Origin of the sequence: Stappia sp. TSB10P1A (assembly GCF_900185725.1) — a bacterium.
Classification (GTDB): domain Bacteria; phylum Pseudomonadota; class Alphaproteobacteria; order Rhizobiales; family Stappiaceae; genus Stappia.
Genome location: NZ_FYAU01000036.1, coordinates 223469 through 279329, shown reverse-complemented (window position 1 = coordinate 279329; position 55861 = coordinate 223469). Strand labels below are relative to the sequence as shown.

At 67.7% G+C, this 55861-nt stretch carries 50 protein-coding genes, 1 tRNA gene and 1 riboswitch (2 of these 52 cut by a window edge); of the genes, 26 read left to right on the top strand and 25 right to left on the bottom strand.

What is annotated here, in order from left to right:
* The 4 genes from TSB10P1A_RS19980 to TSB10P1A_RS19965 all read left to right on the top strand — a co-directional run.
* Positions 1–374: the 3' portion of an ectoine synthase gene (locus TSB10P1A_RS19980; protein WP_186389701.1), read on the top strand. 370 nt of this gene lie to the left of the window's left edge; only the last 374 of its 744 coding nucleotides appear in the window; the start codon falls outside the window, past its left edge; its stop codon occupies positions 372–374.
* Between the two features lie 274 nt (positions 375–648).
* Entirely contained in the window at positions 649–2010 is a 1362-nt protein-coding gene (locus TSB10P1A_RS19975) for a lysine N(6)-hydroxylase/L-ornithine N(5)-oxygenase family protein (protein WP_186389700.1), read from the top strand.
* A 12-nt stretch (positions 2011–2022) separates the two neighbouring features.
* Positions 2023–3924 carry an IucA/IucC family siderophore biosynthesis protein gene (locus tag TSB10P1A_RS19970; protein ID WP_186389699.1) on the top strand — a complete coding sequence of 634 codons (1902 nt, stop codon included), beginning with the start codon at positions 2023–2025 and terminating at the stop codon, positions 3922–3924.
* Positions 3925–4079: 155 nt separating this feature from the next.
* Positions 4080–4853 carry a 2OG-Fe(II) oxygenase gene (locus TSB10P1A_RS19965; RefSeq protein WP_186389698.1) on the top strand — a complete coding sequence of 258 codons (774 nt, stop codon included), beginning with the start codon at positions 4080–4082 and terminating at the stop codon, positions 4851–4853.
* A gap of 156 nt (positions 4854–5009) precedes the next feature.
* Here TSB10P1A_RS19965 and TSB10P1A_RS19960 read toward each other — a convergent pair whose 3' ends face one another.
* From TSB10P1A_RS19960 to TSB10P1A_RS19930, 7 genes are all read right to left on the bottom strand, one after another.
* Entirely contained in the window at positions 5010–6584 is a 1575-nt protein-coding gene (locus TSB10P1A_RS19960; RefSeq protein ID WP_186389697.1) for an MFS transporter, read from the bottom strand.
* 253 nt (positions 6585–6837) lie between these two features.
* Entirely contained in the window at positions 6838–7890 is a 1053-nt protein-coding gene (locus TSB10P1A_RS19955) for an enoyl-CoA hydratase/isomerase family protein (protein ID WP_186389696.1), read from the bottom strand.
* Complete coding sequence (locus TSB10P1A_RS19950) at positions 7887–8897, bottom strand: 3-oxoacyl-ACP synthase III family protein (RefSeq protein WP_186389695.1); 1011 nt, start codon at positions 8895–8897, stop codon at positions 7887–7889. Before TSB10P1A_RS19950 ends, TSB10P1A_RS19955 begins: the two co-directional genes overlap by 4 nt.
* A gap of 13 nt (positions 8898–8910) precedes the next feature.
* Positions 8911–9951: a hypothetical protein gene (locus TSB10P1A_RS19945; RefSeq protein WP_186389694.1), complete on the bottom strand. Its 1041-nt coding sequence runs from the start codon at positions 9949–9951 to the stop codon at positions 8911–8913.
* Positions 9952–10099: 148 nt separating this feature from the next.
* Positions 10100–11821 carry a cobalamin-dependent protein gene (locus TSB10P1A_RS19940; RefSeq protein WP_186389693.1) on the bottom strand — a complete coding sequence of 574 codons (1722 nt, stop codon included), beginning with the start codon at positions 11819–11821 and terminating at the stop codon, positions 10100–10102.
* 43 nt (positions 11822–11864) lie between these two features.
* On the bottom strand, positions 11865–12137 hold the full coding sequence (locus tag TSB10P1A_RS19935) for an acyl carrier protein (RefSeq protein ID WP_186389692.1): 273 nt from the start codon (positions 12135–12137) through the stop codon (positions 11865–11867).
* Positions 12138–12449: 312 nt separating this feature from the next.
* Positions 12450–13598, bottom strand: coding sequence for an acyl-CoA dehydrogenase family protein (locus TSB10P1A_RS19930; RefSeq protein ID WP_186389691.1), 1149 nt, complete (start codon positions 13596–13598; stop codon positions 12450–12452).
* A 555-nt stretch (positions 13599–14153) separates the two neighbouring features.
* Here TSB10P1A_RS19930 and TSB10P1A_RS19925 point away from each other — a divergent pair.
* From TSB10P1A_RS19925 to TSB10P1A_RS19890, 8 genes are all read left to right on the top strand, one after another.
* Positions 14154–15194, top strand: coding sequence for a LysR family transcriptional regulator (locus TSB10P1A_RS19925; RefSeq protein ID WP_186389690.1), 1041 nt, complete (start codon positions 14154–14156; stop codon positions 15192–15194).
* Between the two features lie 363 nt (positions 15195–15557).
* Entirely contained in the window at positions 15558–17231 is a 1674-nt protein-coding gene (ilvD, locus tag TSB10P1A_RS19920) for a dihydroxy-acid dehydratase (protein WP_186389689.1), read from the top strand.
* 417 nt (positions 17232–17648) lie between these two features.
* Positions 17649–18821: a TRAP transporter substrate-binding protein DctP gene (dctP, locus tag TSB10P1A_RS19915; protein WP_186389688.1), complete on the top strand. Its 1173-nt coding sequence runs from the start codon at positions 17649–17651 to the stop codon at positions 18819–18821.
* Between the two features lie 104 nt (positions 18822–18925).
* Positions 18926–19642, top strand: a complete 717-nt coding sequence (locus TSB10P1A_RS19910; RefSeq protein ID WP_186389687.1) for a TRAP transporter small permease — start codon at positions 18926–18928, stop codon at positions 19640–19642.
* Positions 19639–20922 carry a TRAP transporter large permease gene (locus tag TSB10P1A_RS19905; protein WP_186389686.1) on the top strand — a complete coding sequence of 428 codons (1284 nt, stop codon included), beginning with the start codon at positions 19639–19641 and terminating at the stop codon, positions 20920–20922. Before TSB10P1A_RS19910 ends, TSB10P1A_RS19905 begins: the two co-directional genes overlap by 4 nt.
* Before the next feature lie 38 nt (positions 20923–20960).
* The gene (locus TSB10P1A_RS19900; protein WP_186389685.1) at positions 20961–21638 is read left to right on the top strand and encodes a YggS family pyridoxal phosphate-dependent enzyme; all 678 of its coding nucleotides are present in this window, start codon (positions 20961–20963) and stop codon (positions 21636–21638) included.
* Positions 21639–21686: 48 nt separating this feature from the next.
* Positions 21687–23039: an SET domain-containing protein gene (locus tag TSB10P1A_RS19895; protein WP_186389684.1), complete on the top strand. Its 1353-nt coding sequence runs from the start codon at positions 21687–21689 to the stop codon at positions 23037–23039.
* A 20-nt stretch (positions 23040–23059) separates the two neighbouring features.
* Positions 23060–24679, top strand: coding sequence for an amino acid adenylation domain-containing protein (locus TSB10P1A_RS19890; RefSeq protein WP_186389683.1), 1620 nt, complete (start codon positions 23060–23062; stop codon positions 24677–24679).
* A 54-nt stretch (positions 24680–24733) separates the two neighbouring features.
* Here the strand turns inward: TSB10P1A_RS19890 and TSB10P1A_RS19885 are convergent.
* Positions 24734–24807, bottom strand: a tRNA-Cys gene (locus tag TSB10P1A_RS19885).
* Between the two features lie 146 nt (positions 24808–24953).
* Entirely contained in the window at positions 24954–25415 is a 462-nt protein-coding gene (locus TSB10P1A_RS19880; RefSeq protein ID WP_186389682.1) for an Lrp/AsnC family transcriptional regulator, read from the bottom strand.
* A 135-nt stretch (positions 25416–25550) separates the two neighbouring features.
* On the opposite strand from TSB10P1A_RS19880, the gene TSB10P1A_RS19875 reads away from it, so the two are divergent.
* The 5 genes from TSB10P1A_RS19875 to TSB10P1A_RS19855 are packed head-to-tail and all read left to right on the top strand — an operon-like array spanning position 25551 to position 30228.
* Entirely contained in the window at positions 25551–26720 is a 1170-nt protein-coding gene (locus TSB10P1A_RS19875; RefSeq protein ID WP_186389681.1) for an acetyl-CoA acetyltransferase, read from the top strand.
* Positions 26717–28327: an acyl-CoA synthetase gene (locus TSB10P1A_RS19870; RefSeq protein ID WP_186389680.1), complete on the top strand. Its 1611-nt coding sequence runs from the start codon at positions 26717–26719 to the stop codon at positions 28325–28327. The genes TSB10P1A_RS19875 and TSB10P1A_RS19870 overlap by 4 nt, the downstream gene beginning before the upstream one ends.
* Complete coding sequence (locus TSB10P1A_RS19865; protein ID WP_186389679.1) at positions 28324–28920, top strand: DUF296 domain-containing protein; 597 nt, start codon at positions 28324–28326, stop codon at positions 28918–28920. The genes TSB10P1A_RS19870 and TSB10P1A_RS19865 overlap by 4 nt, the downstream gene beginning before the upstream one ends.
* Positions 28917–29444: a PPC domain-containing DNA-binding protein gene (locus TSB10P1A_RS19860; protein WP_186389678.1), complete on the top strand. Its 528-nt coding sequence runs from the start codon at positions 28917–28919 to the stop codon at positions 29442–29444. The genes TSB10P1A_RS19865 and TSB10P1A_RS19860 overlap by 4 nt, the downstream gene beginning before the upstream one ends.
* 4 nt (positions 29445–29448) lie before the next feature.
* Positions 29449–30228, top strand: coding sequence for an SDR family NAD(P)-dependent oxidoreductase (locus tag TSB10P1A_RS19855; protein ID WP_186389677.1), 780 nt, complete (start codon positions 29449–29451; stop codon positions 30226–30228).
* A gap of 217 nt (positions 30229–30445) precedes the next feature.
* Here the strand turns inward: TSB10P1A_RS19855 and lpdA are convergent, their stop codons facing one another.
* From lpdA to TSB10P1A_RS19830, 5 genes are all read right to left on the bottom strand, one after another.
* Positions 30446–31834: a dihydrolipoyl dehydrogenase gene (gene lpdA / locus TSB10P1A_RS19850; protein WP_186389676.1), complete on the bottom strand. Its 1389-nt coding sequence runs from the start codon at positions 31832–31834 to the stop codon at positions 30446–30448.
* Between the two features lie 4 nt (positions 31835–31838).
* Positions 31839–33137, bottom strand: coding sequence for a dihydrolipoamide acetyltransferase family protein (locus TSB10P1A_RS19845; RefSeq protein ID WP_186389675.1), 1299 nt, complete (start codon positions 33135–33137; stop codon positions 31839–31841).
* Positions 33138–33141: 4 nt separating this feature from the next.
* Positions 33142–34155: an alpha-ketoacid dehydrogenase subunit beta gene (locus TSB10P1A_RS19840; protein WP_186389674.1), complete on the bottom strand. Its 1014-nt coding sequence runs from the start codon at positions 34153–34155 to the stop codon at positions 33142–33144.
* A gap of 1 nt (position 34156) precedes the next feature.
* Positions 34157–35389, bottom strand: coding sequence for a 3-methyl-2-oxobutanoate dehydrogenase (2-methylpropanoyl-transferring) subunit alpha (locus TSB10P1A_RS19835; RefSeq protein ID WP_186389673.1), 1233 nt, complete (start codon positions 35387–35389; stop codon positions 34157–34159).
* Between the two features lie 61 nt (positions 35390–35450).
* Complete coding sequence (locus TSB10P1A_RS19830) at positions 35451–36602, bottom strand: acyl-CoA dehydrogenase family protein (RefSeq protein WP_186389672.1); 1152 nt, start codon at positions 36600–36602, stop codon at positions 35451–35453.
* A 168-nt stretch (positions 36603–36770) separates the two neighbouring features.
* Between TSB10P1A_RS19830 and TSB10P1A_RS19825 the strand changes: the two genes are divergently transcribed.
* Positions 36771–37256 carry an Lrp/AsnC family transcriptional regulator gene (locus tag TSB10P1A_RS19825; protein WP_186389671.1) on the top strand — a complete coding sequence of 162 codons (486 nt, stop codon included), beginning with the start codon at positions 36771–36773 and terminating at the stop codon, positions 37254–37256.
* A 9-nt stretch (positions 37257–37265) separates the two neighbouring features.
* Here the strand turns inward: TSB10P1A_RS19825 and TSB10P1A_RS19820 are convergent, their stop codons facing one another.
* From TSB10P1A_RS19820 to znuA, 7 genes are all read right to left on the bottom strand, one after another.
* Positions 37266–38243, bottom strand: coding sequence for an iron ABC transporter permease (locus TSB10P1A_RS19820; RefSeq protein ID WP_186389670.1), 978 nt, complete (start codon positions 38241–38243; stop codon positions 37266–37268).
* Between the two features lie 3 nt (positions 38244–38246).
* Entirely contained in the window at positions 38247–39209 is a 963-nt protein-coding gene (locus tag TSB10P1A_RS19815; RefSeq protein ID WP_186389669.1) for an ABC transporter substrate-binding protein, read from the bottom strand.
* Positions 39210–39273: 64 nt separating this feature from the next.
* On the bottom strand, positions 39274–40155 hold the full coding sequence (locus TSB10P1A_RS19810; RefSeq protein ID WP_186389668.1) for an ABC transporter ATP-binding protein: 882 nt from the start codon (positions 40153–40155) through the stop codon (positions 39274–39276).
* Positions 40152–40601 carry a DUF1636 domain-containing protein gene (locus TSB10P1A_RS19805; protein WP_186389667.1) on the bottom strand — a complete coding sequence of 150 codons (450 nt, stop codon included), beginning with the start codon at positions 40599–40601 and terminating at the stop codon, positions 40152–40154. Before TSB10P1A_RS19805 ends, TSB10P1A_RS19810 begins: the two co-directional genes overlap by 4 nt.
* Before the next feature lie 27 nt (positions 40602–40628).
* Positions 40629–40879: riboswitch (cobalamin riboswitch) on the bottom strand.
* A gap of 66 nt (positions 40880–40945) precedes the next feature.
* Positions 40946–42151 carry a GTP-binding protein gene (locus TSB10P1A_RS19800; RefSeq protein WP_186389666.1) on the bottom strand — a complete coding sequence of 402 codons (1206 nt, stop codon included), beginning with the start codon at positions 42149–42151 and terminating at the stop codon, positions 40946–40948.
* Between the two features lie 74 nt (positions 42152–42225).
* Positions 42226–42951, bottom strand: a complete 726-nt coding sequence (locus TSB10P1A_RS19795) for a DUF4198 domain-containing protein (RefSeq protein WP_186389665.1) — start codon at positions 42949–42951, stop codon at positions 42226–42228.
* Between the two features lie 1291 nt (positions 42952–44242).
* A complete protein-coding gene (znuA, locus tag TSB10P1A_RS19790; RefSeq protein ID WP_186389664.1) occupies positions 44243–45355 on the bottom strand; it encodes a zinc ABC transporter substrate-binding protein ZnuA in 1113 nt (370 codons plus the stop codon).
* Positions 45356–45537: 182 nt separating this feature from the next.
* Here znuA and TSB10P1A_RS19785 point away from each other — a divergent pair, with 182 nt between their 5' ends.
* The 3 genes from TSB10P1A_RS19785 to TSB10P1A_RS19775 are packed head-to-tail and all read left to right on the top strand — an operon-like array spanning position 45538 to position 47736.
* Entirely contained in the window at positions 45538–46455 is a 918-nt protein-coding gene (locus TSB10P1A_RS19785) for an ATP-binding cassette domain-containing protein (RefSeq protein ID WP_371515152.1), read from the top strand.
* Positions 46448–47293, top strand: coding sequence for a metal ABC transporter permease (locus TSB10P1A_RS19780; protein ID WP_186389662.1), 846 nt, complete (start codon positions 46448–46450; stop codon positions 47291–47293). The genes TSB10P1A_RS19785 and TSB10P1A_RS19780 overlap by 8 nt, the downstream gene beginning before the upstream one ends.
* Positions 47290–47736: a Fur family transcriptional regulator gene (locus TSB10P1A_RS19775; protein WP_186389661.1), complete on the top strand. Its 447-nt coding sequence runs from the start codon at positions 47290–47292 to the stop codon at positions 47734–47736. Before TSB10P1A_RS19780 ends, TSB10P1A_RS19775 begins: the two co-directional genes overlap by 4 nt.
* Positions 47737–47884: 148 nt before the next feature.
* Here TSB10P1A_RS19775 and TSB10P1A_RS19770 read toward each other — a convergent pair whose 3' ends face one another.
* From TSB10P1A_RS19770 to TSB10P1A_RS19755, 4 genes are read right to left on the bottom strand one after another with little or no spacing between them, the layout of a single operon-like run.
* Positions 47885–48706 carry a heme ABC transporter ATP-binding protein gene (locus tag TSB10P1A_RS19770; protein ID WP_186389660.1) on the bottom strand — a complete coding sequence of 274 codons (822 nt, stop codon included), beginning with the start codon at positions 48704–48706 and terminating at the stop codon, positions 47885–47887.
* Positions 48703–49818, bottom strand: coding sequence for an iron ABC transporter permease (locus tag TSB10P1A_RS19765; protein WP_186389659.1), 1116 nt, complete (start codon positions 49816–49818; stop codon positions 48703–48705). Before TSB10P1A_RS19765 ends, TSB10P1A_RS19770 begins: the two co-directional genes overlap by 4 nt.
* Positions 49819–49820: 2 nt before the next feature.
* Positions 49821–50720, bottom strand: coding sequence for a hemin ABC transporter substrate-binding protein (locus TSB10P1A_RS19760; RefSeq protein WP_186389658.1), 900 nt, complete (start codon positions 50718–50720; stop codon positions 49821–49823).
* A gap of 20 nt (positions 50721–50740) precedes the next feature.
* The gene (locus TSB10P1A_RS19755) at positions 50741–51802 is read right to left on the bottom strand and encodes a hemin-degrading factor (RefSeq protein WP_186389657.1); all 1062 of its coding nucleotides are present in this window, start codon (positions 51800–51802) and stop codon (positions 50741–50743) included.
* Between the two features lie 366 nt (positions 51803–52168).
* Between TSB10P1A_RS19755 and TSB10P1A_RS19750 the strand changes: the two genes are divergently transcribed.
* The 5 genes in view from TSB10P1A_RS19750 to TSB10P1A_RS19730 are tightly spaced (at most 18 nt apart) and all read left to right on the top strand, a layout consistent with a single transcriptional unit that may run on beyond the window.
* Positions 52169–54226 carry a TonB-dependent receptor domain-containing protein gene (locus tag TSB10P1A_RS19750; RefSeq protein ID WP_186389656.1) on the top strand — a complete coding sequence of 686 codons (2058 nt, stop codon included), beginning with the start codon at positions 52169–52171 and terminating at the stop codon, positions 54224–54226.
* A gap of 18 nt (positions 54227–54244) precedes the next feature.
* Positions 54245–54700 carry a hypothetical protein gene (locus TSB10P1A_RS19745; protein WP_186389655.1) on the top strand — a complete coding sequence of 152 codons (456 nt, stop codon included), beginning with the start codon at positions 54245–54247 and terminating at the stop codon, positions 54698–54700.
* Between the two features lie 18 nt (positions 54701–54718).
* The gene (locus tag TSB10P1A_RS19740; protein ID WP_186389654.1) at positions 54719–55426 is read left to right on the top strand and encodes a MotA/TolQ/ExbB proton channel family protein; all 708 of its coding nucleotides are present in this window, start codon (positions 54719–54721) and stop codon (positions 55424–55426) included.
* Positions 55416–55805: a biopolymer transporter ExbD gene (locus tag TSB10P1A_RS19735; RefSeq protein WP_186389653.1), complete on the top strand. Its 390-nt coding sequence runs from the start codon at positions 55416–55418 to the stop codon at positions 55803–55805. Before TSB10P1A_RS19740 ends, TSB10P1A_RS19735 begins: the two co-directional genes overlap by 11 nt.
* A protein-coding gene (locus TSB10P1A_RS19730; RefSeq protein ID WP_186389652.1) for a biopolymer transporter ExbD crosses the window boundary here: on the top strand, positions 55802–55861 show its 5' end (the start). Its footprint extends 372 nt past the window's final position; 60 of the gene's 432 nt are visible here — the first part of the coding sequence; it begins with the start codon at positions 55802–55804; the stop codon falls past the right edge of the window. The genes TSB10P1A_RS19735 and TSB10P1A_RS19730 overlap by 4 nt, the downstream gene beginning before the upstream one ends.

Below are 55861 nucleotides of genomic sequence, written 5' to 3'. Positions count from 1 at the left end.
TCGACGAGTTCATCGGCACCGAGCGCGACGTCTTCTGGGGCAATGGCCAGAGCCGGCGGCTCCTGGTCAAGGCCGACGGCTTCGGCTTCGCCCTGTGCCAGACGCTCGGCAATGCCAATACGGACTCGCCGCTGCAATACCGCCACCATTTCGAGAGCTGCTACTATGTCTCGGGCACCGGCGAATATGTCTGGGAGAGCGGCAGCCACCCGATCGACACCAACGGCGCGCGGGCAACCGCCTTCATCATGAACCGCAACGACGCCCACCGCATGGTGGTGCGCGATGCCGCGATCTGCCTCAGCATCTTCAGCCCCGCCATCGAGGGGCATGAGGCGCATGACTTTTCCGGCGGCCGGCCGTCTTCGTATTGAGAGACGCCCTCCAGCGGCCGCCTGGCGCGATTTTCTGCGCTTCCGGTTCACGTACCCGAACGTACGCTGCGCTCCGGTTCTCGCAAATCACGCCATCCGGCGCGCTGGAAAGCGTCTCAGACAAGGCGGGCCGAGGTTCGGGGGCAATCAGTCGCCAAGCCACCCAATGGGCCGAATATAATATATTTCAACTGCTTTTGCCGGGTCGCTAAGGTCTTTTCGTCCGCCGCGGATGCCGTCCGCGTCCCGGTTGGCGTCGCCGGAAGGAGTTTCAATGACGTCGCAATCCGTGCAAAGCGCCGAAGGCCAGGTCTTCGACATCATCGGCATCGGCATCGGTCCGTTCAACCTCGGGCTTGCCTGCCTGACCCAGCCAATCCGCGATCTCGACTGCCTGTTCCTGGAGGCGAAGGACCAGTTCAACTGGCACGAGGGAACCCTGCTGGAAACGGCGACGCTGCAGACGCCGTTCCTGTGCGATCTCGTGACGATGGCCGATCCGACCAGCGCGTTCAGCTTCCTCAACTACCTGAAGCAGACCGGCCGGATCTACGCCTTCTATGCGTTCCTGCTGGACACGGAAAACTTCTTCCTGCTGCGCAACGAGTTCAACACATACTACCGCTGGGCGGCGAGCCGTCTCGACAACGTGGTGTTCAACCGCGAGGTGGAGGCGGTCGAGTATGACGAAGCGGCCGGCCACTACCGGGTGACCTGCCTCAACACCAGGATGGGCCAGCGCAAGGTGCTGCGCGCCCGCCGCATCGTGCTCGGCTCCGGCATGTCGCCGGCCTATCCCGCCCCTTGCGAGCCGCTGCGCGACAAGCTGCTGCACAGCGCCGACTATATGCGCAACCGCGAGGCGGTGCGGCAGAAGCGGTCGATCACCGTGGTCGGCTCGGGCCAGAGCGCGGCCGAGGTCTATCACGACCTGCTCGGCGACATCGACCGCTACGGCTACCGGCTCAACTGGGTGACGCGCTCGACGCGCCTGGTGCCGCGCGAACTCACCAAGTTCACCCTGCAGATGACGACGCCGGACTATGCCGATTATTTCTTCTCGCTCTCGCGCGGGAAGCGCGAGGAGCTGGTGCGGGCGATGCAGGCGATCTTCAAGGGCGTCAATCCGTCCCTGATCAACGACATCTACGACCTGCGCTATCGCAAGCTGCTCGGCGGCGAGGTCGACATGATGCTGATCTCCAACTCGCAGGTCGAGGCCTGCGCCCATGACGCGGCGAGCGACAGCTTCCGCGTCACCTTCCGCCAGGTCGAGGAGGACCGGACCTTCGAGCTGGAGACCGAGGCGCTGATCCTCGGCACCGGCTACCGCTTCCGCGTGCCGGACTATCTGGCGCCGATCTCGGAGCGCATCAACTGGTGCGGCGAGGGCCGCTTTGCGGTGGCGCGCAATTGCAGCATCGACAAGGAGGGCGGCGAGATCTTCGTCCAGAACGCGGAGATCCATGCCGACAGCTACCTGCCGCCGGATCTCGGCCAGTCCTGCTACCGCAACTCGATCATCATCCGCGAGGTGCTGGGCAAGGACTATTATCCGATCGAGCGCAGCCTTGCCTTCCAGCGCTTCGCCGCGCCGGCGGACGGGGTCACCGCCGCCGCCTCGGCCGGCGGTTGACGGGGCCGGACGATGGACGCGATGACCGCCGCGTTGCAGACCATGCCGCCGCACGAGCGGGCGGTGGCGCATCTGGAAAGCGACCGCTGGCTGTGGGCCAACCGGCTGCTGGTGCGCAAGGCGATCTCCGAGTTCGCCCACGAACTGCTGCTTGGCCCCCGGGAGATTGAGCCGGCGGGCGCCGGCCCGGCCAGCCGCTACGTGCTGGAGCAGCCGGGGCTCGGCATCGAGTACACCTTCCGCGCAAGGCGGATGCGGCTCGACCACTGGCAGGTGGATGCGCACTCGATCGAGAAGCGGGTGAGGGGCAAGCCGGCGCCGCTCGACGCGCTGAAGTTTATCATCGAGTTCAAAAAGGAGCTCGGCATTCGCGATGCGATGATGCCGGTCTATCTCGACGAGATCAGCAGCATTCTCTATGGCAGCGCCTACAAGGCGGCGACCAGGCCGCACCGCGCCTCCGATCTTGCCGGCGCCGATTTCCAGACCATCGAGACCGGCATGACCGAGGGCCATCCCTCCTTCGTCGCCAACAATGGCCGGCTCGGCTTCGACACGGCCGACTATCCGCTCTATGCGCCGGAGGCGGCCGGTCCGCTCTCCATCGTCTGGATCGCGGTCTCCCGCGAGCATGCCCGCTTCACCGCGATGGCCGGCATCGACCACGACCGCTTGATGAGCGAGGAACTGGGGGCGGAAACGGTCGCCGACTACCGGGCGCAGCTTGCCGGCGAGGGGCTCGACCCCGAGCGCTATTATTTCATGCCGGTGCATCCCTGGCAGTGGTTCAACCGCATCTCGATGAGCTTTGCCCCGGAGATCGCCCGGCGCAACATCGTCTATCTCGGCCTGTCGCGCGACCTCTACCAGCCGCAGCAGTCGATCCGCACCTTCTTCAATGCCTCGGCGCCGTCGAAGCGCTACGTCAAGATGGCGCTGTCGATCCTCAACATGGGCTTCATGCTGCAGCGCGGCCTGTCGCCGGAGGACATGCAGACGACGCCGGAGATCAACGAGTGGCTGCGCAACCTACTGGCGCGCGACCGCTACCTGCAGGACAACGGCTTCTGCCTGATCTGCGAACAGGCGACGATCAGCTACCGCAACCCCTATTACGAGGAAGGGCTGGCGGCGGATTCTCCTTACAAGCACGTGCTCGCCGCCCTGTGGCGGGAAAGCCCGGTCAACCTGATCCGCCCCGGCGAACGGCTGATGACGATGGCAGCGCTCCTGCATCTCGACCCGCAGGGAGACGCGCTGACGGCGAGCCTGATCGAGCGCTCGCGGCTGGGGGCGGAGGAGTGGATCCGCCGCTATCTCAAGGCGTATCTGGCGCCGGTGCTGCACTGCTACTACGCCTACGACATCATCTTCATGCCGCATGGCGAGAACGTCATCCTCATTCTGGAGAACGACGCGCCGACGCGCATCGTCATGAAGGACCTGGCGGAGGAAATGCGCATCCTCAACAGCGGCGCGACGCTGCCGCCGGTGGTGCGGCGCAACTGCGTGGTGCTGGACGACGCGGTGCGGCTCGACGGCATCTTCACCGATGTCTTCGACTGCTATTTCCGCCATCTGGCGGCGATCCTCGACGAACGGCAGGTGCTGCCCGAGGCAAGGTTCTGGGCGCTGGTCGGCGACTGCGTGCGCGCCTATCAGGCGGCGCAACCGCACTATGCCGAGAAGTTCGCCCGCCACGATGTCTTCGTGCCGGAGTTCCCACGCAACTGCATCAACCGGCTGCAACTGCGCGACAACCAGCAGCTTCTCGACCCCAACGACCCCGACAAGGGGTTCGAATATGCCGGCACGCTGCCCAATCCGCTGACGGGCGGCAGCGACGGCGCGCAGCCCGGCATGCTGCGCCGGGCGATGGGGCATATCGGCACCTATTTCCTCGGCCCCGGCTGAGGCCTGTTTTCTTCTGTCTCGTGCTGGTTGCGCAGATATGAAAACGGACTTTGTGACAAGAAACCCTCTCTGGAATACTGGAGGCGTGCCGTCTTTCGAGCCTTTCTCGAAAGAAAACGGCTCGTCATTTCTGCCTATCCGGGAAGGGAAATACGATGTTGAAGGCTGTTGAGATTTCGAAGGAGCTTAACGCGGACAGCATTCGCAAGCTGATCGCCAAGAACATCGACGCGATCCACGTGCCGGGCTTCTATCCGGAGGATCTGGCGGCCACCTTCGCCGACCGTGTCGCCGGCGATGCGGGTCTCGAAGCCTACAAGGTGCAGAACGCGCTGAAGCGGCTCGGCATGGGCTATGTCGATGTCGGCAAGGACGCGGACAATGCCGAACGCTATCACAGCGAGGCGCTGCGCTCGATCTGGGGCATCCGCGACCTGATCTATCCGAGGCTGACGCCGCTCGACCATTTCCGTCTGCTGCTGGAGGAGGTCTGGCCGGCCGGCGCCACCATCCAGTCGATCGACGGGCGCAAGAGCTTCGTCGGCACCTGCCGGGTGATCGATCCGGGCGCCAAGATGCTGCCGCATAACGACCGGCTGGCGCGGATGCTGACCAGCGGCACGTCGGACCTGACCGGCCAGCTCGCGGTCAACATCTATCTCGACATGCCGCCGGAGGGGGGCGAATTGGAACTGTGGCTGAGCGAGCCGACGCCGGAGCAGGACAAGGAGCAGGAGACCCGCGACGGGCTCGACCGCGAGGTGCTGGGCGAGCCGCGGCTGGTGATCCGGCCGCAGAACGGCGACCTGGTGCTGTTCAACTCGCTGCTGATCCACGGGGTGACGCCGGGCGTCGGCGCGCGCCGGGTGACGATGTCCTGCTTCGTCGGCTATCGCGGCGACGACCAGCCGCTGACCTATTGGAGCTGACGAACCCACTGCACCGTCTTGCCGGAATGAAAAGGGGCGCGCCTTCGAGATGAAGACGCGCCCTAAGTTTGTTTCGGGGAGGAGCCTTCCGCCGCAACCCGGCCCGCTTTTGGCAAAGCGGACCGGGCTCCGCTGAAGCGGCGGACGGCCTTTCGGTTACTCGCCCGCCGCCGCGGCTGCCTGGGCCTCCGGGCCCGCCAGCAAGTCGCGCCGCCGGATCATCAGACCAGAGATGACGATGGCAAGAACCGAAAGCAGGGCGACGATCCACATCAGCACCGAGAAGGCGGAGGCGAAGCTCGCCCGGCCGAATTCGGTGAGTGCCGGCTGGACCTCGACCGGCGCATTGGCAACGGCGCCGGCGAAGTCGCCGCGGGCGATGAAGTTCGCCGTATTGGCGAGGCCGTCGCCGAGCCCGGCGGCAAGCTCGCCCGTGCCGCCGAGCTGCAGCGTGATCGCCGACAGCAGGATGGCACCAAACACCGAGATCGACAGGGTGAAGGAGCCGTGGCGGAAGGTGATGTTGACGCCGGAGGCGACGCCCGCCCGCTCCGGCGGCACGACGGCGGTGGCGACATTGGACAATTCACCGTTGATGAGGCCGGTGCCGATGCCGAGCAGCACGAAGGCGACGACCCACAGCACCACCTCGGCCGGCGGGGCGATGGCCAGCCACAGGAAGCCGGCGGCGATCAGCGCGCAGCCGAAGGCGATCAGCCCGCGCACGCCGAACCGCTCCGGCGAGGCAAGGCGGGCGCCGAGCGGGGCGACGAGCAGCAGCGGCACCGTCATCGGCAGCAGCATCAGGCCGGCCGAGGACGCCGACATGTCATGCACCACCTGGAAGTAGATCGGCAGGTAGACCAGCATGACCCAGAAGGTGATGCTGTTGAGCACGCAGACGAGCTGGATGCCGGTGAAGGTCGGGATGCGGAACAGGCGCAGGTCGAAGGCCGGCTTCCTGACGCTGGTCTCGATCCACACGAACAGCAGGAACAGCACCACGGCGCCGGCCATCGCCGCGACGATGGTGTTGCTGTCCCAGCCGCGCTCGCCGCCCTCGATCACCGCGTAGGAGAGGCACGCCAGCGCGCCGGTGAAGGTGAGGATGCCCGGCCAGTCGAGGCCGCCTGCATTGTCGTCGGAGGATTCCCCCCCCCGCCAGTAGCACAGGGCAATCAGCACCGCGACGATCGGCACGTTGAGCAGGAAGATCCAGCGCCAGCTCAAGAGGTCGACGAGAATGCCGCCGACGATCGGGCCGAAGGCCGCGCCGCAGCCGATCGACACGCCCCACAGCGCGAAGGCCTGGGCCCGGTCGGAGCCCTGGAAGGCGTTGGAGATCAGCGCGACGCCGAGGATCAGCATGGCCGAGGCCGAGAGCCCTTGCGCGACGCGGCCCCAGATCAGGGCTGTCGGCGTATCGGCGAGGCCGACGATCAGCGAGGTGGCGCCGAACAGCGCGAGGCCGATCACCATCACTCGGCGGCGGCCGAACCAGTCGGCAAGGGCGCCGACGGCGATCAGCACCGAGGTATAGGCGATGTTGTAGGCGTTGATGATCCACTGGAGCTCGGAGAAGCTCGCCTTCAGGTCCCGCTCGATGGAGGGCAGCGCGATGGCGACCACCGTCACGTCGAGAATGACGAGGAACGAGCCGAGCGCGGCGACCGCGAGCGTCGGCCAGTTGTCCATCAAGGAGGAACGTTGTGTCGATTGGACTGAGGTCATTGTCTGTTTCCCGAATGCGTTTGCGGAAACGGTCGCCGGTTGACGAGGCTTCCCTCGGCGAAATGCCGTGAAACGACGGCAAGGCGGGAAGGGGCGGGCGTGCGCCGGAACACCGCGCGCGAGCGACGGCGATCCGGGTGCAACCCCGTATCGTTGTTGGATTTTCTGCACCTTGCAGGAGAAATCTAAAGCCCCCCCGGAGGCGGGGGAAATATATAATTCCGCAGGGTTCAGGTGCCTTTGCGACTGATTTTCAAGGGGGGCCGGGCAGCAGCAAAGGCGCGCCGGCAGCGGGCAGGAACGGCGCGAGCTCGGCGGCCGAAAAGCGGTGCGTCGCGGCATGCGTCCAGGCCGGGCGGCGGTCGCGGTCGATCATCGCGGCGCGGATGCCTTCCGAAAAATCCGCATGGATCATGAGCCGGCTTATAATCGCGTATTCGAACCCCAGCGCGGCCTCCAGACTGCCGTGCCGGCGGGCGCGAGCGAGCGCCTCCAAGGTCAGCGCCAGCGCCAGCGGCGAGGCCTTGAGGAGTGCCTTTGCCGCACGCGCGCAAGGCTCGCCGCCGGTTTCCAGCCGGGCGAGGATCTCCGCCACGTCGGGCGCGGCAAAGGCCTGCTCCAGGTCCGGGCCGAAGCCGGGCAGGGCGGCAGCGCTCTCCGTTAGGGACGCGGGCAGGGCGTCGATGCCGTCTTCGCACAGCGCCTCGGCCAGCGCCGGCAGGTCGGCCGAGGCGATCCGGTAGCGCACGAAGCCGAGCGCGGCGGCGGCCTCCGCACTGAGCTTCTCGCCGGTCAGGGCAATGAAGGCGGCGAGCGGAGCGGGCAGGGAGCTGAGAAGATGCGTTGCGCCGGAATCGGGGATCCAGCCGATGCCGCATTCCGGCATGGCGAAGCTCGCCCGTTCGCTGGCGACGGGGTGGCTGGCGTGCAGCGCGAGACCCAGCCCGCCGCCCATGGCGACGCCGTCGATCAGGGTGACGACGGGCTTGGGGTAGCGTGCCAGGGCAAGGTCGAGACGGTATTCGGCAAGGCAGTGGCCGCGCGCGCCCTCGATGTCGCCGAGGGCGATCCGGCCATGCACGGCGGCAATGTCGCCGCCGGCGCAAAAGGCCCGCCCGCCGACTGCATCGATGACGACGAGGTCAATGGCCGGGTCGGCGCGCCAGTCCTGAAGCGCTAAGGCGATGCCGGCAAGCATCGCCTCGCTCAAGAGGTTGAGGGCGCGGGGGCGGTTCAGCGTGATCCGCCCGGCGCGGCCCTGCCGCCGGACGAGGAGGTCGCCGTCCGGCGGCGCGGCGGCGCTCAATGGTGGATCAGGGCCGCCGACCAGGCGAAGCCCGCGCCATTGGAGACAACCATCACCTTGTCGCCGGTGCGGATGAGGTTCTGCTCCACCGCTTCCGCATAGTTGATGACCATGTCGCTTTCCTGGACATGGCCGCGATGCTTCAGCGCGCTGGTGTAGACCTTTTCCTTCGGCAGGCCGAACTTCTTCATGAAATAGGCCTGATCCCAGGTCGAGAAGGTCGGATAGACGTAATAGTCGACGTCGTCGAAGGTGAGGCCCAGCTTGTCGAGCAACTGGGTCATCACCTTGCCGAACATGCGGAAGTTGATCGGGATGACGCCCTCGTTGAACTTGTCCATCTTGGCATACATGTGCAGCAGCCGCTCGGTGACTTCCTCGTTCGGCTGGCGGTTCTGCAGGCCCGGCACGTACCACACGTCGTGCAGCCGGCCGATGGAGATGGTCTCGACGCCGAGAATGCGGGCGCGGGCCGCGTTCTTGCGCAGCACGAGGGCGCTGCCGCCGTCGCTCGCCACGGTGATCGGGTAATAGGTCTTGTTGAGGTCCGGCGTGCGGTCGCCGGCAAAGAGCAGCGCCGTCGACACGTCGTCGTCGGCCAGCATCAGGGAGACGACGGTCTTCAGCGCCAGATGATAGCTGGCGCAGCCGCCGGTGTTGACGGCGGTGGCGAAGGCATTGTCCAGCCCCAGCTCCTGCTGCACCAGGCCGGCAGCCGACCAGGTCGGGCCGACATAATCCTCCGGGATCGAGGTGAAGTCGACGACGAGGTCGACCTCACCGGGGGCGATCCCGGCCTGGTCGAGGGCGCGGCGCGCGGCCTCGACCGCCAGCACCGAGGGCAATTCGTCGGTGACATGGATGTCGTGGATGCCGATGTCGCGCTGGAAGTCGATGTTCTTCGACAGGGTGCCGAAGGGCACGTCCTCGTCGCGGAAGACGTCCGCCACCAGCTTCTTGCCGGGCGGCAGGTAGAAGGCTTCGGAAAGGATGCCGACGTGGTCCATCTGGATCTCCCTGTCAGTATTGCAGCAAGGTGGCGCCGTAGAGAAAGCCGTGGCCGTGGGTCGCCAGCAGCACATGGCTGCCGGCGGGCGGCGCCTCCTCCTCCAGCTCCAGCAGGTTGAGGACGAGGTCCGAACCGTGCAGGTGGCCGCGCGAGGCAAAGCCCGCCGGCACCAGCCGCGCGCCGGTGCAAAGGCTGTCGCCGACCGCCTGCGCGTCCGCCGCCGAGATGTTGGCGGTGAGGGTGCGGGAAATGTCGCCGCCCGACAGACCGTGGCGGGCGAGCAGCCTGTCGACCAACCCCTTGAGCTCATTGGTGCGGTCGGCGCGCTCATGCTTGGCCGCATCCAGCGTCAGCCGGTAGAGGTCGAGCCGGGTCGGATGCTTCATGCCGCCGCCGGGAATGTTGAGCACGTCGTGCAGCGCGCCGGTCGAGCGCAGGGCGGTGCCGAGGATGGCGGCGCGGCCCGCGCCGCGCGCGACGATGACGGCGCTGGCCCCATCCCCCAGCACGGTGAGCGGTGCGTCCAGACCGGCGATCACCCGGTTGCCGGCGATCGCCTGGTCGGCGGCGACCAGCAGCACCCGGTTGACGTCGTCATTGGCGAGGATCAGCGCGCGGGCGAACTTGATCGCCGCATGCAGGTTCGACGAATGGCCGCCGCTATAGCCGAGCGTGAAGGCGCGCTTGGCGCCGAGCTCGGCCTGCAGCTCGTTGCTCATCGACCAGGCCGGCTCGACATAGCGCTGCGGCATTATCGAAAAGTCGATGATCGCATCGAGGTCGAGGGGCGAGAGGCCGGCCGCCTCCAGCACCTTGCGGGATACGGCAAGGGCCATGTCGGTCGGGCTCTCGCCTTCGAAGACATGGACGCTGCCGACGCCGAGCCGTGCGGCGGCGGTGACATCGACCGGCCCCGTCTCGCGGGCGACGATCTCGTCGAGCGTGCAGATGCGCTCGGGCAGATGGTGGGCGGCGGCAAGCAGGCCGACGGGTTCTGTGGAGTGGTCTCTGATGCTGTCTCTAATGCTGTCTCTGGCGCTGTCGCGGGTCATGGCTCCGGCTCCTGGCTGGGAGAGAGGGGCGCGCCGCGCCGCCGGCCGCTTGCCCGCAAGGCCTGACGGCCGGCGGGCAAGGTCGGGAAGGGCGGCGCGGCCGGTGGGGGCGCGGGGCCGCTCGGGCGGCCCTTCGAAAGGGGCCCGCTCAGGCGGCCCGGGCGGTGCCGGTGCAGGCCTCGATGATCTCCGCCGGCACCGTGTGATCGTCGTACCAGCGGCCCGACAGCGGCTTCTTCACCAGCGCGACATCGGCCGCGTAGGAGAGGATCTCGTCGTTGTGCCGGCCGATCTCCTGGCGCAGCGAGGCAGGCAGCCCGCCGTCGAGCTCATAGGCCCGGTCGATGGAGCCGGTGAGGTGGCGCAGGTGGTCGATGCGGTCGTTGACGATTCTGATCGAGCGCTTGGTGATGCGGCCGAATTCCGCCTTGTCGTTGGCCATGACCTGCATCGCCTCGTACATGCTGGGCAGGAACTCGTCGCGCTTCATCCACCTGGTCTCGTAGTTCATCGCGTCGCGCCAGCGCGGCTGGGTCAGCGACTTGCGATGGGATTCAAGATCGCGGTGGAACACCGTGTAGCCGTGCTCTTCGGGCTGCTCGAACCACTGGCAGCCCGGATCGAGGAACGGCACCATGCCGAAGATCGTCGGGATCACCTTGTCGTTGGGGAAGCGCTGCATCAGCCGGCGCGAATAGGCGACCGTCTCCATGACCGAGGCATGGGTCTGCTTCGGCATGCCGATCGTGTACCAGAGATAGAAGCCCTTGATGCCGACATCGAGCGCGGCGGCGATCCAGTCCTCCATCTCCTCGTTGGTATAGGTGCCGCGCCCGGTCAGCCGGCTGATCTCCACGTCATGCGACTGCGGCGACAGGTTGATATAGATGTCGAGGTTCGGCGCGACCTCGGTCATCTGCTTGAGCACCGAGGGCTTGGTCAGGCGGAACTGCTCGAAGGAGACCGAACTGACGACGCCGCTGTCGTTGACCGCCTCCAGGTAGGAAAGCAGGCGCGGGGCGGATTCCGAATAGGCCTGCAGCGTGTAGACGCTGAGCGGCGACTCGGTCTTGGGGAAGGTGGTGATCTCCCGCGCGAGCTGTTCCGAGCGGCGGTGGAAGACGGTCTTCTTCTCCACATTCATCATCCGCTGATAGGCCCAGCGCGAGCCGGAGCACCAGCCGCAGCTCTGCTGGCAGCCGGTGTTCGGCAGCACCATCAGGTTAGGCATGTTCAGCAGGTTGTCGGTCTTGGGGAACATCTTCGACCAGTCGATCGCCACGTCGTTGAGCACGTCGGGCGTGTAGGAATGGCCGTTGTCGACGACTTCCCCCTTGTCCTTGTAGACCATGTTCTGGACGTCGAGGCGCCCGCGCACGCCGCGCTTGAGCTGGCCGACGAGGTCCGCCAGCGGCTCCAGCGTGTCGTATCCGCGGATGACGCCGTCGATCTGCGGGTATTGCATCATCTCGCGGGCATAATAGGTGGAGACGATGCCGCCGAAGACGACGAAGCTCTCCGGGTGCACCTTCTTCAGCACCCCGGCGACCTCGATCGAGCCCTGGCAATGGGGCAGCCAGTGCAGGTCGATGCCGAAGGCGGGGGCGTCGAGATGCTGGAACAGCTTCTCCACGTCGAGCGTCGGATGCTTCAGCATCAGCGAGGCCAGGTTGACGATCTTCACGTCCAGCCCGCGCTCGGCCAGGAAGCTCTTGATCGACAGGAAGCCGAGCGGGTGCATTTCGAAGATCGGGGTGACGTTGCTGCTCTCCTGGCTGGCATACCAGCCGAGAACGAAGTCGTCCCGGTTGCGGAAGTCGAAGATCGCCGGTGCATGGACCAGGATCAGGTCAGCCTTGATGCGTGTCATGGTCGCCATTCCTCGGACGCCGTGGCAGGGAAGGACAGGGTCCTTACGCCGCGGCCGACGTGATCTTGCTGTGACAGAAACCGGAGAGCGCGCTGAGCGTCTTGTAGTTCTGCGAGGTGATCTCGTCCTCGTCGATGACGATGGCGAATTCCTTCTCCATGTATTCGGTGATCTCGGCGATGCCGAGCGAGTCGAGAATGCCGCTGTCCAGCAGGTTCTCCTCCGGGTCGATGCCGCCCGAGACGTTGACGCCCGAATTTTCCAGCAGATAGGCGAGCAGGGTGTTGTGTACGCTCATCAGGTCGATTGCAGTCACGAGCCTTCCTCCTCAGGCTGTCGCGCGCCCGGCATGGGACACGGCGACGGTTGGCAACTCCGTTCGGGCGGCCGCTTTTGCAGTCTCGCCCTTGTGATATGCACAGTGACTGAAAAGATAGTCTTTGAAATTTGGGAAATTTTCCTAACGGAAGGAGCTTATTGAGCAAATATGGCAAGTCAATATCGCCGGTATTACTGAATTTCTATTGAGTTATATGTATTCCAGCAGGCGATATCCGCAGAAGTGACAGGCGGGCTTTGGGGTGGCGAGTGCGGCCCCGTCCGGCGCGGAGGCCGGACGGGACGCTCCTCACAGGCCGAGGGCGCGGGCGGCGATGGTGCGCTGGATGTCCGAGGTGCCGGAATAGAGCAGGCTGCCGACCGCATCGCGGAAGTCGCGCTCCACCTCGTAGTCGGCCATGTAGCCGTAGCCGCCATGGATGACGACGGAGTTCTGGCAGGAGGCGACCCAGGCCTCGCTCAGGTAGAGCTTGGCGAGCGCCGCCTCCATCGGGCAACTGCCCTTGTTCTTCTTCAGCCAGGCGACCTTGTAGAGCAGCAGCCGCGAGGTCTCGTGCCGCAGCTTCATGTCGACGATGCGGTTGGACACGGACTGGAACTTGCCGATCGGCTTGCGGAACTGGGTGCGCTTGTTGGCATGGGCGACGCATTGTTCGACCTGATGCTCCATCGCACCGACGAGATTGGCGAGGATCGAGCTGCGCTCCCACTCCATCGAATTGTTGAAGATGCGCCCGCCCTGGCCCTCCTTGCCGATGCGCGCGGCAACCGGCACCCGGCAGTCCTCCAGCGTCAGCCAGGCCATCGGCGAGGTGCGCAGGCCCATCTTGCGGCGGTTCGGGCTGACCGTCAGGCCCGGTGTGTCGCGGTCGACGACGAAGCCGGTGAGGCCGAGCGAGCCGGCGCTCTTGTCGACGGTGGCGAAGATGACGAAGACGTCGGCGACCGGCCCGTTGGTACAGAACACCTTGGCGCCGTTCAGCACATAATGGTCGCCGTCGCGGGTCGCGGTGGTGCCGAGGCTCATCACGTCGGAGCCGGCCTCGGCCTCGGTGATGCCGTGGGCGCCGATCAGCTCGCCGGAAATCAGCCCGCGCAGATACTTCTCCTTCTGCTCCGGCGTGCCGAACTGGGCGATCGGCATCTGCACGGTCCACATCTGGCCGTTCATGCTGAACAGCAGGCCGTTGTCGCGGCAGCCATAGCCCAGCGCCTCCATCGCCAGCACCGTGGTGATGATGTCCTGTTCGGCGCCGCCATAGGCCTTCTCGAAGGGCAGGCCGAGGATGCCGAAGCCGGCGATCTTGCGCCACAGGTCGCGCGAGAGGATGCACTCGGCATCGCGCTGCTTGAGGTCGCCCTCGTTGAGCTCGTCCTTGGCGAAGCGGACGACCTTCTCCTTGAAGGCCTCCTGCTCGGGAGTGAAGCTGAAGTCCATCTGCGCTCCTCGTTTTGCGTTGGGGTTTTGCGTCGGGGTTTTGCGTCGGGGTGGTGCGGTGGGTGGTGTGATCAGGTCCGGCGGCCGATGCCGGCCGATGCCTTGCGGGGCGTGCCGTTTGCGCGCCGCCCCGGCAGGTGGTTGGATGGCGGGGACGGGTCGTCGGGAAAGGCGCGGGCGCGAAACCCGGCCCGTGCCGGCGCCTCCGCGGAGCCGGGTCGTGCCCGCGGCCGGGTGTTGCTCGCTGACGAAAACAACATTGGTAATCGTGACAGTATTGGAGCGATTACCCGTATCTCAAGCTTAAGGTCGAGTTCTCGGTGGTACAGATATGAAATTCATATGTCATGGTGTCCTCCCGTTTCGGCCTTCTTGGCGACAAAAACTAGTTCCTTTATTGCACTATCGCGTAGGACGAGAAACTAATTTTAATTACAACCGAAATACAACTTTCCGTTCGTGTCGAGAAATATATATTTTTGCCATATAAAGGTTTGCGTTCGAATTTTTGGGGACAGCAAAAATCGGCCAATCCTAGGGAGCAGAAGGCAAGCAATGAATCTGAGAAGGCTCAAGTTCTTTGTAACGGTTGCGGAGGAGTTGCATTTCGGCAGGGCCGCGGAGCGGCTCTGTATGACGCAACCTCCGCTCAGTCAGGCCATTCTGGCGTTGGAGGAGGAATTGTCCGTCACGCTGTTCAAGCGGACGAAGCGGAACGTGGCGCTGACCCCGGTCGGCGAGCACCTTCTGTCGCATGTGAGCAAGCTGCTGCAGGAGGTGGAGGCCCTGCCGGCGCTGGCGCGTCAGCTCGCCCGCGGCGAGATCGGCTCGCTCAAGCTCGGCTTCGTGACGACCGCCGACTACAACCTGCTTCCCGAACTGATCAGCCTTTATGGCGCCACCTATCCGGAGGTGAAGGTGACGCTGAAGGAGATGACCAGCGACCTGCAGGTCGAGGCCCTGATGCAGGGCGAGATCAATGCCGGCCTGATCATCCCCATGCACCAGACCCTGCATGCCTCGCTGTCCTACCTGCCGCTGCTGCACGAGCCGCTGGTGGCGGCGGTGCCGGAGGAGTGGGTGCGGGCCGGGCGCGTGGAGATCGTCAGCGGCCGGCTGAAGATCGAGGATGTCGCCGAGGAGCCGCTGGTGCTGTTCCCGCGGCGCTCGGCCCCGGCCTTCCATGACATCATCACCACCTATTTCGCGTCCCATGGCATCGAGCCGGTGATCGGCCAGGAAGCCATCCAGATGCAGACCATCATCAGCCTGGTCTCGGCCGGGATGGGGTTCGCGCTGGTGCCCGGCTCGCTGCGCCGGCTGGGCCGCATGGGGGTGCGCTATGTCGGCCTGGAGGGCAAGCCGCCGGTGATCGAGACCGGCCTCGTCTGGCGCAAGGAGGACCCCTCGCCGACGGTGCTGCGCCTGGTCGAGATCGCCCGCGGCCTCGGCGAGCATGCCGGCGACGAGGACGGCGGGATCGGCCAGGGCCGGGGCGGGGGCGCTCCCGGTCTCGGCCTGCCCGAGGCGGCGATGGTGCAGGCCCGCCACGACCTCAACGGCCAGGGCCACGGTCACGCCGGCCGGATCGACTGAAGCGGCCGCCCTTTTGCAATTCGAACGCGCAAGCAGCACACGGGGGCGCCGGCTCGGGAGGGTCGGCGCCGCCGCTGTCGGCGGGGGCGGAACGCAGCGCGATTAGGTCGAAAAACGTCTTAATACCCTCTCAGAAATATATTTCTGAAATGAATGACGAGGCGATACCGTCGCCTGGAGGCTGATGGGCACACCTTATCCGGATGGGAAACAGCGTGGGATTTGAGGCGGTTGCGCCGATCTCCGGCACTGTTCCGGCAAGTCCGGCCGGACCGGCGGTGCGCATCTGGATCGGGAGCCGGCCCGCGGGAGGGCCGGGACGGCGGCGGACCGGCGCCGCGGGATGTCCAGGGAGGATTGCGGGTGGCATATAACGAGCGTTCGAAGACGATTTCGCAAGGGATCGAGCGTTCGCCGAACAGGGCCATGTTCTATGGCCTCGGCTATACCAAGGAAGATTTCGACAACCCGATGATCGGCATTGCCAACGGGCATTCGACGATCACGCCCTGCAATGCCGGCCTGCAGCCGCTTGCCGACGTGGCGGTGAAGGCGATCAAGGAGGCGGGCGCCAATCCGCAGCTCTTCGGCGTGCCCACCATTTCCGACGGCATGTCGATGGGCACCGAGGGCATGAAATACTCGCTGATCTCGCGCGAGGTGATCGCCGACTGTGTCGAGATGACGGTGCAGGGCCAGTGGATGGACGGCGTGCTGGTGATCGGCGGCTGCGACAAGAACAAGCCCGGCGGCATGATCGGCATCGTCCGCGCCAATGTGCCGGCGGTCTATGTCTATGGCGGCACGATCAAGCCGGGCAAGTGGAAGGGCCAGGACCTGTCGGTGATCTCCGCCTTCGAGGCGGTCGGCGCCATCAAGGCCGGCCGCATGAGCGAGGAGGATTTCGAGGGCATCGAGCGCAACGCCTGTCCGACCACCGGCGCCTGTGGCGGCATGTACACCGCCAACACCATGGCCTCGTCCTTCGAGGCGCTCGGCATGTCGCTGCTCTATTCCTCGACCATGGCCAATATCGACCAGGAGAAGTTCGAGTCCACCGCCGAGTCCGCCCGCGTCCTCGTCGAGGCGGTGAAGAAGGGGCTGAAGGCGCGCGACATCGTCACCCGCAAGAGCGTCGAGAACGCCATCACCCTGGTGATGGCAACCGGCGGCTCCACCAACGCGGTGCTGCATTACCTCGCCATCTGCCATGCCGCCGAGGTCGAGTGGACGCTCGACGATTTCGAGCGGGTGCGCCGCAAGGTGCCGGTGATTTGCGACCTGAAACCCTCGGGCAAATACATGGCGGTCGACCTGCACAAGGCCGGCGGCATTCCGCAAGTGCTGAAGATCCTGCTGAATGCCGGCCTGCTGCATGGCGACTGCATGACCGTCACCGGGCGCACGCTGGCCGAGGAACTGGCGCATGTGCCGGACGAGCCCTCCGCCGATCAGGACGTCATCCTGCCGATCGACAAGGCGCTCTATCGCGAGGGCCATCTGGCGGTGCTGCGCGGCAACCTTGCCGAGGGCGGGGCCGTTGCCAAGATCACCGGCCTGAAGTCGACCTCGATCACCGGCCCGGCCCGCGTCTTCGACGACGAGCAGTCGGCGATGGATGCGATCCTGTCCGACCGCATCCGCCCCGGCGACGTCCTGGTGCTGCGCTATCTCGGCCCGCGCGGCGGCCCGGGTATGCCGGAAATGCTGGCCCCGACCTCGGCGATCATCGGCCGTGGCCTTGGCGCCGAGGTCGGGCTGATCACCGACGGCCGCTTCTCGGGTGGCTCCTGGGGCATGCTGGTCGGCCATGTCACGCCGGAAGCCTATGAGGGCGGCACCATCGCCCTGGTGGAGGAGGGCGACACGATCACCATCGATGCCTCGCGCCACCTGCTGCAGCTGGAAGTGGCCGACGAGGAACTGGCCCGGCGCCGAGCCAACTGGCGCCAGCCGGAGCCGCGCTACCGCAGCGGCGTGCTCGGCAAGTTTGCCCAGCTCGCCCTGCCTGCCAACAAGGGCGCGGTGACGGGGTAGGGCGCCGCCGGCCCCGACCTCGGCCCGGCTTCCGCCCCAACCCAACCCAGCCCCAGCCCCCACCCCAGCCCCATGGGGGCCGCCCGTCCGGTTTCCGCACCCCGTTTTGATGGGAGGAGGGTGCAGGAGGCCGGACGGGCCGGTTTTCGCAGGCGCGGCGAGGCTGCCGGCGCCTGGAGAGAGTGCAGACCGGACGTCATGGACCGGACATCATGGACCGGACATCATGGACCGGACGCCGGAGACCGGACGTCGAGCCGGGGTCGCAAGGCCCCGGCCGCTGGCGTTGTCGCGCTGTCTTCCATTTACGTTACGACACTCACAAGAAATAGAAAAATAGAATTAGACCGGCAAAAGGCCGCTTCATATCCTCGCCTTACAATCGAATAGAATAATATTCGCTTGAGGAGGGGAATTATGTCGGTCGGAGACTGTTGTTGTTGCTTCCCACGTATAAGTAACAAGGGTACGGCGCAGGCAATTCGCAGCCGCGCGCAAGGCAGCTCGTCCGGCCGCGCCGGTCTGCGCGGACTGCTGCTGACCGGCGTCCTGGCGCTGGCGCTCGCGGCTGGCTGGACCAGCCCGGCCGAGGCCGCCCGCTACACCATGACCATCGCCCATCTCTATCCGGACGATCTCACCAACAACGAGACAGCGCCGGCCCTCAAGCATTTCGAGCAACTGGTGGAAAGCGCCACCAATGGCGACATCGACGTGCAGGTCTTCGGCAACGGCGCGCTCGGCGGCGAGGTCGAGGCGGCGCAGCAGACCCGCGCCGGCAAGACCATCCAGTCGGTCATGCTCGGCTCGGGCACGCAGGCCTCCTTCTACCGCAATTACGAGATGATCACCTCGCCGTTCCTGTTCCCGGACTACCGGACGGCCTGGACCTTCTTCGACAGCCCGTGGTTCGCCGAGTTCATGAAGCCGATGGTCAAGGAAAGCGGGCTGCGCTACCTCGGCACGCTCGACGACGGCGGCGGCTTCGTCGCCTTCGCCAACAACAAGCGGCTGATCACCAAGGTCGAGGACCTGCAGGGCCTGCGCATCCGCGTCGAGGAGAACCAGGCGCATATGACGATCATGCGCGCGCTCGGCGCCTCGCCGACGCCGCTGCCCTGGGGCGAGTTGCAGACCGGCCTTGCCACCGGCCTCGTCGACGGCCATTTCCATGCGCCGGGCGTCAACGACATCTTCAAGCTCTACGACGTGACCAATTTCACCACCTGGAGCGGCCACGTCTACAACACCATCACCTGGAGCGTCAGCGAGGCCTGGTTCTCGCAACTGCCCGAAGACTACCAGAGGATCATCGTCGCCGCCGCGCGCGAGGCGGTCGCCATGGCGCATGGCATCGCCGCGCAGATCACCGTCGTCGGCTGGGTCAACTCCTGCAAGAAGTTCGAGCAGTGCCACATCCTCTCCGATGCCGAGAAGCAGCGGATGCGGGAGATCGCGCAGCCGATCTATCGCGAGTGGCTGGTGAAGGAATTCGGCGAGAAGGCGGCGCTCTATGACGAGTTGCGCGCCGAGGTCGAGCGCATCCATGCCGACCTGAATCGCTCCGCGATCGAGATCTATCTCGACTGATCGAAAGGGCGGGGAGGCCGGGCGTGCCCGCGCATCCCCGCCCGTCGCGGCCGGCCACCGCCGCGCCGCGCCCGTTTCAGCCGAGCCGACCGGGAAGACACCCCATGAGCACGACTTCCACCCTTGGGCCGGGAGCGCTTGTCGGCGCCCTGCGCCGGGCCAGCGACGCGGTCAACCGTGCGACCATCGTCGTCTGCGCCCTGCTGCTCGCCGTGATGCTGGTCGTCTCGGCGGCGGGCATCGTGCTGGAGATGGGGCTGGCGCTGGCCCACCGGCTCGGCCAGGCCTCGCTGTTCGACAGCGGCCCGCTCGCCTTCGCCTATGCCAATACCCGACCCTCGCTGTTCCGCCTGTTCCTGCCCTGGCTCGGCATGCTCAGCATCACCGTCGCCTTCAAGTATGGCGAGCATATCGCCATCCTCGCGGTGGCGCGGATGCTGCCTCGCTGGGCCGCGCGGCTGGCGCAGGGCATCAACCTTGCCGCCATCGGCCTCTTCGCCCTGGCGCTGCTGTGGTACGGGTTCGGCTTCTTCCGCGAGGCGAGCAACCTCTACATCATCTCCTCCAGCCTGCAGGTGGCGCATCACTGGACGGCGGCCTCCGTGCCGGTGGCCGGCGCGATCCTGTGCCTGCACCTCGTCGACGGCATGGCCCTTTTGGAAGAGCGCGGTGCCATCGGCGCGGCGGCGGAGGAGGTCGAGGCCGCCGAGGCGGGGCTGGATTACGGCGACGGACCGGCCGAGGCGGGCATATCGCCGCCGAGCCTGGCGGAAGCGGCCGGACCGACGCCGGCGCGCCGCGTCGCGGAGGTCGCCGGATGAGCGCCTCTCTCGCCTTCGTCGTGCTGATGTTCATCGGCCTGCCGCTCGGCCTGGTGCTGACCGCGGCCGGCATGATCGGCGCCTATTCCATCGGCGGGGCGGATTTCCTCGGCATCCTTGCCGACCGCTTCTATTCCGGCGTCTCCGGCTACGTGCTGATCGCCGTGCCCTATTTCATCATCACCGCCGAGATCATGAACCGCGCCGGCTTGACCGAGCGGCTGATCGCCTTCGCCAGTTCGCTGTTCGGCCGGGTGCCCGGCGCGCTGTCGCATGTCAACGTCACCACCTGCCTGATGTTCGCCGGGCTGACCGGCGCGGCGGTGACCGAGACGGCGGCGATCGGGCGCACGCTGATCCCCTCCATGCGCAAGGAGGGCTACAGCGCCGCCTATTGCGCCGCCGTCACCGCCTGCTCGGCCATCGTCGGGCCGATCATCCCGCCCAGCATCATCATGATCGCCTATGCCGCCACCTTGCGCGACATCTCGATCCTCGGCCTGTTCGCCGCCGGCATCGTGCCGGGGCTGATGATGGGCCTCGCCATGCTGATCGTCAGCGGCATCATCTCGTGGAAGCGCGGCTATGCCAGCCATCAGCGGGTGATGCTCTCGGTGATCGTCTCGACCGGCATCAGCGCGCTCGCCGCCATGGGCATTCCGCTGGTCATTCTCGGCGGCGTGCTGACCGGCCTGACCACGGTGACCGAGGCCTCGGTGATCGCCTGCATCTATGCGCTCGCGCTCGGCGGCTTCGCCTATCGCCGGCTGACCCGGCAGGACCTGTGGGAGTCGCTGGTCTCCACCGTCAGCTTCAGCGGCGTGGTGTTCCTGCTGCTCGGCGCCTCCAATGTGCTCGGCTGGTTCGTCACCCGCTCCGGCATCGCCCGCCATGCGGCCGAGACCATCGCCACCATGAGCGACAACCCGGTGGTGCAGATCCTCGCGGTCGCAGCGCTGCTCGTCGTCATCGGCATGTTCATCGACGTGCTGCCGGCGATCATCATCGCCGTGCCGGTGCTCGCCCCGGCGCTGGTCGAGCTCGGCTTCCACCCGCTGCATGCGGGCATGGTGATGCTGCTGGCGCTGAACCTCGGCAACATCACCCCGCCTGTCGGCCTGACATTGATGACCGCCGCGCGAATAGCCAACGCCCCCTACGAGAGCGCGGTGCGCGAGTCGCTGCCCTTCGCCTTCGCCCATGTGGTGATCGTGGTGCTGTGCGCGCTGTTTCCCATCCTGACGCTGCTGGTGCCGCGCCTGTTCGGCGTGGGCGTGTGAGGCCTTCTTATCCACAACCGACACAGAGAGTGACGACCATGACCAAGGATCAATCGGTGGAGCGGCTGACGGCGGTCTTGCAGAAGATCGCGGCGGCGGAGGAAGTGCGCGAGGGCGATCCCGGCCCGGTGACGCTGGTCGCCGTCAGCAAGACCTTCGACGCGGAGGCGATCCGCCCGGTGATCGCTGCCGGGGCCCGGGTGTTCGGCGAGAACAAGGTGCAGGAGGCGCAGGAGAAATGGCCGGCGCTGAAGGCCGAATATCCCGATATCGAGCTGCGCCTGCTCGGGCCGCTGCAGTCCAACAAGGCGCGCGACGCGGTCGCCCTGTTCGACGTGATTGAGTCCGTCGACCGGGAGAAGATCGCCGCCGAGATTTCCCGCGAGATCGCCCGCCAGGGCCGCAGCCCGCGCCTCTATGTGCAGGTCAATACCGGGCGCGAGCCGCAGAAGGCCGGCATCGATCCGGATGAGGCCATCGCCTTCGTCGCGCGCTGCCGCGACGAGTATGGGCTGACCATCGAGGGGCTGATGTGCATTCCCCCCGCAGGCGAGGATCCCGCGCCGCATTTCGAGCTGCTGGCCGCGCTTGCCGACAAGGCCGGCCTTTCCCGCCGCTCCATGGGCATGTCGGGCGACTACGAGAAGGCGGTGATCTACGGCGCCACCAGCGTGCGCGTCGGCTCGGCCATCTTCGGCGCAAGGACGTATGCCTGATCGCCTATGCCTGACCCGGCTTTTCCTTTTCATTCAGGACGCTATTCGATGAACATCAACGCTCACCAGAAGCTGGACTACCGGATCACCCACCAGTTCGACGGACTGACCATTTCGGACGGCGAGTTCCAGCGCCTGCTCGACATCGCCAGTTGGAACGGCCATGTGCCGACCTTCACCCGGCGCGGCCGCGGCTCCTGGGAAAGCCTCAACGAGCCGATCGCGCTGAAGGACGATCCCACCGTCACCTTCCATGCGGCGAAGCTGAAGGGCGTCGGCCTGTGGAACCCGATCCTGCCGGGCGACGCGGAATATTCCAACAAGCTGCATGACGATGCCGGCAACGATCCGGTGCCGCCGCTGACCGACCTCCTGGAATATCTCGTCACCTATCCGCATTTCGGCATCTCGAACGAGGGCGAGTACAAATACGCCTACAGCTCGCCGAGCCCGATCGGCGGCATCGTCCACGAGCGGGCGCATCGCGAGTTCTGGTCGGCCGAGCGGCTGGTGCGCCACGGCGTGCCGACCATCGCGCCGCTGGCGGTGATCGAGTATGGCGGCAACCTGACCTTCCAGGGCCAGCCGATGGGCGCGGTGCTGACGCTGTCGCCCGGCGCCGCCGCCTATCGCATCTCGGAGATCCTGTTCGGCGCCGGCATGGCGCGCGGCAGCGACCCGGCCTTCGACGCCCATTACGACGACATCCGCGAAGCGCTCGGGATCGAGGGCGATCCGGACGACGAGCGCGTCCGCCTTGCCGTCATCTGCAAGCTCGCCCGCGAGGCCGGCAAGCTGCTGCACGATTTCTCGCTGGCCGAGCTCTACCGCTATTCCGGCGACTGGGGCAATTTCGTCTACTCGGTCGAGAGCAAGCGGCTGTTCCTGATCGACCTCGATTCCGTGCAGGACATCAACCACCTGCCGGAGGCGGCAAAGGCGATGCAGGCCTGGCGCGACCTCGCCAGCGCCATCTACCGGATGGTCGGCAAGCTCGGCTATCCGACCGCGCTCGGCAAGTACACGATTGACAACCTGATGGAGTTCGATCCGATCGCCGCGAAGATCGCCGGCTATTTCCCGGACGTGCCGGAGGCCGAGATCCGCGCCATCTCCCGCCGGATGTGGGGCTATTTCATCCCGCATCTGGCGCTGCTCACCAAGCACCGGGACGACATTCTCGGCGGCTGGGACGGCGACCGGCGCAAGTCCTACAAGATGGACCACGATCTCTTCTACATCCTGGCGCTGACCCTGCTGCGGCCGCTGTTCGAGCGCAGCGCCGTCGGGCGCAAGTATCCCAGCGACATCACCGACGACGAGATGTGGGGCAAGGCCGAGCGCTTCCTGGGCCCCCGCTTCCAGTATTTCGCCTGGCTGATGGGCCGCTACGACATTTAGAAAATCAGGAGACGACCACAATGGCGCGCATCATTCCGCGACTGCTCGAGGCTCTGGCGCGGCAGGCACCGGAGGCCGCCGCCATCGTCTTCGAGGGCACGACCTGGACGCGGGCGGAGCTGCAGGACTTTGCCGTCCGCATCGCCCGCGCCCTCCATGCCGGTGGCGTGCGCCGCGACGACCGGGTCGCGGTCTGGCTCGACAAGTCGCCGGAGGCGGTTGGCGCACTGCTCGGCGTGATGATGGCCGACGCGATCTGCGTGCCGCTCGACCCGACCGGGCCGGCGCCGCGGCTTGCCGGCATCCTGCAGGACTGCGAACCGTCGATGCTGATCTCCTCAGGGACCAAGGCCAAGCGGCTGGAGGCGCTGGCGGCGGAGGGGTGCGAACTGCCGCCGGTGCTGGTGACGGGCGGCGTGCCGCTCGTGCTCTCGGCGGAGGCGCGCGGCATCGCTTCGGTGATGCTGGAGCCGGAAGGCGAGGAAAGGGGCGAGGCGGCCGCGCCGCCGCCGTCGAAGATCATCGACGAGGACCTTGCCTATATCCTCTACACCTCCGGCTCGACCGGCCGCCCCAAGGGCGTGATGATCAGCCACCGCGCCATCGTCGCCTTTTCCGACTGGGCGGGGGCGTATTTCGAGCTTCAGGCACAGGACCGGGTCGCCTCGCATTCGCCGCTGCATTTCGACCTGTCGCTGTTCGACGTGTGGACGGCGCTGGCGCATGGCGCCTGCGTGCATCTGGTGCCGCAGGGCCTGTCCTTCATGGCGACGGATCTGGTGCGCTTCATCGCCGAAAGCCGCGTGACCGTATGGCAGTCCGTCCCGTCCGTGCTGCGGATGATCGCCCGCCAGCTCGGCGATCCGGGTCCGGAATTCGACCAGTTGCGGCTGATCTTCTTTGCCGGCGAACCCTATCCGCCGGCGGAACTGCGCGATCTCATGTCCCGCCTGCCGAAGGCGCGCTATCACAACATCTATGGCGCGACGGAGATCAACGACGTCACCTGCCACGCGCTGACCGGCCTGCCGGGCGACGGTCCGCTGCCCATCGGCGTGCCTTGCGCCCATATGGATGTGCTGGTGCTGGGCGAGGCCGGCGAGGTGCTGTCGGAGGAGGGCGCCGTCGGCGAGCTCTGCGCCCGTGGACCGACGCTGGCGAAGGGCTATTGGGGCGATCCGGCGATGACGGCGGCGAAGTTCGTCCAGGACCCGCGCCACGACCTCTATCCCGATCCGATCTACCGCACCGGCGATCTGGTGCGCATCGGCGAGGGCGGCACGCTGCACTATGTCGGTCGCCGCGACTCCCAGGTGAAGATCCGCGGTTTCCGCGTCAATATCGGCGAGGTCGAGGAGGCCTTGCTGCGCCACGACGCCATCAGCGAGGTCGCGGTGATCGACGAACTCGACGCGGAAGGCACCCGCACGCTGACCGCCTGTTTCATCGCGGAGCGCGAGGCGCCGGACGCGCGCGCGCTGAAGCGGCACTGCCTCGCCTTGCTGCCCAACTACATGGTGCCGGAGCGCTTCGTGCCAGTCGACCTGCTGCCGCGCACCTCGACCGGCAAGATCGACCGCCAGGCCCTGCGCCGGCGGCAGGAGGACGCCTGCGAGGAGCGCACGCCGCAGCCCGCCTGAGCCGGGATCATCGCAGGGAGAGCTGTGCAAGGAGATCGTTGCAAGGGAAGGGAGTGGAGGCCTCGCCTGGAGTCGAACCAGGATTTAGGGAGTTGCAATCCCTTGCGTCGCCATTCCGCCACGAGGCCGCAGGTGTTCCGGAGCGTGTTTCGCTGCACCGTTCCTGTAGAGAGACCTTATTGCCCTGCTGTTCAGAGTTCAATTATAATAATGATATCAATATATATAATATTAAAAGTGGCTAATCGGGCGTTCGGGGCCCGATATTCGGCAGTCATATTGGCAGATGCGTGGTGTATTTGGTTTCTTCCAGGATCACCGTACTCTGGATTTCGTGCAGGCCCGGCAGCATCACCAGTTTTTCGCGCAACAGGGTCTGGAAGTGATCCATGTCCCGCACCACGACGCGCAGGTTGAAGTCGAACTCGCCGAGCATCAGTTGCACCACCTGGATTTCCGGGATCTTCAGCGCCGCTTCCTGGAACACCGAGATCGACTGGCGCCCGTGGCCGGACAGCTTGATCCGCACCAGGATGGTGGCGTCGAAACCGAGCTTGCGGCGGTCGAGGATGATCGAGCGGCCGAGGATGACCTTGTCCTCGATCATCCGGTTGATGCGGCGCGAGCAGGGCGACTGCGACAGGCCGACTCGCTCGGCCACTTCGGTCACCGAGAGGGAGCCGTCCTGCTGCAGCACGCGGAGGATCTTCAGATCGGTATCGTCGAGCGGCTGCATGGTTCAGCTCCGGCTGCGCGACAGGGCGCGAGTTTCATGCGCGATAGTCTATTCGGGCGGCTCAAAAAGACAAGATCAGCCGGAATTCCGGCTCTATAGTGAAGATGCTGGTGAAATGTCGCAGGGAGGAGCGCGATGGCAGCCTGCATGATCGGCTGGGCCCATTCCAGGTTCGGCAAATCGGATGCGGCAGGGGCGGAGGAGCTGATTGCCGAAGTCGTCGGCGACTGTCTCCGGCATGCTGATGTCGGTCCCTCGGAGATCGACGCGATCTTCCTCGGCACCTTCAACAATGGCTTTGCGAAACAGGATTTCCAGGCCTCGCTGGTCGCCCTCGCGGTGCCGGAGCTGCGCTTCACCCCGGCAACGCGGGTGGAAAACGCCTGCGCCACCGGCTCGGCCGCGATCCATGCCGGCCTCCGCCAGATCGAGAGCGGCCGCGCCCGCCGCGTGCTGGTCGTCGGCGTCGAGAAGATGACCGCGACGCCGACGCCCGAGGTCGGCGACATCCTGCTCGGCGCCTCCTATCGCAAGGAGGAGGCGGAGGTGGAGGGCGGCTTTGCCGGCGTCTTCGCCAACATCGCCCAGGCCTATTTCCAGGCCCATGGCGACCGGCGCGCCAGCCTTGCCCGGATCGCCGCCAAGAACCACGCCAACGGCATGGCCAATCCTTACGCCCATATGCGCAAGCCGTTCGACTTCGACTTCTGCAACGAGGTCTCGGAGAAGAACCCGATCGTCGCCGGCCCGCTGCGCCGCACCGACTGTTCGCTCATCTCCGACGGGGCGGCGGCGATGGTGATCGCCGACACCGACACCGCGCTGACCACCGCCCCGCGCGCGGTGTATTTCCGCGCCGCCGAGCATGTGAACGACTTCCTGCCGCTCAGCCGCCGCTCGAAGACATCCTTCGAAGGCGCTGCACGGGCTTGGAATTCCGCCTATGAGCGGGCCAAGGTCGGCGTCGCCGATCTCTCCTTCGTCGAGACCCATGACTGTTTCACCATCGCCGAACTGCTGGAATATGAGGCGATGGGTCTGGCGCGCGAGGGCGAGGGCCACCGGATCATCGACGAGGGCATTTCCGCCTTCGGCGGCCGCCTGCCGGTGAACCCCTCCGGCGGGCTGAAGTCGAAGGGCCATCCGATCGGCGCCACCGGCGTCTCGCAGCATGTGATGGCGGCGATGCAGCTTTGCGGCGAGGCCGGCGACATGCAGCTTCCCCGCGCGGAGCTTGCCGGCGTCTTCAACATGGGCGGCGCCGCCGTCGCCAACTATGTCTCGATCCTGGAGCGGCTGAAATGAGGGTGGAAGGCGCCGAGCGCATGTCCAACCGGGTGATGAACCTCGGCGACCTGCTCACCGAGGCCGCCCGCCGCCATCCGGAGCGGCTGGCGGTGGTGCATGGCGAGCGCAGCGTGACCTGGGCGCAGATGAATGCCCGCGTCGATGCCTTCGCCCGTGCGCTTGCCGGGCTCGGCCTCGGCTTCGGCGACAAGGTCATCGTCCAGTCGCGCAACTCGGTCGAGATGTTCGAGACGATGTTCGCGGTGTTCAAGCTCGGCGCCGTCTGGGTGCCGACGAATTTCCGCATTCTGCCGGACGACGTCGCCCATATCGCCAGTTCCTCGCAGGCGAAAGCCATCATCTACGAGCCGGAATTCGCCGCCCATGCCGATGCGGCGCGGGACGCCGGGGCGCGGATCGTCATCTGCATCGGCGAGGGGCGCGACGGCGAGCATGTCCATGCCGATCTGGTGGCGGCGGGGCGCGGCGCGCCCTTGCGGGCAGCGCCCGTCGAGCGGGATGATCCCTGCTGGTTCTTCTTCACCTCCGGCAGCACCGGCAAGCCGAAAGCGGCGGTGCTCGCCCACGGGCAGATGGCTTTCGTCATCACCAATCATCTCGCCGACCTGATGCCGGGCACCACCTCGGAGGATGCCTCGCTGGTCGTCGCGCCGCTGTCGCATGGCGCCGGCATTCACCAGCTCATCCAGGTGGCGCGCTGCGTCACCACCGTGCTGACCGCCTCGCGCAGCCTCGATGCCGACGAGGCGTTCCGCCTGATCGAGCGCCACCGCGTCTCCAACATGTTCACCGTGCCGAGCATCCTGACCGCGCTGGTCAGCGACCCGGCGGTGGACCGCTACGACCACTCCTCGCTGCGCCATGTCATCTATGCCGGCGCGCCGATGCTGCGCGAGCACCAGAAGACGGCCCTGCGCAAGCTCGGCCGCTGCCTGGTGCAGTATTTCGGCCTTGGCGAGGTGACCGGCAACATCACCGTGCTGCCGCCGCATCTGCACGACCCGGAAGATGGGCCGGGCGTGCGCGTCGGCACCTGCGGCTATGCCCGCACCGGCATGCAGATCGAGATCCAGGACATGGACGGCAAACCGCTGCCGCCGCTGGAAAACGGCGAGATCTGCGTCATCGGCCCGGCGGTGTTCAACGGTTACTACCGCAACGAGAAGGCCAATGCGGAGGCCTTCCGCGACGGCTGGTTCCGCACCGGCGACATCGGCCATTTCGACGAGAACGGCTTCCTGTTCATCACCGGGCGCGCCTCGGACATGTTCATCTCCGGCGGCTCCAACATCTATCCGCTGGAGATCGAGGAAAAGCTGGTCGCCCATCCGGCCATCGCCGAGGCCTGCGTCGTCGGCATGCCGGACGAGAAATGGGGCGAGGTCGGCGTTGCCGCCATCGTGCTGCAGCCGGGCGCCGAGATCACGCCGGAGCAGCTCAAGGCCGATCTTGCGACCCGCATCGCCGGCTACAAGATCCCCAAGCGCTTCGTCGTCTTCGACGCGCTGCCGCGCTCCGGCTACGGCAAGATCACCAAGAAGACCGTGCGCGAGCTGCTGGAAAGCCGACTTGCCGAAGCGCCGGTTCTGGAGGGGGCGAGGTGAGGGCGCCCGCCGGTCTTGCTCCTGGACTTACCCGGGGCCTTCCCGCCGCCGCGCGCCTGCTGCGCCAGCCGGGGCCGGTGGCGCGGGAACGGATCACCCTCGGCCGCGATGCCAGGCAGGGCGCGCGCTCCAGTCTGGTGCGCCTTGCCCCCGGCGCGCCGCTGGTCGAGGCGTTCGTGGCGGCGATGCGCGCGGCAACCGGCGGGGAGTGGCGGCCGGCCGCCTTCGAGCTGCTGTCGGGGGCGCTGGAGCCCTGCATCTACTGCCTTGCCGCACCCGATCCCGGCGGCGCGCGGGTGGTGACCTACACGCCGATGCGGGACGCCGGCACTGTTCGCCTCTTCGGCGGGGCGGCGACGCTGGGCATTGGCGCCGACGGCGCGCCGCTGCTGCATTGCCATGCCTGGTTCGCCGAACCGCATGAGGGCCGGGTGTTCGGCGGCCATCTCGACACGGCCGCCAGCCGCATCGGCGGCGAGGGCGTTCGGGTCCGCATGACGGTGTTCGACGGGTTCGACATCCGCCAGCTTCCCGACGCGGAGACCAACCACACCCTGTTCCGGCCGCTGGATCGTTCAGGAGGGGGACAATGAGCGCAGAGGTGATGCTTGTCAGCGGCCGCACCGGCCGCACGGTCTATGCCCGCGTCCACCCCAACGAGGATCTCGTCCAGGCGGTCGAGAAGATCTGCCTCAGCGAGGGGCTCGCCCATTGTTTCCTGCGCGCCGGGCTCGGCAGTCTGACCGATGCCTGCGTCGCCTTTTCCTCCGGCCATATCAAGGTGGTGCGCGGCCCGGCGGTGGAGGTGATCGGCATGAGCGGCATGGTCGAGGCGGATGCGGACGGCACGCCGGTCGCGGTGCTGCACGGCGTGCTTGCCGAGCCGAACGGCGCGATCAGCGGCGGCCGCTTCGTCTCCGGCCACAATCCGGTCTGCGTGACCTTCGAACTGGTGCTGGAAGAGTGGCTGCCGGACGGCGCACGGTCCTGTCATCCTGGCGAAACGGAACTGGCGGACACAGTCTTGGCGAGAACGGTGGCGGCCGGCGAGGCGCAGGCCGCCCGCATGGGGGCCGAACGTATGGGGGGCGAACGCATGGGGAACTGGGAGACATGAGCGTATGACACTTGCAATCCGGTCGCTGGAGGACCGCTGCTATATCGTCACCGGCGGGGCGTCCGGCATCGGCCTTGCGACCGCCCGCTGGCTGCTGGCCCGCGGCGCGGAAGTGGCGCTGCTCGACATGTCGCGCGAGGCGCTCGACAAGGCGATCGCCGACCTCTCCGCCGAGTTCGCGGGCGCGTCCGACCGCCTGTTCGGCGCCCGCGCCGATATCCGCGACGAGGGCAGTTTGCAACTCGCCTTCGAGGGCATCCAGGAGCGCTTCGGCCGACCGCTCGCCGGCCTGGTCAATTCCGCCGGCATCGCCCGCGCGGTGCCCTTCCGCGAGACCGATGCGGAGCTGATGCGCACCGTGCTCGACGTCAACGTGGTCGGGACCTTCCTCGCCGTGCGTGCCTTCGTGGCGGCCGAGCGCGAGCCGGATGCCGCCGTCGTCAACATCGCCTCCGTGTCGGGCCTGATCGGCAATTCGCTGCGCACCGCCTATGGCGCCTCCAAGGGCGCGGTGGTGACGATGACCAAGGTGATGGCTGGTGAGCTCGCCCCGCTCGGCATTCGCGTCAACGCGGTCGCGCCGGGGCCGATCAGCACGCCGCTGCTCGACGGGCTGCACAGCGATGCCGCCCGCAACGCCTGGATCAGCCGCATCCCGCAGCGCCGCTACGGCGCGCCGGAAGAGGTGGCCGAGGCCATCGGCTTCATGCTGTCGCCGGCCGCCAGCTTCGTCACCGGCGAGATTCTGGTGGTCGATGGAGGGTTTCTGTCGGCCGGTATTTAGACCGCCGGCACACGAGCTCCCCCGCCGGACCGGCAAGATGCGGGCCGGCGGATCGCGACGAGCCGGGAGGGGCGTCACGGAACCGCGCCGCAGGTTCCGCCGCTCCGTCCGTCCCGCCGCAGAAAAGGCCCGCGTCCCGAGAGGGGCGCGGGCCATTTTCGTATCCGCAAGGACGAAGCCGGAGAAGGGGCGTCCTACCGGACAGCCCGCCGCCTCGTCAGATGTGCAGCGCGTGGCCGAGCGCGGCGAGGCAGGCTTCCTGCAGGCCCTCGCTCTGGGTCGGGTGGGCGTGGATCACCGCGCCGATATCGTCGATCCGCGCGCCCATCTCGATGGCGATGGAGAACGCCGCAGAGAGTTCCGAAACGCCGCGGCCGACCGCCTGCAACCCGAGGATCAGCCCGTCCTCCTTGCGCGCGACGACGCGCACGAAGCCGTCCTCGGCCTCCATCGTCATGGCGCGGCCATTGGCGGCGAAGGGGAACTGCCCCGTCGTCACCGCCCCACCCTGTGCCTTCGCCTCGTCTGGCGACAGGCCGCAGGTGACGATCTCCGGATCGGTGAAGCACACCGCCGGGATGCAGCGCTTGTCCCAGCTGCGCGTGTGGCCGGCGATGATCTCGGCCACCATCTCGCCCTGCGCCATGGCGCGATGCGCGAGCATCGGCTCGCCGGTGACGTCGCCGACGGCGAAGACGCCCTGCATCGAGGTGCGGCAGCGGTCGTCGACGCGCAGGAACGGCCCGTCGGTGGCCAGCCCCAGGCTGGCGATGTTGGCGCTGTCGGAGCGCGGACGGCGGCCGACGGTGACCAGCACCTTGTCGGCGGCGATCTCGCGCTCACTGCCCTCGGCGGTCTCAACCAGCAGCCCCTTGTCGCCGAGCCCCTTCGCCTTGGTCGCCAGCATCACCTCGATGCCGAGCGCCTGCAGCGACTTGAGGACGGGGCGGGTGAGGGCGCTGTCGTATTGCGGCAGGATCCGCTCGGCCGCCTCCACCACGGTGACCTTGGCGCCGAGCTTGGCGAAGGCCGTGCCGATCTCCAGGCCGATATAGCCGCCGCCGACGACGCAGAGCCTCTCCGGCACAGCGCGCAGCGACAGCGCCTCGCTGGAGCCTATCACCTTGCCGCCGAACGGCAGGAACGGCAGTTCCACCGGCGCCGAGCCGGTGGCGATCACCACCTGTTCGGCGCGGATCTGCACGGAAGTGTCGCCGGTCGTCACCTTGACGGTCTTGCCGTCCTGGAAGGTCGCCTTGCCGGCGAAGAGCCGCACGCCGGACTTTTTCAAGAGGCCGGCGACGCCGGCATTCAGCCGGGCGACGATGCCGTTCTTCCAGTCGATGGTGGCGGACAGGTCGATCTGCGGCGAAGCCACCGTGATGCCGAGCGGCGAGCTGCCGCCGAACTGCGACAGCTTGTGGAACTCCTCGGCCGCATGGATCAAGGCCTTGGAGGGGATGCAGCCGACATTGAGGCAGGTGCCGCCGGGCTTCTGCTCGTCGACGATGACGGTGTCGATGCCGAGCTGGCCGGCGCGGATGCCGCAGACATAGCCGCCGGGACCGGCGCCGATGATCAGCAGCTTGCAGGTCATGTCGCTCATGGGCTCAGTCCTCGACGAACATCAGGGCAGGGGTTTCCAGCAGCGACTTCAGCTTCTGGACGAAGACGGCGGCGTCCCAGCCGTCGATCACGCGGTGATCGAAGGAGCAGGAGATGTTCATCACCTTGCGCGGCTGGAACTCCTTGCCGTCCCACAACGGGCGCACCGCCATCTTGTTGATGCCGACGATCGCCACCTCCGGGTGGTTGATGATCGGCGTCGTGGCGATGGCGCCGAGCGGCCCGAGCGAGGTGATGGTGATGGTCGAGCCGGACAGCTCCTCCCGGCTCGCCTTGCCCTCGCGCGCGGCCTCGGCAAGGCGCACCACTTCGGCGGCGCAGTCCCAGACCGAGCGCGCCTCCGTGTGGCGGGCGACCGGCACGGTCAGCCCCGCCGGGGTCTGCGTCGCGATGCCGATATGCACGGCGTCGTACTGGCGCACCACGCCGGCCTCGTCGTCATAGAGCGCGTTCATCTCCGGCTGCTCGCGCACCGCCATGACGATGGCGCGCATGACGAAGGGCAAGAGGGTCAGCTTGCCGCGGCCCGCCGCATGCACGGCGTTGAGCTGGCCGCGCAGCTCCTCCACGGCGGTGACGTCGACTTCCTCGACGATGGTGATATGCGGGATGCGCGACTTCGACAGCGCCATCTTCTCGGCGATGCGCCGGCGCATGCCGACCACCTTGATATCGCGGGTGCCGAGCGCCGGCATGCGCCCGCTCTGGCGCGCGGTCGGTGGCCCGTGCTCGATATAGGCGTCGAGATCTTCGTGCAGGATGCGGCCCGCCGGGCCCGATCCGCCGACCATGCGCAGGTCGATGCCGGCGTCCTGGGCGCGCCGGCGCACGGCCGGCGAGGCGAGCGGCTTCTCGCCGGCGGCAAGCGGACGATGCGCGGCCGCCGGCCGGCCCGCCTGAGACTGGGACTGCGATTGGGGCTGGGCCTTGGCTTCGGATTTTTCCTTGGCCGGCGCAGGCTTTTCCGGGGCGGGCGCCTTGTCCTCGGTCTTCGCCTCCGCCGCCTTGGGCGCCTCGGTCGCGGCGGCGTCGTTGCCCTCGCCCTCGACCTCGATCTGGATGAACTTGGCGCCGATGGCGATCACGTCGCCCGGTTCGCCGCACAGCCACACGACCTTGCCGGCGACGGTGGAGGGGATCTCGACCGCCGCCTTGTCGGTCATCACGGTGCCGAGCACGTCCTCGTCCTGCACCTCGTCGCCGATGGCGACGTTCCACTCGGTCAGTTCCGCCTCGGCGATGCCTTCGCCGATATCGGGAAGGGTGATGGTGAAGATACCCATGGACTCAGCCCTCCAGAACCTGCGCGAAGGCGCGCTTGATCCGCTCGGGACCCGGGAAATAGGTCCACTCCTGCGCATGCGGATAGGGCGTGTCCCAGCCCGTCACGCGGACGATCGGCGCCTCCAGATGATAGAAACAGCTCTCCTGCACCACCGCGCTCAGTTCGGCGCCGAAGCCGGAGGTCTTGGTCGCCTCGTGGATGATGACGCAGCGCCCGGTCTTCTTTACCGAGGCCTCGATGGTCTCCAGATCCAGCGGCAGCAGCGTGCGCAGGTCGATGATTTCCGCGTCGACGCCCGCTTCCTCCGCCGCCGCCTGCGCGACGAAGACCATGGTGCCATAGGCCAGCACGGTCAGCGCCGAGCCTTCCCGGCGGATCTTCGCCTTGCCCAGCGGCACGGTGAAATAATCCTCGCTGACATCGCCGAGCTCGTGGTTCTTCCACGAGACGACCGGCCGGTCGTGATGGCCGTCGAAGGGGCCGTTATAGAGCCGCTTCGGCTCCAGGAAGATCACCGGATCCGGATCCTCGATGGCGGCGAGCAGCAGGCCCTTGGCGTCGCGCGGGTTGGACGGCACCACCACCTTGAGGCCGGCGACATGGGTGAACAGCGCCTCCGGGCTCTGGCTGTGGGTCTGGCCGCCGAAGATGCCGCCGCCCGTCGGCATGCGGATCACCATCGGGCAGGTGAACTGCCCGGCGGAGCGGTGGCGCATGCGCGCCGCCTCGCTGACGATCTGGTCATAGGCCGGGTACATGTAGTCGGCGAACTGGATCTCGACGACCGGCTTCAGGCCATAGGCGCACATGCCGACGGCGGCGCCGACGATGCCGTTCTCGCTGATCGGCGCGTCGAAGCAGCGGTTGCTGCCGTATTTCTTCTGCAGGCCGGCGGTGCAGCGGAACACGCCGCCGAAATAGCCGACATCCTCGCCGAACACGACGACCCGCTTGTCCCGCTCCATCGCGAGATCGTGGGCGTTGCGGATCGCCTCGATCATGGTCATCCGTGCCATGTCAGAACCCCGCTTCCTGGCGCTGGCGCTGGAGATGCGGCGGCATCTCCGCGTAGACATCGTCGAACATCGCCCGCGGCGAGGGCTTGCGCCCGGAAATCAGCGTGCCGTTGGCCTCCGCCTGTTTCTGGCAGGCGCGCACCTCGTCGGTGATCTCGGCCAGCGCCTGGGTGTGGCGCTCCTCCGACCACTCGCCGATGGTGACGAGGTGCCGCTTCAAGCGGTCGATCGGCTCGCCCAGCGGCCAGGCGCTGAACTCCTCCTTCGAGCGATAGGCGGAGGGATCGTCCGAGGTCGAGTGCCCGCCGGCGCGATAGGTGACATGCTCGATCAAGGTCGGGCCGAGGCCCGAGCGGGCCCGCTCCGCCGCCCAGCTCGCCACCGCATGGACGGCGAGATAGTCGTTGCCGTCGACCCGGATCGAGGGGATGCCGAAGCCGTGGCCGCGCGCGGCGAAGGTGACGGCGCCGCCCCGCGCCATCCCCTGAAAGGTGGAGATCGCCCACTGGTTGTTGACGATGTTGAGGATCACCGGCGCCTTGTAGCTGGAGGCGAAGACCATCGCGGCGTGGAAATCGCTCTCCGAGGTCGAGCCGTCGCCGATCCAGCCGGCGGCGATCCGCGTGTCGTTGGAAATCGCCGAGGCCATCGCCCAGCCGACCGCCTGGATGAACTGGGTGCCGAGATTGCCCGAGATGGTGAAGAAGCCGTGGTCGCGCGCCGAATACATCACCGGCAGTTGGCGCCCCTTCAGCGGATCGGCGGCGTTGGAGTAGATCTGGTTCATCATGTCGGTCATCGGATAGCCGCCGGCGATCAGCAGCCCCGCCTGCCGGTAGGTGGGGAAGTGCATGTCGCCGTCTTCCAGCGCCATGCGGAAGGCGCAGGAGACCGCTTCCTCGCCCAGATGCTGCATGTAGAAGCTGGTCTTGCCCTGGCGCTGCGCCTTCAGCATCCGCTCGTCGAACTGGCGCAGCGTCATCATGTGGCGCAGGCCCTTGCGCAGCGCCTCGGCGTCCAGCAGCCCGGCCCAGGGGCCGACCGCCTCGCCGGCCTTGTTCAGCACGCGCACGACGGAGAAGGCCATGTCGCGCATGTCCTCCGGCGCCTCATCGATGGCCGGGCGGCGCACCGCGCCGGCGCGCGGGATCTCGAAATCGGAAAAGTCCGGCGTGTCGCCCGGCCGGCAGCCGGGCTCGGGGACATGCAGGGACAGCGGTCGTGGAGCGGTCATGGAAACTCCTTCGTCGACAGTAGCAATTCCGGTCGGCGCGCCCGGCGCACCGAGGAGCAATTCAGGAACGGTCGCGCTCGGCCAGCATGGCACGGGCGACGATCACGCGCATGATCTCGTTGGTGCCTTCCAGGATCTGGTGCACGCGCAGGTCGCGGACGATCTTCTCGATGCCGTAATCCTCGAGATAGCCGTAGCCGCCGAGCATCTGCAGCGCGTCGTTGGCGACGCGGAACGCGGTATCGGTGACGAAGCGCTTGGCCATGGCGCAATATTTGGTCGCGTCGCCCGCGCCCTCATCCAGCTTCCACGCCGCCTGGCGCAGGAAGACGCGCGCGGCCTGCAACTCGGTCTCCATGTCGGCGAGGCGGAACTGCAGTCCCTGGAACTGGTCGATGGTCTTGCCGAAGGCCTTGCGCTCGCCCATGTAGCGGGTCGCCGCGGTCAGCGCCCCTTGCGCGCCGCCAAGCGCGCAGGCGGCGATGTTGAGCCGGCCGCCGTCGAGGCCCTTCATCGCATAGGCGAAGCCCTTGCCTTCCTCGCCGAGCAGGTTTTCCGCCGGCACCGCGCAGTCGTCGAACTGCACCTGGGCGGTCGGCTGCGCCTTCCAGCCCATCTTGTGCTCCGCCGCGCCGAAGGAGAGGCCTTCGCTGCCATCCTCGACCACCAGCGTCGAGATGCCCTTCGGCCCGTCCTCGCCGGTCCGGCACATCACCACATAGACGTCGGAATAGCCGCCGCCGGAGATGAAGGCCTTGCTGCCGTTCAGCACATAGCCCTCGTTCGTGCGCGCCGCGCGGGTGCGCAGCGCCGCCGCGTCCGAGCCCGAGCCCGGCTCGGTCAGGCAGTAGGAGGCGATGCTCTCCATCGTCGAGAGCGGGGCGAGGTAGCGCGCGCGCAACGCCTCGCTGCCGTAGGCGGCGATCATGCCGGCGCACATGTTGTGGATCGAGATGAAGGCGGCGACGGAGGGGCAGGCCTCGGCCAGCGCCTCGAAGACCAGCGTCGCGTCGAGCCGGGTCAATCCGGTGCCGCCATACTCCTCCGGCACATAGATCGCGCCGAAGCCGAGTTCGCCCGCCTGGCGCAGCATCTCGCGGGGAATGGTGCCGGCCTTTTCCCAGGCATAGGCATTGGGCGCGATGGCCTGCCGGCCAAAGTCGCGGGCCATGTCGAAAATGAGGGTCTGTTCCTCTGACAGCGCGAAATCCATGGGTGGCGCCTCCCCGCCTGCAATGCTCACCGGCGTCTCGCTGCCCTCGTGGCGGGGCGCGTTCGACTGCCGGGTATTCCGATAGTATTGCCCGCCATGGGCGAAATTTCATGCTGAATTTGCTTCGATTTGACCGAGGAGTGAAATATCCTTCTGCTCTGAGCCGATATGCAGGAGGAAACTGTTGTGCCGCGACAGCTTGATGACATCGACCGCCGTATCCTCAAGGCGCTGGTCGCCAACGGCCGCCTGTCCAACACCGAACTGGCGCGCGAGGTCGGCCTGTCGCCGAGCCCGTGCTGGCAGCGGGTGCGGCGGCTGGAGGAGGAGGGGGTGATTTCCGGCTACACGGCGGTGCTCGACCACGAGGCGCTCGGCGTCGGCGAGACGGTGATGATCGAGGTCTCGCTGGAGCGGCACGATCCGGAAGCGCTGGAGGGCTTCGGCAAGGCGATGGCGGAAATCCCGGAGGTGCTGGAGGTCTATCTGATGGCCGGCGACTGCGATTATTTCGTCAAGGTCGCGGCGAGCGGCACCAAGGGGGTGGAGGAATTCCTGCGCGAGCGGCTGTTTCCGATCCCGGGCCTGCGCCATTCCAAGTCCAGCTTCTCGCTGCGCTGCCTGAAGAAGGTGACCTCCTGCGTGCCCGGTTGAGGCGGGCGCTCACGGCTCGCGGGTCAGCAGGGCGAGCACGAAGACGGCGCCGAGCGAGGTGGTGACGATGCCGATCGGCAGTTCCTGCGGCGCCAGCAGGGTGCGCGCGGCAATGTCGCTGACGAGAAGCAGCGCCGCGCCGGTGATTGCTGCCACCGGCACGAAGCGGCCATGCATCGGCCCGGCGAGGGCGCGTGCGATATGCGGCACCATCAGCCCGACAAAGCCGATGACGCCGCTGATCGACACGAAGGCGGCCGTCGCAAAGGCGCAGACCAGAAACGTCGTCCGCCGCAGCGCCACCACATCGACGCCGAGCGTGCGCGCGGTGTCCTCGCCGGCCAGCAGCGCATCGAACTTGCGGTGGCGGGCGAAGGCGAAGCCGAGGATCGCGGCAAGGCCGATCGCTGCGACCGGCAGCAGGTCCCAGCGGGCAAGGCCGAGCCCGCCCAGCGTCCAGAACAGCACCGAATGGGCGGCGCGCTGGTCGCCGGCAAAGACCAGGTAATTGGTCAGCGCCATGAACAGGAACGAGACCGCGAGCCCCGCCAGCACCAGCCGCGCCGGCCCCCGGTCGCCGAGCCTTGAGATCAAGACCAGCACGATGCTTGATGCCGCCATGCCGCCGGCAAAGGCGGCGAGCGGCAGCGTCCACAGGCCGAGCAGGTCGCCGGTGACGGTGATCACCAGCACCGCCCCGGCCGCCGCGCCCGAGGACAGGCCGAACAGGAACGGATCGGCGAGGTCGTTGCGCGTCGTCGTCTGCAGCAGGCAGCCGACCGTGCCGAGCCCGGCCCCGACCAGCAGCGCCAGCAGCGCGCGCGGCAGGCGCAGGTCCATGACGATGCGGGCCGTCGGCCCGTCGCCGCCGGCCAGCGCCTCGATCACCGCGCGCATCGGCAGCGGCGTCGAGCCGATGGCAATGGCGGCCACCAGCAGCACGATGACCGCCAGCAGGCCTCCCGTCAGGACCAGCGCCAGCCGCATGGCTCAGAACGCCTGCGGATGCATCGCCCGGGCGAGCTGCTCGATGCCGTCGACATTCGCCGGCCCCGGCGTCAGTTCCTCATAGCGCAGAGGCAGATAGCGGGCGTTCTTCACAGCCTCGGTCTGGCTCATCACCGGATGGGCTTCCAGGAAGGCGCGCAGCTTGTCCGCCCCGCCGCCGTCCTGATAGTCGAGCAGGATGATGAACTGCGGATCGGCCGCCGCCACCGCCTCCCACGAGGTGGTGCCCCAGCTCGTCTCCATGTCGGCGGTGACGTTGCGCCCGCCGGCCGCCTCGATCATCGCCGTCGGCATGGCATAGCGGCCGGCGGTGAACGGCTTGTCCTCGCCGGAATCGTAGAGGAACACCTTCATGTCGCGGTTGTCGCCGATGCGCTCGGCCAGTTCCCCCATCCGCGCCTTCCAGCCATCGACCAGCGCCTGCGCCTCCGCCTCCTTGCCGAAGATCGTGCCGAGCCGCAGCATGTCGTCATAGAGCAGGTCGAGCGAGGCGGCGGGCCGCGCCTTGTCGAGATGGATGCAGCTTTCGGTGAGGATCAGCGTCTTGATGCCGTGCGGCGCCAGCGTGTCGGGGGTGACGTCGCCGCCCGGCTTCATGCCGTAATACCAGCCGGCGAAGAACAGGTCCGGGCTGGCGGCGACGAGGTTTTCCAGCGTCGGATATTTCGGCGCGATCTCGGGGATGTCGCCGCGCTTGCGGTCGAACTCCTCGCTGGTCTTGTACCAGCCGCTGATGCCGCTGACGCCGACCATGCGGTCCTGCAGGCCGAGCGCGAAGGCCATCTCGCTCATGTTGATGTCCTGCACCACCATGCGCTCGGGCGCGGCCTCGAAGGTCAGCGGCGTGCCGCAATTGTCGACGGTGACGGGAAAGGCGAGCGCCGGTGCGGCGAAGGCCATCGCGGCGGCGAACAGGGTCAGGCGCTTGAGAGCATGGGTCTTCATGGGGGACAGACTCCTCGTGAGGATGAAAAACCGTGAAACGTCAGAGAAAAGGGGAGGGCGCGGCTCAGCCGCGCGTTGCCACCGCCCGCAGATGCGGAGCGCTGGATGCGGCCGGACCGGCTGTGTCGCCCGGCAAGGTGGCCGCGCCGAACCGCCCCTCGATGGGGATGTCCAGCACGCTGATCTGGCGCGCCTCCACCGGATGCGGCATCCGGTAGAGGTCGACGCTGAACACCGCGCGCACCCGTTCGCTCGACAGCACCTCGACCGGATGGCCATGCGCGACGAGCTGCCCGCCCTGGATCAGCGCCACATGGCTGGCGAAGGCCTCGATCAGCGTCAGGTCGTGCAGCGCCGCCACCACCGCGATGCCGAGGCCGGAGACGAGGCTGAGCAATTCGCCGCGCGCCAGCGGATCGAGATGGTTGGTCGGCTCGTCCAGCACCAGCAGGCGCGGTCGCTGGCAGACGGCGCGGGCGATCTTCGCCCGCTGGCGTTCGCCGCCGGAAATCTCGCCCATCCGCCGGCCGGAAAGCCGCGTCAGGTCGGCGAGCGCCAGCGCCTCGTCGGTCGCGCGGGCACCGGCCTCGCGGCCGCCGGCGCGGTGATGCGGCAGGTGGCCGAGCGAGACATATTGCGAGACGGTCAGCCGGTCGCAGCTTTCCTCGCTCTGGCCGACATAGGCGATGACGCGGGCGCGCTCGGTGATCGGCACGTCGCGATACGGCCGGCCGCCGAGCCGCATCTCGCCGCCGGTCGGCTCGCTCAGCCCGGCGATCAGCCGGATCAAGGTCGACTTGCCGGCACCGTTCGGCCCGGCAAGGACGAGGATCTCGCCGTCATGCACATGCAGCGAGAGGTCGGAAAGGAGCGCATCCGCGCCGCGCGGCCGGTAGCCGACCTTTCGCAGCTCCAGCACCACCGGGGTTCCGCTGCGATGGCTCATGCGCCGTCCCTCCGGTCCGCTGCCCCGAGGGTGGGAGCGGGCAGGGCGGGCATCCGCGCCAGTGTCTTGCCCTTCAGCCCCTCGGGCCGCTGCAGCGACGAGCACCAGCCGTCGTCGAGCTCGGCATATTGCCGGGCGAAGGCGAGGAGCGTTGCCACGTCGCGCGCCGGCTCGATGTCGCCGAAGAGATAGCTCGCCTTGCCCTCGGCCTGATAGGCGACCGTGCAGGGGTGCGAGCAGCCGGCCATGCAGGCGGCGCCCGCCACCTCGAACGGCGCGGCGCCGTCCCCGGCGAGCGCGGCGCTCAAGGTCTCGATCAGGTGAAGGCCCGGCTGCTTCCGCGTTTCCGGGTCGCGGCAGGTGGTGCACACGGTGATGCGGTGCCGGCGCGGCGGGCTGCGGGTAAGGGCCGCCGATGGGCCGAAGAGGGATTCGTTGCGTGTCATGGCTACCTTCCCGGAACACCCCGTCCGGTTGTCGTTGCGGGAGATGGCAGGTCTCCTGGCTCGCGGGTCCGGCCCGGCCGCGCCTTCCCGCCCGGCTTCGGGCAGTGGCATCGTGCGGCAGGGCCTGGGCCATTCGTCCCGTTGAAGGACGTCGGCCCCGGCCGCTTACAGTTGCGGGGGCAGCCACGGTCTTGGCCCCTGATGGGTACGCCGCACCGTGTTCCCTTTTCATGCCTCCGGCGCTTCGGCCTTCGGCAACCATCGCCGCCAAACTGGCAGATGACGGGCACCGCATCAAGGCCAATCGCCGAAGGCCGTCGCCGCCGGTTTAGGTCAGTACCGGTTCAGGCCGCCGCGCTGCCCCAGGCGGGGAAGGGGTCGTCGAGCCCGGTCCACTCTTCCGGGTGGAAGCCGTCCGCCCCGACCAGCGCCGCGTCGAGTTCCGTGCGGATCGCCGCTTCATCCATGCCGCTCGTGCCGATGAAGACGATTTCCTGCCGCCGGTCGCCCCACACCGGATGCATGTAGGGCTCCATCGCCCGCCGCCAGTCCGGCGACTCCGGCCAGTGCTTGCGCGGCACCGCCGACCACCACAGCCCGCGCTTTTCGGTGGTGACGAAGGCGCCCGCCTGGCTGATCTCGCCGACGAAATGCGGCCGGGTCGCCAGCCAGAAGAACCCCTTGGCGCGGATCACCCCCGGCCAGCTCTTCTGCACGAAGCGGTTCAGCGCGCGCGGGGCGAAGGGCTGGCGCGCCCGGTAGACGAAGGAGCGGATGCCGTATTCCTCCGTTTCCGGCACATGGTCGGCGAAGCCGTTCAGCTCCTTGAACCACAGCGGATGCTCATGCGCCTTGTCGAAGTCGAAACGGCCGGTGCCGAGCACGTCGCGCAAGGGAACGGCGGAGCGGTCGGTCTCCATCACCACCGCGTCCGGGTTCAGCCCGCGCACGATCTGGCGCGCGGCGGCAAGGTCCTGCGGGCGGGCATCGCTCACCTTGTTGAGGATGATCGTGTCGGCGAACTCGATCTGGTCGACGAGCAGGTCGACCAGGGTGCGCTCGTCGTCCTCGCCGAGCGATTCGCCGCGATCGGTGAGGAAGTCGGTGGAGCCGTAGTCCTTCAGCAGGCTCGCCGCATCCACCACCGTCACCATCGAATCGAGCCGCGCCACGTCGCTCAGGCTCTCGCCATGCTCGTCGCGGAACTCGAAGGTCGAGGCGACCGGCAGCGGCTCGGCAATGCCGGTGGATTCGATCACCAGATGGTCGAAGCGGCCTTCGCCGGCCAGCGTCTTGACCTCGCGCAACAGGTCCTCGCGCAGCGTGCAGCAGATGCAGCCATTGGTCATCTCGACCAGCCGCTCCTGGGTGCGCGAGACGTTGCCGCCGCCCTCGCGCACCAGGCTGGCGTCGATATTCACCTCACTCATGTCGTTGACGATGACGGCGACCCGCAATCCCTCACGGTTGTTGAGAATGTGGTTGAGCAGGGTGGTCTTGCCGGCGCCCAGAAAGCCGGACAGCACGGTAACGGGGAGGCGATTGTCCATCGTGAAAGAAGCTCCTGGCTGGTCGCGGGCCGGCAGGGGGCGCCGGCCCGCAATGGCGTGTCGGTCGGGCCCGGTCAGTGCTCGTGGTGGCCGAGGTTGAACGAGAGCGTGGAGAAGTGGCTGATCCTGTCGGCCTTCTCCGGCTCGTCGGGCGCCTCGATGGCGGACACGGCGACGACGTTCAGCCCGTTGTTGCGCACCACGATGGTGGCCTTGCCGTCGGCGCCCGTGCGCACCGGCTCGGCCTCGGAGTCGGTGGTGTATTCCGCCGTCACCGGCGCATTGGCGAGCGGTTCGCCGTTCAGCAGCACCAGCACCTCCAGCGGATCGCCGGCATGCAGCTCCGTCGGATCCTTGGCCGGTACGATCTCCAGCCTCAGCCCCTTGGGCAGGGCGGCGTCATGGGTGTGGCGCAGGATCGCCACCGTGTGCTTCAGCGAGCGCGAGGCCTGCTTGGCGCCGGGCACCTCGGACTTGGGCTTGTTGACCCATTTGCCGTCCGCTCCCTGGCTCCAATAGCCGTTGTCCATCGTCGCGATCAGGACCGGTGCCCGCTCGGGCATCGGCACCAGGGCGTGGGTCTCCCGGTTCACCGGAGTGACCGGCACCGCCTGTTCGCCGTCATGGGCGGCAACGGCGGTGATCTTGGCCGGGTCGTAGGCCTCGTCGGAGGCGCCGTGACCGTAGACGATGGCAAGCTCGCCGTGACGCTGGGCGATCCAGATGCCGTGCGCCACCGCGTCGACGGCGCTGCCGGCGAACAGCAGCAGGGCGGCGGTTGCAAGAAGGGTGCGTTTCATTTTGTCCTCGTATGTTATTACATAACAGTAGTGGTACCAAAAAAAGGCGGCCTAAACCGCAACGACCTCCCATCCTCTCGGCCGTCACCCCGCACGAAGCGAAGCGCGACCCGGGGCCTATTGGTTGCCAGAGCGGTCGCGTCCCTTGCACCGCCCCGTCCTCTGGTCCCCCGCACGCAAGCCCCTCCCTTCGTCATCCCGCACGCAGCGAAGCGGAGATGCGGGATCGGAGAGCCGAGGGCCTCACGAAGGCACTCCCGAACGGCGCCACACCCGCCTGCCTCCCCGATCCCGGATCGTCGGCCTTCGGCCTCGTCCGGGATGACGCGGGAGGGGCTGAAGCGCAGGAGCAATTCCGCCAACGCTCTCCGCCTCACACCCGCCGAGGGTGCCAATGGCTCCCGGCTCTTCGGCTTCGCCTGCGGCCGGGATGACGTCCGAGTGGGAGGCACGACCTTGCCTCCTCTCGGCCGTCACACCGGGCAAGGCGCAGCCGCGACCCGGGGACTATTGGCTCCCAGAGCGGCGGCGAGGACACCGGAACCTCTCCCGCGTCCTCCGGACGCCGCGCTCTCCTCTGGTCCCCCGCACGCAAGCCCCTCCCTTCGTCATCCCGCACGCAGCGAAGCGGAGATGCGGGATCGGAGAGCCGAGGGCCTCACGAAGGCACTCCCGAACGGCGCCACACCCGCTTCTGCCTCCCCGATCCCGGATCGTCGGCCTTCGGCCTCGTCCGGGATGACGCGGGAGGGGCTGAAGCGCAGGAGCAATTCCGCCAACGCTCTCCGCCTCACACCCGCCGAGGGTGCCAATGGCTCCCGGCTCTTCGGCTTCGCCTGCGGCCGGGATGACGTCCGAGAGAGCGGCACGACCTCCCATCCCCTCGGCCGTCACCCCGGGCAAGCGGAGCGCGACCCGGGGCCTATTGGTTGCCAGAGCGGTCGCGTCCCTTGCACCGCCCCGTCCTCTGGTCCCCCGCACGCAAGCCCCTCCCTTCGTCATCCCGCACGCAGCGAAGCGGAGATGCGGGATCGGAGAGCCGAGGGCCTTTCGGCCACGCTCCCGAACGACGCCACACCCGCTTCTGCCTCCCCGATCCCGGATCATCGGCCTTCGGCCTCGTCCGGGATGACACGGGAGGGGCTGAAGCGCAGGAGCAATTCCGCCAACGCTCTCCGCCTCACACCCGCCGAGGCTGCCAATGGCTCCCGGCTCTGCGCTGCCGCTTGACCGGGACGACGCCCCGAGAGAGTGGCACGGCCTCCCATCCCCTCGGGGGGAGGGGAAAGCCTCAGCTCGCGCCGCCGAGGCACTCCTGAATCGAAGTGGCGAGGCCGTCGATCAGCCCGAAATAGAGGTCCGGGCCATCGGCAAGGCCGGCGCCGAGCGGATCGAGCACGCCTGCGCGGGCCGGCGTGCCCTCGGTCACCACCTGGATCAGTTTCGGCTCGAACTGCGGCTCGGAAAACACGCAGGTCGCGCCGAGCTCGGCGATCCGGCCCTTGATCTCGGTGATCCGCTCCGCCCCCGGCATCACCTCCGGGCTGACGGTGATCGAGCCGGAGGCGGAGATGTCGAAGCGCTTCTCGAAATACTGGTAGGCGTCGTGGAACACGATGAAGCCCTTGCCGCGCACCGGCGCCAGCCGCGCGTCGATGTCGGCGTGCAGCGCCTCCAGCCGCGCGATGGTGCTGGCGGCATTGGCCTCGTAGGTCGCGGCATTGTCCGGGTCGGCCTCGGCCAGCGCCTCGGCGATCTCGTTCACCATGGCCTTGGCGTTTTCCGGGTCGAGCCAGACATGGGCGTCGAAGGCGCCATGCGCATGACCATGGTCGTGCGCATGGTCATGACCGGCGGCCTTCGCCGTCTCGTGCTTGTGGCCGTGGTCATGCGTATGCGCGTGGTCATGCTTGTGATCATGCTTGTGATCGTGGGCATGGTCGTGCTTGTGATCGTCCTTGGCGTGCTCTTTGGCATGATCGTGGGCATGATCGTGTCCGGCGTCGGCGTGCCCCTCGTCCTCGCCGTGGTCATGCGCCTCGAACGGGCCGCCCTCGCGGAACGGCAGCTTGATCAGCCCATGCGCGTCGATCAGCTCGACCGCCTTGGCATTGGCGCCGATGGTCTCCACCGGCTTTTCCAGGAAGGCCTCCAGCTCGTGGCCGATCCAGAAGATCAGGTCGGCCTCCTGCAGGGCCTTGGCCTGCGACGGCTTCAGGCTGTAGGTATGCGGCGAGCCGGCGCCTTCGACGATCAGGGCGGGCTCGCCCACGCCCTGCATCACCGCTGCCACCAGCGAATGCACGGGCTTGATCGAGGCCACCACCTTCGGAGCGGCATGCCCTGCGGCGGTCGTCGCGACGAGCAGCGAGGCGGACAGCAGCAGTCGTTGGGCAAGCGTCATGGACAGTCTCCGTTTCAGGCTGGCATGTTATAAGATCACGGGGTTGTGTTATGCTATAACGTGTGGGATACAGGCTCGCAAGCCCCCTGTTGAAAAATGTCCCGCGCCGCGAGGCGAGCGGGACTTGCCGGCGCAGCGGCGCCGTTGGAGGATGGCCGGGTGACCCAGGATCCCGCCTCATGTTGATGACCCCTTCCGCAACCGCCGGCCGCCGAACCGGCGAGGACCTCGTGCGGCTGACCGGCGCCGGCGTGTTTCGCGACGGGCGATGGCTGGTGCGCGGCGTCGATCTTGCCGTACGCCGGGGCGAGATCGTCACCCTGATCGGGCCGAACGGCTCGGGCAAGTCGACCACCGCCAAGACCGCGCTCGGCATCGTTGCCCCGAGCGAGGGGCGGGCCGAGCGCTGCCCCGGCCTCGTCGTCGGCTATGTGCCGCAGAAGCTCAGCATCGACTGGACGCTGCCGCTTTCCGTCGAGCGTTTCCTGTCGCTCACCGGCCGCATTTCCTCGCGCGAGACCGACCGCGTGCTGGAGGCGACCGGCATTGCGCATCTGCGCCAGGCCGAGATGCGCAATCTTTCCGGCGGCGAGTTCCAGCGCGCGCTGCTGTCCCGCGCCATGGCCCGCAAGCCCGACCTCCTGGTGCTCGACGAGCCGGTGCAGGGCGTCGACTTTTCCGGCGAGGTCGCGCTCTACGACCTGATCCGCCGCATCCGCGACGATATCGGCTGCGGCATCCTCTTGATCTCGCATGATCTGCATGTGGTGATGGCGGCGACCGACCATGTCGTCTGTCTCAACGGCCATGTCTGCTGCCAGGGCGCGCCGACGGCGGTCGCCTCCAGCGAAGCCTATCGCCAGCTTTTCGGCGCCCGCGCCGACGCGACGCTCGCCGTCTACGAACACCATCACGACCACACCCATCTGGCGGACGGGCGGGTGCTGCATGCCGACGGCAGCATCACCACACATTGCCACCCGGACGACGGCCACCACCACCACGACCACGATCACCCCGATCACGGCCATGACCATCACGGCCATGACCATGCGGCGGGGGGCGATGCCTCGCCCGCGACCGGAGGACGCCATGCTTGACGACTTCTTCACCCGCGCCCTTGTCGCCGGGGTCGGGGTGGCGCTGGTCGCCGGGCCGCTCGGCTGTTTCGTCGTCTGGCGGCGGCTCGCCTATTTCGGCGACACGCTGTCCCATGCCGCGCTCCTCGGCGTCGCGCTCGCCTTCCTGATGCAGGTCAACATCACGCTGTCGGTCTTCACTGTTTCGGTGCTGGTGTCGCTGGCGCTGCTGCTCTTGCAGCGCCGCGCCTCGCTCTCGTCGGACTCGCTGCTCGGCCTGCTCGCCCATTCCTCGCTGGCGCTTGGCCTCGTCGCGCTCGCCTTCATGAGCTGGGTGCGGATCGACCTGATGGGCTTCCTGTTCGGCGACATCCTCGCCGTGTCGCGGTTCGACATTCTCGCCGTCTATGTCGGCGGCGCGGCGGTGCTCGCCGTGCTGGTCATGATCTGGACGCCGCTCTTCGCGGCGACGATCAGCCGCGAGCTTGCCGAGGCGGAGGGCTTGCGCCCCGACCGGGCCAACCTCATCTTCATGATCCTGCTGGCGACCGTCATCGCCATCTCGATGAAGATCGTCGGGGTGCTGCTGATCACCGCCATGCTGATCATTCCGGCGGCGACCGCCCGGCGCCTGTCGTCCGGCCCGGAGCAGATGGCGGTGATCGCCGCGCTTGTCGGCGCCGTCGCCGTCGTCGGCGGCTTGTTCGCCTCGCTGGAGTGGGATACGCCGTCGGGACCGTCGATCGTGGTGGCGGCGCTGGTGCTGTTTCTCGCCAGCCTGTCGCCTTTCGCGGAAAAGCTGCCGAAACTGTTCGGCGCCGGCGCACGGCGCGCGCGCCCTGGGAGTAGCAGTCAATGAGCGGAGACACCTCGTCCGGCCACGGCCACACTCACGGGCATGGGCATGGCCCTGCCGGCCTCACCCGCAACCAGAGCCTGGTCCTGTCGGCGCTGGAGCGGGCCAAGGCGCCGCTCAGCGCCTATACCATCCTCGACCAGTTGCGCGACGACGGCTTCCGCGCCCCGCCGCAGGTCTATCGCGCGCTCGACAAGCTGGTGGAAATGGGCGCCGTGCACCGGCTGGAAAGCCTCAACGCCTTCGTCGCCTGCCGCCATCCCGACTGCGACGGCCACGAGACCGCCGCCTTCGCCATCTGCGAGACCTGCGGCCAGGTGACCGAACTCAACGACAGCGAGTTCTCCCACCATCTGCGCGACCTTGCCGCCAAGGTCGGCTTTGCTGTGCGCAAGTCGACGGTGGAACTGCGCGGCACCTGTGCCACCTGCCAGGCTGTTGCCTAAGGCAGGCTAAGAATGCCAGGCTGTTGCCTAAGGCAGGCAAGACTGTCAGGCTGTTGCCTGAGGCAGGCAGGACTGCCAGGCTGTTGCCTGAGGCAGGCTAAGACTGCCAGGCTGTTGCCTAAGGCAGGCCTGAAAGGGCGACAAATTTTCAGCGCACCGCCGCGACCGGTCCCGCCGCCTGCGGCAGGATGAAGGGAACCTCGCCCGCCGGCACCGCCGACACCCGCAACGGATGGTCAAACGCCTCCGACACCAGCCGGTCGGTAATGACCTCTTTCGGCGTGCCCTGCGACAGCAGCCGGCCGGTCTTCATCACCAGGATATGGTCGGCATAGAGCGCCGTCAGGTTGAGGTCGTGCAGCACCGCGACGACGCCGCCGCCGGCGCGCGCATAGTCGGCGGCGACATCCATGATCAGGATCTGGTGGCGGATGTCGAGGCTGGAGATCGGCTCGTCGAGGAACAGCCAGCGCGGCACGCCGCCGGGGCAGGGGTCCCAGACCTGGCACAGCACCCGGGCAAGCTGCACCCGCTGCTGCTCGCCGCCCGACAGCGAGTGATAGGCGCGCGCCGCGAAGCCGTCGAGATCGACCCGCTCCAGCGCCTCGCAGATCCGCCGATGGGGGGAGGCGGAGGGCAGCGCGCCGCGGCGGATGCCGAGCCGCACCACTTCGGCGACGGTGAGCGGAAAGGTCAGGCTGGTGTGCTGCGGCAGCACCGCGCGCAAGCCGGCCAGCGCCTCCGGCGGCAGGCCGTCGACCTTGGTCCCGTTGAGCCGCACCCGGCCGGTGTGGCGCAATTCGCCGGTCACCGCCTTCAGCATCGTGCTCTTGCCCGAGCCGTTCGGCCCGACGATCACCGTCACGGCGCCGGCCTTCGCGGCGAAGGAGACATCGCGCACGATCGGCGTGCCGCTTAGGCTGACGTTCAGCGCCTCGATCTCCAAAGTAGGGGTCGCAGCCATGCTCATGAATAGATCAGCCCTTTCCGCCGCAGCAGGATCCACAGGAAGAACGGCGCGCCGGCCAGCGCGGTGAGAATGCCGATCGGCAGCTCCGCCGGGGCGACGATGGTCCGGCTCACCGTGTCGGCGAGGATCAGCAGGCTGCCGCCCAAGAGCGCGCAGGCCGGCAGCAGGAACCGGTGGTCCGGGCCGATGGTCAGCCGCAACAGATGCGGCACGACGATGCCGACGAAGCCGATGCCGCCGCTGACCGCGACCGAGGCGCCGGTCGCCGCCGCCACCGCGACGATGGCGACCCGCTTCAGCCGCTGCACGCGGATGCCCAGATGCCCGGCCGCCGCCTCGCCCAGGACCAGGCCGTTGAGCCCGTGGGCGAGGAACGGCACGCCGACCAGCACCACGGCGATGATCGGCCCGGCCGCCAGGATCTTCTGCCAGTTGGAGCCGGCCAGCGAGCCGAGCGCCCAGAAGTTGAGGTCGCGCAATTGCTGGTCGCTGGCGATATAGACGAGGAGGCCGGTCGCCGCCCCCGCCAGCGCCGACAGGGCGATACCGGCCAGCAGCATCGTCGCGACGGAGGTCATGCCGCCGCGCGTGCCGATGCGGTAGAGCGTGAAGGTGGTGAGAAGCCCGCCGAAGAAGGCGGCGAGCGGCAGCGCATAGATGCCGAGCACCGCCACCACCGGCGCCAGCGCCGTGGTGCCGAGCACGATCATCGAGGCCGCGCCGAGCCCTGCGCCCGCCGACACGCCGACAATGCCGGGATCGGCGAGCGGGTTGCGGAACAGGCCCTGCATCACCGCGCCGGAGACGGCGAGCGCGGCGCCGACCAGCGCGCCGAGCAGGACGCGCGGCAGCCGCACATCCATCAGCACGATGCGGTCGCGCAGCTCCGCCGGGCTTGCCGCCTCGCCCTGGCCGAGCAGCGCCTTGACGACGCTCGACAGGGGGATGTCGAGCGCGCCGGTGGTCAGCGAGAACAGCATCACCGCGACCAGCAGCATGGCGAGGCCGGCGATCACCAGCCGCGCCAGCGGCTCGCGGTCGCCGAGCCGGGCCTGCGCGACGACCCGCTCGGGCAGCAGCCTTTCGGACAGGGACGAGGCGGAAAGGCTCATCGTCAAAGACCCAACTCGGCGAGCGCCGCCGACAGGTCGCGCACGGCAGCGCCGGTGCGCGGGCCGAAGCCGATCAGATAGAGCCCGTCCATCTGGATCAGCCGCCGGTTCTGCCCGGCCGGGGTCTGCGCCAGCGCCGCATTGGCGAACACCTCGTCGGCGGAAGCGGTGTGGTTCTCGCCGCGGCTGATCATCAGGATCACGTCGGGGGCGGCCGCGATCACCGCCTCGTCGTTGATCTGCTTGTAGCCCTCGAACACGCCCATGGCGTTCTGCGCGCCGGCCAGCTCGATCATGCCGTTGGCGGCCGTTCCCGTGCCCGAGGCAAGGATCCGCCCGCCATTCATCGACAGGATGAACAGGATGCGCGCCTCGCGGCCGCGCGCGGCGGCCTCGGCGACGGCCTCGTCCAGGGCAGCGCCCACCTCTTCGGCAAGCCGTGCCGCCTTGTCGCCCGCGCCGATCGCGGCGCCGATCCGGTCGATCTTGCCGAGGATGCCGGCGCGGTCGAAGCTCTCGGGCACCGAGACATACGGCACGCCCGCCTCGCGCAGCACGGCGAGGGCTTCCGGCGGGCCGCTGCCCTCCAGCATCAGGATCGCGTCGGGCCGCACCGACAGCACGCCCTCGGGCGAGAGCGCGCGCATATAGCCGACATCGGGGAGTTCGGCCGCCGCCGGCGGGAACCCGCTGGTGGAATCGCGCGCCACCAGCCGGGCCTCCTCGCCGAGCGCATAGACGATCTCGGTCACCGAGCCGCCGATGGCGACGATCCGCTGCGCGGCCGAAATGTCCGCGGCCTCCTCGGCAAAGGCCGGGGTGGCGGGCAGGGCGAGCGCGGCCGCAAGGGCGATGCGGCGAAGCGCGCGGCCGCTTGGCCGCAGGGAAACAAGGGTCATCATCCGTCCAGACATGGTGAGGGTCACTCGGCGGCGATGGTCGCGGGGCGCGCCAGCCCCTCGACCAGCCCGCGCCAGTCGGCGCGCTCGGCGCGGCCTTCCTTGCGCACGCCGAAGAACTGGATGACCAGCGTGCCGTCGGCGTCATAGGCCTCGACCGAGGTGACGTTGCCGTCGCTGGTCGGCTTGCGCACGGCCCAGGCCTCCTTGATGTGGTCGGTGCGCAGATGCAGGTGGAAGCCCGGATCCATCACGTTGAGCCAGGGCCCCATCGGCGCGATCTTGGCGATCGGCCCGGAATGGATCTGGATGCAGCCGCGATTGCCGACGAAACACATGATCGGCTGGCCGCTTTCCGCCGCCGCCTGCATCATTGCCGGCACCGCCCCCTCGGCCAGCGGCCAGGCATAGTCGTCGCCGGCCAGGGTGAGCGCGTTCAGCCGGTGCAGGTCGAGATCGCGCAGCATGCCGTGGAACTGGTGCGTGTCGGTCAGCGCCTGCCAGCGCTCGCGCAGCGCGTCCTGCTTGTCGCGCTCCAGCGCCGGGCGCGCCGACACTTCCGCCGGGGTCACTTCGCTCAGCAGGCCCGGCTCCTGGTCGTCGGCGAGCAGGCTCTCCACCAGCGCGGTCCAGGCGGCCATGTCGGTGCCGGGGCGCGTATGCACCTTGTGCACCGCATCGCCATGCGCGTCGAAGAACTGCAGGCTGAGGCGCTCGACCCCGTCCTCGCCGGTCTTGGCGACGGCGAAACCATGCGCCCAGGCGGTCGGGAACATGCGCGTGTCGATGTCCGCGCCCAGCATCATCGCCGCCCGCTTGCCCGGCACGAAGCGCTCGTAGACGCCGATCTTCTCGTGCACCGCGCTCTCGTTGCGGGTCAGCGCCATCACTTCGCCGACGCCGCGAAGCCCCGTGAAGATCTCGTCGAAGCGGATGTCGATGCGGCTGACGCCCTGGCCGCAGAAGGCGGAGACGAACTCCGCCTCGCTGAGGCCGAGCATGCGGGCAAGGTCGCGCTCGCGCATCTTGGGGTTCTCGGCCCGCATCCGGCGGACATGTTCGAAGTCGGTGGTTTCACGGGTCATGGGGGATCACCTTGTTGCCAGCGGCCACGGCGGGGCGGACCGCACCTTGCGGCGGTCTCGCATCCTTGCGGCCGGTCGGTTTGGACCGTTGCTTGCGCCCTTCGCCGCCGGGCGATCCCGGGCGAAAGGGGGGCTGGCTGGGTGCCGGACGGATTTCCTGCGACCGGAAGGCCGATCACATACTTGACTCAATTACTCATGTTTTGTAACGACATCAATACCTGAGTAACTATCTCAAGTTTTATCACCAAACGACGAGCAAGCAAGCGCGTGCCAGCGAGCGATCGACCATGATGGAGTTGTCAAATGGGGCTGGCAGGCTCGTACAGGATTGAAAAGACGGCGGCGGGCAGGGCCGCTGTCTTGATGAGCGGCGTCGCGTTCTGCGCGCTGACGGGAATTTCGGGCGCTCTTGCGCAGGACGTGCCGGCGGAGGGCGATCCGGCCCGCAGCACGGCACTGCAGCGCATCGTCGTCGGCGCCGGCGTCGAGAAGGTGGCGATCGACACGCCGCAGGCGGTCACCGTCCTCGACCAGGAGGACATCGACGCCGAGCAGCCGATGACCATCGGCGACATCTTCCGCCAGGTGCCGGGCATCACGGTGGTCGGCAGCGACCGCGTCGGCGGCCAGTCCTTCAACATTCGCGGCATCGGCGATCTCGGTTCCTCGGACGAATCGAAGATCATCGTCTCCGTCGACGGCGCGGTGAAGTTCTACGAACAGTACCGCATGGGCTCGTTCTTCTCCGATCCCGAGCTTTACAAGCGGGTCGAGGTGCTGCGCGGTCCGGCCTCGTCCACCCTTTACGGGTCGGGCGCCATCGGCGGCGTGATCAATTTCACCACCAAGGACCCGGAGGACTTCATCAAGCCGGGCGACACCGGCGCCGTGCGTCTGAAGACGATGTACGATTCCAACAAGGACGGCGCCCTGGCCTCGGTCACCGCCGCCTATGCCTTCTCCGAGCAGACCTCGGTGCTGCTGAACGGCAACTTCCGTCGCTCGGGCGAATATGAGAACGGCCTCGGCCGGCCGGTCGTCGGCTCCGATTTCGAGGCCTTCTCCGGTCTTGCCAAGGTCGTCCACCGCTTCGGCGACAACAACGAGCAGTCGCTGCGCCTGTCCTACGAGCGTTGGCAGAGCGAGGACGACAACGCCCAGTATTCGCTGACCGGCACGCTCGGCTTCGGCACCATCGACCGCGACATCACCGACCAGACGGTGGCCCTCATCTATGAAAACCCGGCCAGCGACAATCCCTGGCTGAACCTCAAGCTGAACCTCAGCTTCTCGGACACTCAGGTGAAGCAGAGCAACGCCTCGGCGCCGATTCCCTCGCCGTTGTTCTTCGACAGCGAATACGGCTACCGCACCTGGTCGGGCCGGGTAGAGAACACCTTCGACTATGTCGGCGACAGCATCCGAAACTACTTCACCTTCGGCACCCAGGTCAGCTACCAGGAGCGCATCGCCACCACCCGCTTCGGCGACGTCTCCTTCCATCCGGAAGGCACGGACACCAAGTTCGGCTTCTTCGCCCAGAACGAATTCGTCTGGAACGACCGGCTGACCCTCATTCCCGGCGTGCGCGTCGACTTCGTCCAGCTCGATCCGGCGGCCGCCGTCATCGGCGGCAGGAAGCAGAACGAGACCGCCTTCTCGCCGAAGATCGCGGTGATGTACAAGCTGAACGACACGTTCTCGCTGTTCGGCTCGCTCGCCCATACCGAGCGCGTCCCGACGCTGGACGAGCTCTATTCGACCAATCCGGCGGACGGCAATTATCCGGGCGGGCGCACCGTCAGCCTCGGGCTGACCAAGGAGAGCTCGAACAGCGTCGAGGTCGGCTTCGCCGTGTCGACCTTCGACCTTTTCGAGAAGAACGACAGCCTGCAGATCAAGACCACGGGCTTCTACAACGATCTCAAGGACATGATCGTCGCCAACCCGGCGCGCGGCCTGCCGACGCCGGTCCCCTACTATACCAACGTCACCCATGCGGAGATCATGGGCGTCGAGGTCGAGGCGGCCTATGATTCGGAATATGTCTTCGGCAGCCTCGCCTTCAGCCATGTCCACGGCACGAACAAGGCGACCGGCGCGACGCTCAACACCATTCCGGCCGACACGCTGGCGGTGACGCTCGGCGGCCGTCTGCCGGACTACGATCTGTCCTTCGGCTGGCGCGGCCTGTTCGCCGGGTCGATGAGCACCGGTGCCACCGCCAACCGCGCCTATGGCGGCTATTCGGTGCACGGTCTCTTCGTCGACTGGAAGCCGGGCGAGGGGCAGTTGGCCGGGTTCGAACTGCGCGGCTCGGTGGAGAACTTGTTCGACAAGCAATACCGTAACAACCTCGCCGGCGACGATGCCAAGGGGCGCACGTTCAAGTTGACGCTGGCCAAGACCCTCGGCTGGTAGGCTGATCGGGAGTAGCGAATGGGACTGAGACTGGAAATCGCGGCGGCGGCGGCCTTGACCGCCGTCGCCCTGTGGGGCGGCCCGGCGCGGGCCGCCGGGGACGCTCCGGCTGACGGGGCGGCCCCGGCGGCACTTCACATCGAGCTGAACCGCGCCGTCGACAACGGCGCGGGCGGCTGCCGGCTCACCTTCGTGGTGCGCAATGCGACCGGGGCCGAGCTGCCGCAGCCGCGATTCGAGTTTGTGCTGTTCGACAGCGACGGGCTGGTCGACCGGCTGACCACGTTCGACTTCGGCGCGCTGCCGGAGGACAAGACCTCGGTGCGCCAGTTCGACCTGGCCGGGGCCCCGTGCGAGGGGCTCGGCCGCCTGCTCGTCAACGGGCCGGCCCAGTGCGGCGAGGCGGGCGCGGCGGCGCATTGCCGGGCGGCGCTGTCGCTGTCGAGCCGCACCGAGATAGCCCTGATCCGATAACCCTGCTGGGAACCGACCATGTCCTTTGCCGATATCCTGCGCCCCGTCACCGACTTCCTGGAGCTTGGCGGCCCCGTCGTCGCCCTGCTCGCCGTGCTCTCCGTCGTCGCGCTGGCAGTGGTGATCCTCAAGCTCGCCCAGTTCTGGCTGGAGCGGGTCGGCCGGCCGGGCCGGGCCGAGGCCGCCGTGCGCCTGTGGGGCCATGGCCGCCACCGCGAGGCCTGGCAGGCGCTCGGCGACATCCGCAGCGCTTCCGAGGAGGCGGTCGCCATCGCCTTGCAGGCGGGCGAGGCCGGCACTGTCGACAAGGCGCTGGTCGAGGAGGAGATCGCCCGGGCGGCGACCCGCCGCCTGCACGGCTTCAACCGCGGCATGAAGGCGCTCGACGCCATCGCCCAGATCGCGCCGCTGCTCGGCCTGTTCGGCACCGTGCTCGGCATGATCGAGGCCTTCCAGAAGCTGCAGGAGGCCGGCAACGCCGTCGATCCGTCGCTGCTCGCCGGCGGCATCTGGGTGGCGCTGCTGACCACCGCCGCCGGTCTGGCCGTCGCCATGCCGGTCTCCCTCGTCGTCACCTTCCTGGAATCCCGCATCGAGGACGAGAAGGTCGCCATCGAGACGCTGGCCTCGGCCGTGCTGCTCCAACAGGCGCGGGGCGCGCGCGCCGCCGACCCGCTCGCGGACACTGAGGCGGGGGGCTTCGAGCGGGTCGCCAATGCGCATTGAATTCGCCAGCCCGCGCCGCCGCCGCCTGTCGCTGACGTCGCTGATCGACGTCATCTTCCTGCTGCTGCTGTTCTTCATGCTGTCGTCGACCTTCACGCGCTTCGCGCAGGTCGATCTGGCGGCGCCGGGCGGCGGCACCGGCGGCGCGGCCGCGCGGCCGGACATCTTCGCCACCGTCGATGCGGACGGCCTCACCGTGAACGGCACCCTCATTGATCCGCGGGCGCCGGGCACCGCCATTTCCGCGCTGATCGAGGCCGGCGCCAAGACCGCGCTGCTGGTGCCGCGCGAGGGCGCGCGCGCCCAGGATCTGGTGAGCGCGCTGGAACTGCTGCGCGGCGGCAACGCGCTCAAGGTGATCGTGGCGAGGCCGAAATGATCCGGATCCGGCAGAGGCCGCCGAAGCGCCAGGCGGAAAGTACCATTTCCCTGATC

What these genes read in the sequence shown, in the direction of transcription:
- TSB10P1A_RS19875 (WP_186389681.1), top strand. Translation starts at nt 25,551, where the DNA reads ATGGCAGCCTGCATGATCGGCTGGGCCCATTCCAGGTTCGGCAAATCG.
- TSB10P1A_RS19765 (WP_186389659.1), bottom strand. Translation starts at nt 49,818, where the DNA reads ATGAGCCTTTCCGCCTCGTCCCTGTCCGAAAGGCTGCTGCCCGAGCGG.
- TSB10P1A_RS19800 (WP_186389666.1), bottom strand. Translation starts at nt 42,151, where the DNA reads ATGGACAATCGCCTCCCCGTTACCGTGCTGTCCGGCTTTCTGGGCGCC.
- TSB10P1A_RS19735 (WP_186389653.1), top strand. Translation starts at nt 55,416, where the DNA reads ATGCGCATTGAATTCGCCAGCCCGCGCCGCCGCCGCCTGTCGCTGACG.
- TSB10P1A_RS19855 (WP_186389677.1), top strand. Translation starts at nt 29,449, where the DNA reads ATGACACTTGCAATCCGGTCGCTGGAGGACCGCTGCTATATCGTCACC.
- lpdA (WP_186389676.1), bottom strand. Translation starts at nt 31,834, where the DNA reads ATGAGCGACATGACCTGCAAGCTGCTGATCATCGGCGCCGGTCCCGGC.
- TSB10P1A_RS19970 (WP_186389699.1), top strand. Translation starts at nt 2,023, where the DNA reads ATGGACGCGATGACCGCCGCGTTGCAGACCATGCCGCCGCACGAGCGG.
- TSB10P1A_RS19895 (WP_186389684.1), top strand. Translation starts at nt 21,687, where the DNA reads ATGAACATCAACGCTCACCAGAAGCTGGACTACCGGATCACCCACCAG.
- TSB10P1A_RS19775 (WP_186389661.1), top strand. Translation starts at nt 47,290, where the DNA reads ATGAGCGGAGACACCTCGTCCGGCCACGGCCACACTCACGGGCATGGG.
- TSB10P1A_RS19820 (WP_186389670.1), bottom strand. Translation starts at nt 38,243, where the DNA reads ATGCGGCTGGCGCTGGTCCTGACGGGAGGCCTGCTGGCGGTCATCGTG.
- TSB10P1A_RS19860 (WP_186389678.1), top strand. Translation starts at nt 28,917, where the DNA reads ATGAGCGCAGAGGTGATGCTTGTCAGCGGCCGCACCGGCCGCACGGTC.
- TSB10P1A_RS19965 (WP_186389698.1), top strand. Translation starts at nt 4,080, where the DNA reads ATGTTGAAGGCTGTTGAGATTTCGAAGGAGCTTAACGCGGACAGCATT.
- TSB10P1A_RS19910 (WP_186389687.1), top strand. Translation starts at nt 18,926, where the DNA reads ATGAGCACGACTTCCACCCTTGGGCCGGGAGCGCTTGTCGGCGCCCTG.
- TSB10P1A_RS19845 (WP_186389675.1), bottom strand. Translation starts at nt 33,137, where the DNA reads ATGGGTATCTTCACCATCACCCTTCCCGATATCGGCGAAGGCATCGCC.
- TSB10P1A_RS19755 (WP_186389657.1), bottom strand. Translation starts at nt 51,802, where the DNA reads ATGACCCGTGAAACCACCGACTTCGAACATGTCCGCCGGATGCGGGCC.
- TSB10P1A_RS19770 (WP_186389660.1), bottom strand. Translation starts at nt 48,706, where the DNA reads ATGAGCATGGCTGCGACCCCTACTTTGGAGATCGAGGCGCTGAACGTC.
- znuA (WP_186389664.1), bottom strand. Translation starts at nt 45,355, where the DNA reads ATGACGCTTGCCCAACGACTGCTGCTGTCCGCCTCGCTGCTCGTCGCG.
- TSB10P1A_RS19950 (WP_186389695.1), bottom strand. Translation starts at nt 8,897, where the DNA reads ATGGACCACGTCGGCATCCTTTCCGAAGCCTTCTACCTGCCGCCCGGC.
- TSB10P1A_RS19760 (WP_186389658.1), bottom strand. Translation starts at nt 50,720, where the DNA reads ATGATGACCCTTGTTTCCCTGCGGCCAAGCGGCCGCGCGCTTCGCCGC.
- TSB10P1A_RS19840 (WP_186389674.1), bottom strand. Translation starts at nt 34,155, where the DNA reads ATGGCACGGATGACCATGATCGAGGCGATCCGCAACGCCCACGATCTC.
- TSB10P1A_RS19825 (WP_186389671.1), top strand. Translation starts at nt 36,771, where the DNA reads ATGCAGGAGGAAACTGTTGTGCCGCGACAGCTTGATGACATCGACCGC.
- TSB10P1A_RS19945 (WP_186389694.1), bottom strand. Translation starts at nt 9,951, where the DNA reads ATGACCCGCGACAGCGCCAGAGACAGCATTAGAGACAGCATCAGAGAC.
- TSB10P1A_RS19925 (WP_186389690.1), top strand. Translation starts at nt 14,154, where the DNA reads ATGAATCTGAGAAGGCTCAAGTTCTTTGTAACGGTTGCGGAGGAGTTG.
- TSB10P1A_RS19810 (WP_186389668.1), bottom strand. Translation starts at nt 40,155, where the DNA reads ATGAGCCATCGCAGCGGAACCCCGGTGGTGCTGGAGCTGCGAAAGGTC.
- TSB10P1A_RS19900 (WP_186389685.1), top strand. Translation starts at nt 20,961, where the DNA reads ATGACCAAGGATCAATCGGTGGAGCGGCTGACGGCGGTCTTGCAGAAG.
- TSB10P1A_RS19780 (WP_186389662.1), top strand. Translation starts at nt 46,448, where the DNA reads ATGCTTGACGACTTCTTCACCCGCGCCCTTGTCGCCGGGGTCGGGGTG.
- TSB10P1A_RS19905 (WP_186389686.1), top strand. Translation starts at nt 19,639, where the DNA reads ATGAGCGCCTCTCTCGCCTTCGTCGTGCTGATGTTCATCGGCCTGCCG.
- TSB10P1A_RS19960 (WP_186389697.1), bottom strand. Translation starts at nt 6,584, where the DNA reads ATGACCTCAGTCCAATCGACACAACGTTCCTCCTTGATGGACAACTGG.
- TSB10P1A_RS19975 (WP_186389700.1), top strand. Translation starts at nt 649, where the DNA reads ATGACGTCGCAATCCGTGCAAAGCGCCGAAGGCCAGGTCTTCGACATC.
- TSB10P1A_RS19930 (WP_186389691.1), bottom strand. Translation starts at nt 13,598, where the DNA reads ATGGACTTCAGCTTCACTCCCGAGCAGGAGGCCTTCAAGGAGAAGGTC.
- TSB10P1A_RS19940 (WP_186389693.1), bottom strand. Translation starts at nt 11,821, where the DNA reads ATGACACGCATCAAGGCTGACCTGATCCTGGTCCATGCACCGGCGATC.
- TSB10P1A_RS19890 (WP_186389683.1), top strand. Translation starts at nt 23,060, where the DNA reads ATGGCGCGCATCATTCCGCGACTGCTCGAGGCTCTGGCGCGGCAGGCA.
- TSB10P1A_RS19880 (WP_186389682.1), bottom strand. Translation starts at nt 25,415, where the DNA reads ATGCAGCCGCTCGACGATACCGATCTGAAGATCCTCCGCGTGCTGCAG.
- TSB10P1A_RS19870 (WP_186389680.1), top strand. Translation starts at nt 26,717, where the DNA reads ATGAGGGTGGAAGGCGCCGAGCGCATGTCCAACCGGGTGATGAACCTC.
- TSB10P1A_RS19835 (WP_186389673.1), bottom strand. Translation starts at nt 35,389, where the DNA reads ATGACCGCTCCACGACCGCTGTCCCTGCATGTCCCCGAGCCCGGCTGC.
- TSB10P1A_RS19795 (WP_186389665.1), bottom strand. Translation starts at nt 42,951, where the DNA reads ATGAAACGCACCCTTCTTGCAACCGCCGCCCTGCTGCTGTTCGCCGGC.
- TSB10P1A_RS19830 (WP_186389672.1), bottom strand. Translation starts at nt 36,602, where the DNA reads ATGGATTTCGCGCTGTCAGAGGAACAGACCCTCATTTTCGACATGGCC.
- TSB10P1A_RS19805 (WP_186389667.1), bottom strand. Translation starts at nt 40,601, where the DNA reads ATGACACGCAACGAATCCCTCTTCGGCCCATCGGCGGCCCTTACCCGC.
- TSB10P1A_RS19750 (WP_186389656.1), top strand. Translation starts at nt 52,169, where the DNA reads ATGAGCGGCGTCGCGTTCTGCGCGCTGACGGGAATTTCGGGCGCTCTT.
- dctP (WP_186389688.1), top strand. Translation starts at nt 17,649, where the DNA reads ATGTCGGTCGGAGACTGTTGTTGTTGCTTCCCACGTATAAGTAACAAG.
- TSB10P1A_RS19740 (WP_186389654.1), top strand. Translation starts at nt 54,719, where the DNA reads ATGTCCTTTGCCGATATCCTGCGCCCCGTCACCGACTTCCTGGAGCTT.
- TSB10P1A_RS19745 (WP_186389655.1), top strand. Translation starts at nt 54,245, where the DNA reads ATGGGACTGAGACTGGAAATCGCGGCGGCGGCGGCCTTGACCGCCGTC.
- TSB10P1A_RS19815 (WP_186389669.1), bottom strand. Translation starts at nt 39,209, where the DNA reads ATGAAGACCCATGCTCTCAAGCGCCTGACCCTGTTCGCCGCCGCGATG.